Source organism: Enterococcus sp. LJL51, assembly GCF_054871795.1.
Genome location: NZ_JBTXLW010000024.1, coordinates 1 through 48,056 on the forward strand (window position 1 = coordinate 1; position 48,056 = coordinate 48,056).

46 protein-coding genes are annotated in these 48,056 nt (G+C 39.2%); 38 read left to right on the top strand and 8 right to left on the bottom strand.

The features are described from left to right. Positions 1-138: 138 nt before the first annotated feature. Positions 139-522 (bottom strand): hypothetical protein, encoded by a 384-nt coding sequence (locus tag ACYSNQ_RS16425; protein WP_426084673.1) that lies wholly within the window; start codon positions 520-522, stop codon positions 139-141. 290 nt (positions 523-812) lie between these two features. Here ACYSNQ_RS16425 and purC point away from each other — a divergent pair, with 290 nt between their 5' ends. From purC to purD, 9 genes are read left to right on the top strand one after another with little or no spacing between them, the layout of a single operon-like run. After that, entirely contained in the window at positions 813-1,526 is a 714-nt protein-coding gene (purC, locus tag ACYSNQ_RS16430) for a phosphoribosylaminoimidazolesuccinocarboxamide synthase (RefSeq protein ID WP_426084674.1), read from the top strand. Positions 1,527-1,548: 22 nt separating this feature from the next. Beyond that, positions 1,549-1,797: a phosphoribosylformylglycinamidine synthase subunit PurS gene (purS, locus tag ACYSNQ_RS16435; RefSeq protein WP_426084675.1), complete on the top strand. Its 249-nt coding sequence runs from the start codon at positions 1,549-1,551 to the stop codon at positions 1,795-1,797. Then, entirely contained in the window at positions 1,775-2,482 is a 708-nt protein-coding gene (purQ, locus tag ACYSNQ_RS16440; protein WP_426084676.1) for a phosphoribosylformylglycinamidine synthase subunit PurQ, read from the top strand. Before purS ends, purQ begins: the two co-directional genes overlap by 23 nt. Next, positions 2,479-4,701 carry a phosphoribosylformylglycinamidine synthase subunit PurL gene (gene purL / locus ACYSNQ_RS16445; RefSeq protein ID WP_426084677.1) on the top strand — a complete coding sequence of 741 codons (2,223 nt, stop codon included), beginning with the start codon at positions 2,479-2,481 and terminating at the stop codon, positions 4,699-4,701. The genes purQ and purL overlap by 4 nt, the downstream gene beginning before the upstream one ends. Beyond that, on the top strand, positions 4,686-6,131 hold the full coding sequence (gene purF / locus ACYSNQ_RS16450; RefSeq protein ID WP_426084678.1) for an amidophosphoribosyltransferase: 1,446 nt from the start codon (positions 4,686-4,688) through the stop codon (positions 6,129-6,131). The genes purL and purF overlap by 16 nt, the downstream gene beginning before the upstream one ends. Before the next feature lie 19 nt (positions 6,132-6,150). After that, the gene (gene purM / locus ACYSNQ_RS16455; RefSeq protein ID WP_426084679.1) at positions 6,151-7,197 is read left to right on the top strand and encodes a phosphoribosylformylglycinamidine cyclo-ligase; all 1,047 of its coding nucleotides are present in this window, start codon (positions 6,151-6,153) and stop codon (positions 7,195-7,197) included. Further along, a complete protein-coding gene (purN, locus tag ACYSNQ_RS16460) occupies positions 7,194-7,772 on the top strand; it encodes a phosphoribosylglycinamide formyltransferase (protein WP_426084680.1) in 579 nt (192 codons plus the stop codon). The genes purM and purN overlap by 4 nt, the downstream gene beginning before the upstream one ends. After that, positions 7,772-9,313, top strand: coding sequence for a bifunctional phosphoribosylaminoimidazolecarboxamide formyltransferase/IMP cyclohydrolase (gene purH, locus ACYSNQ_RS16465; protein WP_426084681.1), 1,542 nt, complete (start codon positions 7,772-7,774; stop codon positions 9,311-9,313). The genes purN and purH overlap by 1 nt, the downstream gene beginning before the upstream one ends. Before the next feature lie 15 nt (positions 9,314-9,328). Further along, positions 9,329-10,606, top strand: coding sequence for a phosphoribosylamine--glycine ligase (gene purD, locus ACYSNQ_RS16470; RefSeq protein ID WP_426084682.1), 1,278 nt, complete (start codon positions 9,329-9,331; stop codon positions 10,604-10,606). Between the two features lie 354 nt (positions 10,607-10,960). On the opposite strand, the gene ACYSNQ_RS16475 is transcribed toward purD, so the two are convergent. Together ACYSNQ_RS16475 and ACYSNQ_RS16480 are read right to left on the bottom strand one after the other, a co-directional pair. Continuing rightward, the gene (locus ACYSNQ_RS16475; protein WP_426084683.1) at positions 10,961-11,830 is read right to left on the bottom strand and encodes a TIGR03915 family putative DNA repair protein; all 870 of its coding nucleotides are present in this window, start codon (positions 11,828-11,830) and stop codon (positions 10,961-10,963) included. Further along, complete coding sequence (locus tag ACYSNQ_RS16480; RefSeq protein ID WP_426084684.1) at positions 11,820-13,133, bottom strand: putative DNA modification/repair radical SAM protein; 1,314 nt, start codon at positions 13,131-13,133, stop codon at positions 11,820-11,822. The genes ACYSNQ_RS16475 and ACYSNQ_RS16480 overlap by 11 nt, the downstream gene beginning before the upstream one ends. A gap of 152 nt (positions 13,134-13,285) precedes the next feature. Between ACYSNQ_RS16480 and ACYSNQ_RS16485 the strand changes: the two genes are divergently transcribed. Further along, a complete protein-coding gene (locus ACYSNQ_RS16485) occupies positions 13,286-13,882 on the top strand; it encodes an alpha/beta hydrolase (RefSeq protein WP_426084685.1) in 597 nt (198 codons plus the stop codon). Between the two features lie 79 nt (positions 13,883-13,961). Further along, on the top strand, positions 13,962-14,216 hold the full coding sequence (locus tag ACYSNQ_RS16490; RefSeq protein WP_426084686.1) for a CsbD family protein: 255 nt from the start codon (positions 13,962-13,964) through the stop codon (positions 14,214-14,216). A 509-nt stretch (positions 14,217-14,725) separates the two neighbouring features. Here the strand turns inward: ACYSNQ_RS16490 and spxB are convergent. Further along, the gene (gene spxB / locus ACYSNQ_RS16495) at positions 14,726-16,450 is read right to left on the bottom strand and encodes a pyruvate oxidase (protein WP_426084687.1); all 1,725 of its coding nucleotides are present in this window, start codon (positions 16,448-16,450) and stop codon (positions 14,726-14,728) included. A gap of 181 nt (positions 16,451-16,631) precedes the next feature. Here spxB and ACYSNQ_RS16500 point away from each other — a divergent pair, with 181 nt between their 5' ends. From ACYSNQ_RS16500 to ACYSNQ_RS16515, 4 genes are all read left to right on the top strand, one after another. After that, positions 16,632-17,450, top strand: a complete 819-nt coding sequence (locus tag ACYSNQ_RS16500; RefSeq protein ID WP_426084688.1) for a ZIP family metal transporter — start codon at positions 16,632-16,634, stop codon at positions 17,448-17,450. Between the two features lie 318 nt (positions 17,451-17,768). Further along, on the top strand, positions 17,769-18,821 hold the full coding sequence (locus ACYSNQ_RS16505) for an aspartate-semialdehyde dehydrogenase (protein WP_426084689.1): 1,053 nt from the start codon (positions 17,769-17,771) through the stop codon (positions 18,819-18,821). 26 nt (positions 18,822-18,847) lie between these two features. Beyond that, positions 18,848-19,720: a 4-hydroxy-tetrahydrodipicolinate synthase gene (gene dapA, locus ACYSNQ_RS16510; RefSeq protein ID WP_426084690.1), complete on the top strand. Its 873-nt coding sequence runs from the start codon at positions 18,848-18,850 to the stop codon at positions 19,718-19,720. A 28-nt stretch (positions 19,721-19,748) separates the two neighbouring features. Next, entirely contained in the window at positions 19,749-21,425 is a 1,677-nt protein-coding gene (locus ACYSNQ_RS16515) for a ribonuclease J (protein ID WP_426084691.1), read from the top strand. Positions 21,426-21,607: 182 nt separating this feature from the next. Here the strand turns inward: ACYSNQ_RS16515 and ACYSNQ_RS16520 are convergent, their stop codons facing one another. Next, positions 21,608-22,072, bottom strand: a complete 465-nt coding sequence (locus ACYSNQ_RS16520) for a methylated-DNA--[protein]-cysteine S-methyltransferase (RefSeq protein ID WP_426084692.1) — start codon at positions 22,070-22,072, stop codon at positions 21,608-21,610. Between the two features lie 188 nt (positions 22,073-22,260). Then, the gene (locus ACYSNQ_RS16525) at positions 22,261-23,298 is read right to left on the bottom strand and encodes a hypothetical protein (protein ID WP_426084693.1); all 1,038 of its coding nucleotides are present in this window, start codon (positions 23,296-23,298) and stop codon (positions 22,261-22,263) included. 270 nt (positions 23,299-23,568) lie between these two features. Here ACYSNQ_RS16525 and ACYSNQ_RS16530 point away from each other — a divergent pair, with 270 nt between their 5' ends. After that, positions 23,569-24,969, top strand: a complete 1,401-nt coding sequence (locus ACYSNQ_RS16530; RefSeq protein ID WP_426084694.1) for a bifunctional metallophosphatase/5'-nucleotidase — start codon at positions 23,569-23,571, stop codon at positions 24,967-24,969. 175 nt (positions 24,970-25,144) lie between these two features. On the opposite strand, the gene ACYSNQ_RS16535 is transcribed toward ACYSNQ_RS16530, so the two are convergent. Then, positions 25,145-25,783: a type 1 glutamine amidotransferase family protein gene (locus ACYSNQ_RS16535; protein ID WP_426084695.1), complete on the bottom strand. Its 639-nt coding sequence runs from the start codon at positions 25,781-25,783 to the stop codon at positions 25,145-25,147. A 449-nt stretch (positions 25,784-26,232) separates the two neighbouring features. Here ACYSNQ_RS16535 and ACYSNQ_RS16540 point away from each other — a divergent pair, with 449 nt between their 5' ends. From ACYSNQ_RS16540 to ACYSNQ_RS16645, 22 genes are all read left to right on the top strand, one after another. Further along, a complete protein-coding gene (locus tag ACYSNQ_RS16540) occupies positions 26,233-26,874 on the top strand; it encodes a YutD family protein (protein ID WP_426084696.1) in 642 nt (213 codons plus the stop codon). After that, positions 26,874-27,644: a TIGR01457 family HAD-type hydrolase gene (locus ACYSNQ_RS16545; RefSeq protein WP_426084717.1), complete on the top strand. Its 771-nt coding sequence runs from the start codon at positions 26,874-26,876 to the stop codon at positions 27,642-27,644. Before ACYSNQ_RS16540 ends, ACYSNQ_RS16545 begins: the two co-directional genes overlap by 1 nt. 1 nt (position 27,645) lies before the next feature. Continuing rightward, positions 27,646-28,302, top strand: a complete 657-nt coding sequence (locus tag ACYSNQ_RS16550; protein WP_426084697.1) for a TIGR01906 family membrane protein — start codon at positions 27,646-27,648, stop codon at positions 28,300-28,302. 254 nt (positions 28,303-28,556) lie between these two features. Next, complete coding sequence (locus ACYSNQ_RS16555) at positions 28,557-29,324, top strand: carbonic anhydrase (protein ID WP_426084698.1); 768 nt, start codon at positions 28,557-28,559, stop codon at positions 29,322-29,324. Between the two features lie 275 nt (positions 29,325-29,599). Next, positions 29,600-30,163, top strand: coding sequence for a DUF1836 domain-containing protein (locus ACYSNQ_RS16560; RefSeq protein ID WP_426084699.1), 564 nt, complete (start codon positions 29,600-29,602; stop codon positions 30,161-30,163). Next, entirely contained in the window at positions 30,160-31,020 is an 861-nt protein-coding gene (locus tag ACYSNQ_RS16565) for a DegV family protein (protein ID WP_426084700.1), read from the top strand. The genes ACYSNQ_RS16560 and ACYSNQ_RS16565 overlap by 4 nt, the downstream gene beginning before the upstream one ends. Positions 31,021-31,176: 156 nt before the next feature. Then, positions 31,177-31,845 (top strand): MIP family channel protein, encoded by a 669-nt coding sequence (locus ACYSNQ_RS16570; protein WP_426084701.1) that lies wholly within the window; start codon positions 31,177-31,179, stop codon positions 31,843-31,845. A gap of 675 nt (positions 31,846-32,520) precedes the next feature. Continuing rightward, positions 32,521-33,225 carry a response regulator YycF gene (yycF, locus tag ACYSNQ_RS16575; RefSeq protein WP_426084702.1) on the top strand — a complete coding sequence of 235 codons (705 nt, stop codon included), beginning with the start codon at positions 32,521-32,523 and terminating at the stop codon, positions 33,223-33,225. A 6-nt stretch (positions 33,226-33,231) separates the two neighbouring features. After that, positions 33,232-35,061, top strand: a complete 1,830-nt coding sequence (walK, locus tag ACYSNQ_RS16580; RefSeq protein ID WP_426084703.1) for a cell wall metabolism sensor histidine kinase WalK — start codon at positions 33,232-33,234, stop codon at positions 35,059-35,061. Next, positions 35,058-36,365 carry a YycH family regulatory protein gene (locus ACYSNQ_RS16585; RefSeq protein WP_426084704.1) on the top strand — a complete coding sequence of 436 codons (1,308 nt, stop codon included), beginning with the start codon at positions 35,058-35,060 and terminating at the stop codon, positions 36,363-36,365. Before walK ends, ACYSNQ_RS16585 begins: the two co-directional genes overlap by 4 nt. Next, positions 36,365-37,231 (top strand): two-component system regulatory protein YycI, encoded by an 867-nt coding sequence (locus ACYSNQ_RS16590; protein WP_426084705.1) that lies wholly within the window; start codon positions 36,365-36,367, stop codon positions 37,229-37,231. Before ACYSNQ_RS16585 ends, ACYSNQ_RS16590 begins: the two co-directional genes overlap by 1 nt. A 50-nt stretch (positions 37,232-37,281) precedes the next feature. Then, a complete protein-coding gene (locus ACYSNQ_RS16595; RefSeq protein ID WP_426084706.1) occupies positions 37,282-38,088 on the top strand; it encodes an MBL fold metallo-hydrolase in 807 nt (268 codons plus the stop codon). 441 nt (positions 38,089-38,529) lie between these two features. After that, positions 38,530-39,549: a lipid II:glycine glycyltransferase FemX gene (locus ACYSNQ_RS16600; protein ID WP_426084707.1), complete on the top strand. Its 1,020-nt coding sequence runs from the start codon at positions 38,530-38,532 to the stop codon at positions 39,547-39,549. Positions 39,550-39,671: 122 nt separating this feature from the next. Then, positions 39,672-40,370: a DUF554 domain-containing protein gene (locus ACYSNQ_RS16605; protein WP_426084708.1), complete on the top strand. Its 699-nt coding sequence runs from the start codon at positions 39,672-39,674 to the stop codon at positions 40,368-40,370. 548 nt (positions 40,371-40,918) lie between these two features. After that, positions 40,919-41,947: an N-acetyl-gamma-glutamyl-phosphate reductase gene (gene argC, locus ACYSNQ_RS16610; RefSeq protein ID WP_426084709.1), complete on the top strand. Its 1,029-nt coding sequence runs from the start codon at positions 40,919-40,921 to the stop codon at positions 41,945-41,947. A gap of 12 nt (positions 41,948-41,959) precedes the next feature. Beyond that, a complete protein-coding gene (argJ, locus tag ACYSNQ_RS16615; protein WP_426084710.1) occupies positions 41,960-43,153 on the top strand; it encodes a bifunctional glutamate N-acetyltransferase/amino-acid acetyltransferase ArgJ in 1,194 nt (397 codons plus the stop codon). A gap of 15 nt (positions 43,154-43,168) precedes the next feature. Continuing rightward, positions 43,169-43,921, top strand: coding sequence for an acetylglutamate kinase (gene argB / locus ACYSNQ_RS16620; RefSeq protein WP_426084711.1), 753 nt, complete (start codon positions 43,169-43,171; stop codon positions 43,919-43,921). After that, the gene (locus tag ACYSNQ_RS16625; protein ID WP_426084712.1) at positions 43,918-45,072 is read left to right on the top strand and encodes an acetylornithine transaminase; all 1,155 of its coding nucleotides are present in this window, start codon (positions 43,918-43,920) and stop codon (positions 45,070-45,072) included. Before argB ends, ACYSNQ_RS16625 begins: the two co-directional genes overlap by 4 nt. Further along, positions 45,065-46,009: an ornithine carbamoyltransferase gene (gene argF / locus ACYSNQ_RS16630; RefSeq protein WP_426084713.1), complete on the top strand. Its 945-nt coding sequence runs from the start codon at positions 45,065-45,067 to the stop codon at positions 46,007-46,009. The genes ACYSNQ_RS16625 and argF overlap by 8 nt, the downstream gene beginning before the upstream one ends. Positions 46,010-46,185: 176 nt before the next feature. Continuing rightward, positions 46,186-46,455: an IreB family regulatory phosphoprotein gene (locus ACYSNQ_RS16635; protein WP_426084714.1), complete on the top strand. Its 270-nt coding sequence runs from the start codon at positions 46,186-46,188 to the stop codon at positions 46,453-46,455. Next, complete coding sequence (ruvX, locus tag ACYSNQ_RS16640; RefSeq protein WP_426084715.1) at positions 46,452-46,880, top strand: Holliday junction resolvase RuvX; 429 nt, start codon at positions 46,452-46,454, stop codon at positions 46,878-46,880. Before ACYSNQ_RS16635 ends, ruvX begins: the two co-directional genes overlap by 4 nt. A gap of 142 nt (positions 46,881-47,022) precedes the next feature. Further along, positions 47,023-47,322: a DUF1292 domain-containing protein gene (locus ACYSNQ_RS16645; RefSeq protein WP_426084718.1), complete on the top strand. Its 300-nt coding sequence runs from the start codon at positions 47,023-47,025 to the stop codon at positions 47,320-47,322. 243 nt (positions 47,323-47,565) lie between these two features. On the opposite strand, the gene ACYSNQ_RS16650 is transcribed toward ACYSNQ_RS16645, so the two are convergent. Continuing rightward, on the bottom strand, positions 47,566-48,056 hold a 491-nt coding region (locus tag ACYSNQ_RS16650; protein ID WP_426084716.1), incomplete at its 5' end, for a glycoside hydrolase family protein.

A 48,056-nucleotide genomic window follows, 5' to 3' on the forward strand; every position in this document is an offset into this window, starting at 1 on the left:
TAAAAGCACGCTCCTTTTGATTTGGTTTAGTCACTTTAATCTTACACGGTTGCGTGCTTTTTGTGTACCCTAAAATCAAAAAAGTAGGACAATAATCAGATTTTCTTCTGACTATTGTCCCACTCCCTGTTTTTAATTTTAGATTAAAGCTTCCTGATACTCAAACGGACGAACAGGTACTGCCTGCAGCTGTTCAAGTAATCGTTCAACAATAACATAGCCACATTCATGATTACCAACGGATACTTCAATACGGTAAGCATTTTTAAAGAAATGCTGTTCATGTATTTGATGAATCTTTAATTCGACATGTTGATCGTTTTCGTAGCTGAAAGAACGTTTCCTTCTTTCTGAATATTTCTTTACACCGCGCTTAATATTCTTAAAGGTGTAGTAGGCGGTGTCTTGATTCATATCGTGTACCGCTTTTAGAGCCAGCAGATCATTGTATAAGCGTGTTTTTTCATTCTTGGCAAGAAATGCTAAAAAGTCTTCAGCAATTGCTGTATAGTCGTCTTGCATAGTTAGTCCTCCCTACAATCAAAAAAACTTTATCGATCATATTTACTGTAATGATTAACTAAAGAATACCACTGAACTATAGAAATGTAAATGCTTACCCTGACAACCAAAAGAAACTTAAGGAATCTTAAAAAGATAAATCGTGAAAAACACGAACGATAACCTTTGTTTTTGGTTAAAACATTCATATTTTGTTGACGATGGAAATTACCCTTGTTAAAATGTAAACAAGTAGGAAACGAACGATTTTTAAAGATAAAACTATTATCATTTGGAAAGGAAGTATTCTTTTGTTAGAAAAGAAAGATTTACTTTACGAGGGCAAAGCGAAAAAACTGTTTGCTACAAACCAGCCTAATCAGTTATGGGTAGAGTACCTCGATCAGGCAACAGCTTTAAATGGCGTAAGGAAAGACGAAGTACTTGGGAAAGCTGAATTAAATAATCAAATTACAGCAAAGATTTTTGAAGAGTTAGCAGAAAAAGGAATCGCTAGTCATTTTATTAAACAGCTGTCAGCCAGAGAGCAGCTCGTTGAAAAAGTTGAGATTATTCCACTGGAGGTTGTTTTTCGAAACTATGCAGCCGGCAGCTTTTCAAAGCGCTTGGCTATCCCGGAAGGTACAAAGCTAAGTTTTCCAGTTTTGGAATTTTACTATAAGAATGATGCACTGGATGATCCAATGATTAATCAAGATCACATAAAGGAGTTAAAAATTGCTGACGAACATGAAGTTATAGAAATTATGAATGCTGCCCGTCAGGTTAATTTGGCTTTAATCGAGCTATTCGATAGGTTGAATATTCGATTAGTTGATTTCAAATTAGAATTTGGTCGCAGAACTGACGGAACGGTTTTACTAGCCGATGAGATTTCGCCAGATACGTGTCGGTTATGGGATAAGGAAACAAATGAGCATTTAGATAAGGATGTTTATCGTCGTGACTTAGGAGATATCGTTCCAGTTTATCAAGAAGTATTTTCAAGACTAAACACTAACTAATCATATAGAAGGAGTTCATCACATGTATTTTGTAAAAGTTTATGTAACGTATAAGGAATCTGTTTTAGATCCTCAAGGAGAAGCTGTAAAGGGAGCAATTCACCGTCTTGGCTATGAAGCAATTGAGGAAGTTCGAATTGGTAAGTACTTTGAAATCAAAGTAGCAAAATCAGATCAGCCGGTAGAAGAAGCCATCGAAAAGATTTGTGATAGTCTTTTAGCAAACGTTAATATGGAAACCTATCGCTATGAAATCACGGAGGAAGCGTAGCATGAAATTTGCAGTGATTGTATTTCCCGGTTCAAACTGCGATATGGATATGCTTTGGGCAGTGCAGAATATTTTGGGAGCAGAAGCTGAGTATGTGCGCCATGATGCAGAAAGCTTAGAGGGCTTTGACGGCGTTCTTTTACCAGGCGGATTTTCTTATGGGGACTATTTACGTTGTGGAGCAATCGCCCGTTTTTCAAAAATTATTGAAGAGGTTATTCGCTTTGCAGAAGAGGGCAAGCCGGTATTTGGCACCTGTAATGGGTTCCAAATATTGACAGAAGCTGGACTTTTGCCTGGAGCATTGCTTCGTAATCAGTCCCTTCATTTTGTCTGCAAAACAGTTGGTTTAAAAGTTGAAAATGCAAAAACCGCATTCACCAGCGAGTATGAACAGGATGAAATTATTCAGATTCCTGTTGCACATGGAGAAGGAAATTATTATTGTGATGAGGAAACGTTGCAGAAGTTGAAAGACAATAATCAAATCGTTTTTACTTATGCGGATGAAAATCCTAATGGCAGTGTGGAAAATATAGCTGGAATTATCAATGAAAAAGGAAATGTCCTAGGCATGATGCCTCATCCGGAAAGAGCAGTAGAAAGCTTGTTGGGCTCAGATGACGGACTGAAATTCTTTCAATCAATCATTAACAACTACGGAAAGGTAAGGAATAAAGCATGATGAAGATAAGCGAACCAACAGCTCAGGAAATCAAAGATCAGAAAATCTATGCAGGATGGGGACTGACTGATGAAGAATATCGGATGATTGAAGAAGATATTTTAGGAAGAATGCCAAATTATACTGAAACGGGATTGTTTTCAGTTATGTGGAGCGAGCATTGCTCGTATAAAAATTCAAAGCCTGTACTGAGAAAATTTCCGACTTCTGGACCACAGGTGCTTCAAGGACCTGGAGAAGGAGCCGGAATCGTAGATATTGGTGATGGTCAAGCAGTTGTGTTTAAAGCAGAAAGCCATAATCACCCATCAGCTGTGGAACCTTATGAAGGGGCGGCAACTGGTGTAGGTGGAATTATCCGTGATATTTTCAGTATGGGCGCGCGGCCGATTGCGATTTTAGATTCTCTTCGCTTTGGCGAATTGGATAATCAGCGGACAAAGTATCTTCTTGAAGAGGTAGTAGCTGGAATTAGCGGTTACGGCAACTGTATTGGCATTCCTACAGTAGGAGGAGAAGTTGCATTTGACCCTTGCTACGAAGGAAATCCTCTGGTCAATGCCATGTGTGTTGGATTAATTAATCATCAGGATATTCAAAAAGGGCAGGCCAAAGGTGTCGGTAATTCAATTATGTATGTTGGAGCGAAAACAGGACGTGATGGTATTCATGGAGCGACTTTCGCCTCAGAGGAGTTTGTTGAAGGAGAAGAACAGCAGCGTTCTGCTGTTCAGGTTGGCGATCCGTTTATGGAGAAGCTTTTGTTGGAAGCTTGTTTGGAATTGATTTTAGATCATTCAGATATTTTAGTCGGTATTCAAGACATGGGAGCAGCCGGGCTGGTTTCATCAAGCTCAGAAATGGCTTCAAAAGCTGGTTCTGGTTTGAAGCTCTATTTAGATGATGTTCCTCAGCGTGAAACTGAAATGAGTCCTTATGAAATGATGCTGTCGGAGTCACAGGAGCGGATGTTAATCTGTGTTGAACAGGGACATGAATCAGAAGTAGTGGAACTGTTTAAAAAATATGATTTGGATGCCGTAACAATTGGGGAAGTAACAGATGATGGTTTGTACCGCTTGTACCATAAAGGTACAGAAGTAGCGAATTTACCTGTAGATGCATTGGCTGAGGATGCGCCGGTTTATCAAAAGGAAAAACAAGAGCCTGCAAGAATTAAAGAGTTTTCAGCAATGCCTGATTTTCAGCCAACCATTGAGGATGCTGGGAAAACATTGCTGAATCTATTACAGCAGCCGACAATCGCGTCGAAAAAAATGATTTACCAAACCTATGACTCTCAGGTACGGACAAATACAGTTGTTCAACCAGGAAGCGATGCAGCTGTTTTGCGTGTGAGAGGAACAAATAAAGCTCTTGCGATGACAACGGACTGTAATGCCCGGTATCTGTATTTGAATCCGGAAGTAGGCGGTCAGATTGCTGTAGCAGAAGCGGCTAGAAACATTGTTTGTTCTGGTGGTCAGCCATTGGCAATCACCGACTGTCTGAACTACGGTTCACCTGACAAGCCAGAAGGGTTCTGGGAGCTGTGGACATCAGCAGATGGGATTGCTGCAGCTTGTGAAATGCTGGATACACCCGTTATTTCAGGAAATGTCTCTCTCTATAATGAAACAGACGGGAAAGCCATTTATCCAACACCAATGATTGGTATGGTGGGATTAATCGATGATTTGGCGCACGTTACTACACAGGAGTTCAAAAAAGCAGATGATTTAATTTACGTAGTTGGAGAAACGCAAGCCGACTTTAACGGTTCAGAGCTGCAGAAAATGACGCTTGGTCGAATTGAAGGGAAATTGATGGCTTTTGATTTGGCTCAGGAAAAGGCGAATCAACAGATTGTTCTGGAAGCAATTCGAAAAGGGCTGGTTGCAAGTGCCCATGACTGCTCAGAAGGCGGTTTAGGTGTTGCGCTAGCGGAAGCCTGCTTTAAAAACGGGTTAGGTATAGACGTATCGGTTGCAACAGCGCTACCGTTATTATTTGCTGAAACACAATCACGCTTTGTTCTATCTGTTACCCCTGAGAATCAGTCAGCGTTTGAGGCGCTGGCAGCTGATCAAGCAGCTTGTATCGGCAAGGTGACAGCAGACAACACAATCAGCATTAATGCTCAGGATGGGAAGGTAGAAGTTAAAACGACTGCTGCCAGAGAACTATGGGAGGAAGCTATTCCATGTCTTATGAAGTAAAAAGCTTAAATGAAGAGTGTGGAGTATTCGGGGTCTGGGGTCATCCAGATGCATCCCGGGTTACTTATTTCGGTCTGCATAGTTTACAGCATAGAGGTCAGGAAGGGGCAGGAATTGTTTCAAATAATCAAGGGAAGCTTGATGGACATAGAGATCTTGGGCTTCTTTCAGAAGTGTTTAAAGAGGAACGTAACCTTGAAGCATTAAAAGGACAAGCAGCTATTGGGCATGTGCGTTATGCTACAGCTGGAAATGGCAGTGTGGATAATATTCAGCCATTTTTATTCAAATTCTATGACGGTTCCTTTGCTCTTGCTCACAATGGAAACTTGACGAATGCAAGAAGCCTGCGGACAACGCTTGAAAAAGACGGCGCAATTTTTCATTCGAATTCAGATACAGAAATTTTGATGCATTTGATTCGACGTAGTAAACAGCCGACATTTATTGATCAGCTGAAAGAAAGTCTGAGACAGGTGAAAGGCGGATTTGCTTATCTGTTGTTGACGGAGAACGCAATGATTGCTGCTTTGGACCCGAATGCGTTCAGACCCCTGGCAATTGGTCAGATGAAAAATGGTGCATATGTGGTAGCGAGTGAAACCTGTGCGCTTGAAGTGAGTGGTGCTGCCTTTGTCCGGGATGTAGAACCAGGCGAGGTCATTATTATCGATGATACTGGCTACCGAGTAGAAAAATACACTGAGGACACGCAGCATGCGATTTGTTCAATGGAGTTTATCTATTTCGCTCGGCCGGATTCTAATATTGCTGGGGTCAATGTTCATACCGCCCGCAAAAATATGGGGAAACTTCTAGCGCAAGAAGCACCGATAGAAGCCGATATGGTTGTTGGTGTACCAAATTCTTCTCTTTCGGCAGCCAGCGGTTATGCAGAAGCCAGCGGTATTCCTTATGAAATGGGATTAGTAAAAAATCAATATATCGCCAGAACATTTATCCAGCCAACACAGGAATTAAGAGAGCAGGGCGTACGTATGAAGCTTTCGGCGGTCAGAGGGGTCGTTGAAGGAAAACGGGTAATTATGGTAGATGATTCTATTGTACGGGGAACAACCAGCAGAAGAATTGTTCAGCTGTTAAAAGAAGCAGGTGCGAAAGAAGTTCATGTAAGAATTGCATCACCACCTCTTAAGTATCCTTGTTTTTATGGGATTGATATTCAAACCCGAAAAGAACTGATTGCTGCCAATCATTCCGTGGATGAAATTAGGGAAGTCATTACAGCAGATTCACTAAGCTTTTTAAGTGAAGAAGGATTGATTCAGGCGATCGGTTTAAACTATGATGCTCCTTATTCAGGATTATGTATGGCTTATTTTAACGGAGATTACCCAACACCTTTATATGACTATGAAGCAACTTATACAGCTTCATTAGAGCAGTCAAAAGACAAGAAAGTGAACTGAGAATTTTAGGAGGACAGACATGGCGAACGCATATGCAAAAGCCGGGGTAGACGTAGAAGCCGGTTATGAAGTAGTAGAAAGGATTAAGAAGCACGTAAAGCGGACAGAGCGTGCCGGAGTGATGGGTGCGTTAGGTGGTTTTGGCGGATGCTTTGACCTAAGTAAGGTGGATGTGAAGGAGCCGGTACTGATTTCGGGAACAGACGGAGTAGGAACAAAGTTGATGTTGGCAATTCAGGCAGATAAGCATGATACGATTGGCGTTGATTGTGTGGCTATGTGTGTGAATGATATCGTTGCTCAGGGGGCTGAGCCGCTTTATTTTCTTGATTATATTGCAACTGGAAAGAATATACCAGAACGTTTAGAAGCTGTTGTAGCAGGCGTAGCAGAAGGCTGTGTTCAGGCAGGAGCCGCTCTAATTGGGGGAGAAACGGCAGAAATGCCGGGAATGTATGGAAATGATGATTATGATTTAGCCGGATTTACTGTTGGCGTTGCTGAAAAGAGTCAGTTGATTACTGGAGAGAAAGTCTCTGAAGGAGACCTGCTGATAGGCTTGCCATCCAGCGGTATTCATTCTAATGGCTACTCCCTTGTCCGCAAAGTGTTTTTTGAAATGAACGATTTTCAGCTGACGGATCAGCTTCCTGAGCTGGCAGGAAAAACCTTGACAGAAGAATTATTGGAGCCAACAAAAATATATGTGAGGAGCATTTTACCACTGGTGAAAAAGCAGTTGGTTAATGGTATTGCTCATATCACTGGCGGTGGGTTTGTTGAAAACATTCCTCGTATGCTGCCGGAAAAATTAACGGCTGTGGTTGAATTAGGCAGCTGGCCGGTGCTACCGATTTTTTCAGCATTAGAGCATTACGGAAAGATCCCTTCTCCTGAAATGTATGAGATATTCAATATGGGGATTGGGATGGTCTTAGCTGTTTCACCGCAGCATGTGGGTGAAGTACAGAAGCTTCTTGAAGAACTGGGGGAGCCTAGTTATCTGATTGGCCGGGTTGCTGCACAAAATGAAACGCCGATTGTATTCACCGAGGTGGAAAAATGAGAATTGCAGTGTTTGCTTCCGGAAACGGTAGTAATTTTCAGGTTATTGCAGAGGCAGTAAAGGCAGGCAAAATTGATGGCGAGATTGTTTTGCTGTTCAGTGACAATAAGCAGGCAAAGGTATTAGAGCGTGCTGAGCAGCTAGGTATTCCTCATGTTTCTTTTTCACCAAAAGATTTTTCTGAAAAGAGCATCTATGAAGGAGAAATCCTTCATCTTTTGGAAGAAAAGAAAGTAAATTTTATTGTGTTGGCAGGTTATATGAGACTGATTGGGCCAGCTTTACTGGAAGCTTTTCCTGAGAAAATCATTAATATCCATCCTTCGCTGCTGCCGCAGTTTCCGGGACTACATGGTATTAGAGATGCTTATGAAGCAAGAGTAAAGGAAACTGGCGTAACCGTCCACTATGTAGATAAAGGCGTTGATACAGGTCCTATCATTGCACAGGAACGGGTTATAATAACCGAAGATGATACAATGAGCAGTCTAGAGGATAAAATCCATCAAGTAGAACATAGACTGTATCCAGAAGTTCTGAAAAAAATAATCGAAAATAGGGAGCGACGGGCTTAATGACAAAAAAAAGAGCATTAATCAGTGTTTCAGACAAAACAGGTGTTGCTGATTTTGCGCGCAGACTGACAGAATTTGGGATTGAAATCATTTCAACTGGTGGAACAAAAGCCATGCTGGAGCAAGAAGGAATTCCAACAATTGGCATAGAAGAAGTCACGGAGTTTCCGGAGATGATGGATGGCAGAGTAAAGACACTACATCCAAAAATTCACGGCGGCTTGTTAGGCCGTCGGGATTTATCTGATCATTTATCTGCTATGACAGAGCACGGAATTCATCCGATTGATATTGTCTGTGTCAATCTATATCCTTTTAAAGAAACAATAATGAAGCCGGATGTTGCCTCTGCGGATGCGATAGAAAATATTGATATCGGTGGACCAAGTATGCTGAGAAGCGGTGCTAAAAATCATCAGTTTGTAACCGTTGTAGTAGATCCGACAGACTACCCACTTGTTCTTGAAGAGCTTGCTGAAAATGATGAAACAAGCTTTGCCACTCGGCAAAAGCTGGCAGCAAAGGTTTTCCGTCATACTGCGGCATACGATGCGTTAATTGCTGGATATTTAACTGAGCTTGTTGATGAAGAAAATCCGGAATCCCTAACGCTGACTTATGATTTAAAACAGACGCTGCGTTATGGCGAGAACAGCCATCAGCAGGCAGCCTTCTATGAAGATGCCCTGCCGGTTCCTTTTTCAATTGCTAGTGCAAAGCAGCTTCATGGGAAAGAATTATCCTATAACAATATCAAGGATGGAGATGCAGCGATTCGGATTGCGAGAGAATTTAATCAGCCCGCTGTCGTAGCAGTTAAGCATATGAACCCATGCGGTATTGGGATTGGAGAAGATATTTTAACAGCCTATGAACAAGCATATGAAGCAGATCCTGTATCGATTTTTGGTGGAATTATTGTATTGAATCGTGAGGTTAGTCTATCTGTGGCAGAGAAGATGCACCAGCTGTTCTTAGAAATTATCATTGCTCCTAGCTTTACAGAAGAAGCATTTGAGCTACTGTCCGGTAAAAAAAATATACGTTTAATGACATTAGATTTTTCCCATAAAGATGAAGCGGATGATGATGAAAAGGTATCTGTTTTAGGTGGTTTACTTGTTCAAAATCAAGACGTAGTCAAAGAAGAAGTCAAGGATTGGAAGGTTGTGACCAAACGTCAGCCGACTGAAGAGGAAATGCAGGCACTGGCTTTTGCATGGAAAGCAGTGAAGCATGTCAAAAGCAATGCTATTGTTATCGCTAATGATCATCAAACAGTTGGTATTGGCGCTGGTCAGATGAACCGGGTCGGTTCTGTTCAAATTGCGGTCAAACAGGCTGGTGAAAAGATTAAGGGCGCTGTTCTGGCTAGTGACGCTTATTTCCCAATGGGGGATAGCGTAGAGTACGCTGGGGAGTGCGGCATCAAAGCGATTATTCAGCCTGGCGGTAGTATAAGAGACCAGGAATCAATTGATATGGCGGATAAATACGGCATTGCGATGGTATTTACAGATATCAGACACTTTAGACACTGATGATGGAGGAAAATGATGGGATTAACAATTTTAGTAATCGGCAGTGGTGGAAGAGAACACGTCATTGCGCAAAAATTCATTAAGAGTCCGCTGGTTCAGGAGGTCTATTGTGCTAAAGGAAATCCGGGAATGATTCGCGACGGCATTCAGCTTGTGGATATTGCAGAAGACAATCATAAGGAGCTAATTGCTTTTGCAGAGCAAAATAAGGTTGACTGGACATTCGTTGGACCAGAAGTGCCTTTATTGAATGGAATTGTTGATGATTTCAAAAAAGCCGGCTTAAAAATTTTCGGTCCAGAAAAAGCTGCAGCAATGATTGAAGGCTCAAAAGACTTTGCCAAAGAATTAATGAATAAATATCATATACCCACAGCAATGCACCGCACCTTCCATGAATTAGAGCCTGCGAAGGAATACGTTCGGATGAAAGGCGCTCCAATCGTTATTAAGGCAGATGGATTAGCAGCGGGTAAAGGAGTAGTTGTTGCTGAAAGTGTTGAAGAGGCTATTTCAGCTTTGGAAGATATGCTGGAAGGTAACCGCTTTGGTGCAAGCGGAGCAAAAGTAGTTGTAGAAGACTTTTTGGCGGGAGAAGAATTTTCGTTATTGGCGTTTGTCAGAGATCAGGAAATTTATCCTATGACCATAGCGCAGGATCATAAGCGGGCCTATGAAAATGATGAAGGACCCAATACCGGAGGAATGGGTGCTTATAGTCCGGTGCCTCAAATACCTCAAGAGCTGGTGGATGAAGCGATTGCCAAGGTTTTACGACCCGCAGCCGAAGGTCTGATTAAGGAAGGCTGCCCATTTACAGGTATTCTGTATGCTGGTCTAATTGCTACAGAAGAGGGTGCCAAGGTGATTGAGTTCAATGCTCGATTTGGTGATCCGGAAACACAGGTTGTGCTGCAAAGATTAGAAACAGATTTGGCGGGAATTATTGATGATCTTCTTAATGAACGGATACCAGCTATTCAATGGAAGCAGGATGGTTTTAGTTTAGGAGTTGTAGTAGCTGCGAATGGCTATCCGGAAGAATACATCTCAGGTTCAGTCCTGCCGGCATTTTCTAGCGACTGTGAGCAGCGTGTTTACTATGCAGGTGTATCAGAAAAGGATGGCAAACTGCTTTCAAGCGGTGGTCGAATTTATCTTGTGGAAGCAGAAGGAAATACCTTGGAAGAAGCACAGCAAAATGTTTATCAGCTCTTGGACTCCGTTGATACAACTGGAACCTTCTATCGTAAAGATATAGGTGCAAAAGCAATGAAATCAGCAAAGCTTTGATTTAATCTATAAAGAAAGAGATAGTCAATCCATAATTGGAGGCGGCTATCTCTTTTTGTTAACATTAAAGGGAATGAAAATTCTGGCAGTTGAAAACTCAATAATGTCAAAGGCTGCTGAAGGAGGTATCTAGAAAATGTCTAGCTTTAAAAGCTAGCTATCTCCACTAATAAATCGGATCAGAAGCTGAGCTAAAAGTATTTTTCTTCAAGAAACAAGGCATATTACAAGAAAATAGCTACGCCTATTTATCGCACGACTTGTTTTCGAAGAATCGGCTTTGGGCTTTCGTCTATTCAGATTCAGATATGCTGAGTTTGGGAATTTATTATTGTCCCAGCTTCTTTCTAATAGTCAGCCAGATTCTCTTTGAAAGGGTAGCACATTGTTTTTTGAGGGTGAGCTTTCTTTTGTTTTTTTCATACTGGTGAGTTTCTGCGAAGTTTGCGCAGTAGTCGACAGTTTGTCTGAATGTCGAAAATCAACCATTTTATCGCGAAAGCGCAGGGGAAGGTGATTCATTTGGCATTTTTTATTCGCTCGTTCCTGAATAGTTACTGCCTGTAGAAACGACTGCCATTGATGCTGAATCAGCTCTTCTTCCTCACGGGTATTGCTTAAATTAGGGTTGTCTGTATTTTCGATAAAAGAGATACGCCCTTGCTCAATCAATGCCAATAGCCGATGGGTTGTATCATAAATAACAATCGTCTCTAATGGATAACGTTCAGCAAAATGAGGGCAAATATAAGGGAGAGAAAAATGCTTTGGCGTTATTTCACTGAATAATATCTTTCCTGCGTATTCAAATCGGACAAAGCCGGTGTATAGATGTGCTTCTCCGAGCATTGCTTTGATACCTCGCTGTACAGCCAAAATGGACGGATGACCAATATGATTCGTTAATGAATCCTTTGTACGTAAAGCAACTTCTAAGGTCTCAAGCAGCTGCAGCTCCTTATTTTCTACAGTAGCGTTAAATCCATCTTGAAAAAATTGAAAATTTTCGGCAGTTAAAAGCTGTCTTAGCCTACGATGGATTTTCTCAGCCTGCGGTTCATTTGTTTCAATCCATTCACTAAAAAAAAGACTAAGTGCAGAAGTTTCTGGTGTGCAGATGCTCCCAGGAAATTTTTTTAGCCGAAACGCTTTGTCGACAATTGTTAAGAAACCATAAAAACTATTGTCATATTCCCAAACCTCTGCTGTACGGTCAATATGCATGGCGAAGCTCCTTTTCTTTTGTATGCTCAAACCGTTCCACATCAAATAAGGACAGCTGCTCTTGATTGCTTTGACTATTGGCCTTTTTCAAGGCTTTATATTGTCTTGAAGACACAAGAGAGGCAATAATCCATTCAGGCTCTTTAATGAGTCCTTCAATAGTGGCACCGTCACAGCTAACAAAATATTGCGCTCTTTTTACGACAACACCTAGTCTTTTCAAATCCGACAGATGCAGCCGGTAATATTTTCGAGCCTTAACAATATTTTGAGCGCTCTTTGGACCGATGCCGGGAATTCTAAGCAGCTTTTCATAGCTGGCTGACTGAACATCAATAGGAAAACGTTCATAGTTTTGCACTGCCCAGTTTGCTTTAGGGTCTAAATATAAATTGAAATTTGGTTTTTCCGCAGTCAGAATTTCATCTGCCTGAAAACGATAAAACCGCATCAGCCAATCCGCCTGATATAGCCGATGTTCTCTAAGCAGCGGCGGATCAGTCGTTACAGCCGGCAGCAGAGAACTTTGATTGACAGGAATATATGCAGAATAATAGACACGCTTCAATTCGTATTTGTTATAAAGTGTTTCAGCTATATTTATGATAGCATGATCACTCTCTGGCGAAGCACCAATAATCATCTGCGTAGATTGTCCACCAGGTACAAAACTAGGTCCTCTTCTGACAGCCGGCAAGTTGGATAATTCTTTTTTCTTTGTAGTAATCTGCTTCATTGGTTTATATAAGGCCAGCGGATCTTTATCTGGTGCAAGCAGCTTTAGACTTTCACGTGAAGGGAGTTCTACATTTACGCTCATCCGATCTGCCAAATAACCTAATTCTTCAATCAAACGCTCATCAGCACCTGGAATTGCCTTAACATGAATATACCCCTTGAATCCTTTTTCGTAACGAAGAATTTTTAATGTTTTTATTAGTAATTCACAGGTATAATCAACATTTTTTATGATGGCCGAGCTTAAAAATAATCCTTCAATATAATTCCGCATGTAAAAGTCCATCGTTAAATCAGCCACTTCTTGAGGTGTGAAGGTGGCTCGCGGAATTTGGTTGGATTTCCTGTTTATACAATAATGACAATCAAAAATACAGGCGTTGGTAAACAACAGCTTTAATAAGGAGACACAACGGCCGTCACTTGTAAAAGAATGACAGATTCCTGCAGCAGCAGTACTTCCCACTGTTCCTGTTCGTGTATTTTCAGTGACGCCGCTGCTGGCACAGGAAACGTCATATTTAGCAGACTCTGCTAATATTTCTATTTTTCTGGTGAGATCCATAATAATGCCTCCTTATCGAACGTATGTTCTTATTTTAACAAGAAATCATTTGTGTGTCAAAGTAGAATTGAAAATCAATCATTTGTATCATTTTATAATTAATGATAAGCTTATTTTACTTATAAAAAGTAAGTATTTAAGGAGGTACAAAAATGAATTATTTGTTTGAAAAAGGTACTGGGAAGAATTTTCTACTGCTTCATGGAACTGGAGGAGATGAATATTCCCTTGTAGATATCGCGCGATATCTTGACCCGCAAAGCACTATTCTCTCTTTACGAGGTAGAGTTCAAGAAGAAGGAATGAACCGGTTTTTCAAAAGAAATGGACTTAATCAGTTTGATATCAACAGCTTAGAGGAAGAAAGCGATTATCTATTAAAGAAAATTGAAGAGATTAGTAAAGAGAACGGTATTGTATTAAGTGATTGGATTATCATTGGTTATTCGAACGGTGCCAACATCGCGGGTCATTTGCTGCTTGAAAGAAACAGTCAATTAAGACAAGCAATCCTGCTCCATCCAATGTCGTTAGGAGTTGACACTCAAAACGGACAGCTGAGCAACACAGCAGTTTTCCTTTCACACGGCAGTCATGATCCAATTGTTTCTTCGGAAGCCTTTCAGCGCCTGTCCAAGCAATTGGAGCGTAGAGGTGCAGCCGTCACTGTTGAGAATACCGAGGCAGGACATCAGGTAACGATGGAAGAAATCAATCAAGTGAAAAAATGGCTGGAAAAAAATAATTGAGCGAATCATTTGTAGGAAGTTTGTAGCGGTGTTATGCTAATTATTGTAAGAACGAAACTATCTTTTAGGAGGGTTTACTATGGCAGATTTAAATGGACGCGTAAATGATGCTAAAGATAAGGTGGAAGGCAAAACAAAAGAAACAGTAGGTAAAGTGACTGATGATAAAGGAAAAGAAGCAGAAGGTAAGCTTCAATCTGGTTTTGCAGACGCGAAGACCAAAGCACGTGATGCTGGTGATGATATTAAAGAAGGCGCAGAAAAATTTGGTGATAAAATCAAAGAAGGCTTCGAAGATATCAAAGAGAAATTTCACAAACATGATGATAAATAACCTATAACTGTTATTTTTAAAACATCATTTACTTGGTTTTAAAGGGGTGAGGCATAGTATTGTCCCGCCCCTTTTTTGTATGCTGGAGAAGAGCTTAAAAAGCTGTCTCTAAGCTAAATAAAAAATAAGATAGCCCGTATATACTTACAATAAAGATAACTTCCTTGCTTTTTTCAAAGATGAATTCTCAAGCAGGGTACGAAAACCGTCAATTCACAGACGATATTTCATCATAAAGAGACATGACGCTATTACCATTTGTTTTAGTTTTATGATAAGAGGTTCTGATACTTGGCCGGTGATAATACTCTGCCAAACAATACCCAAATGCCAGCCATTCAAGTACTTCTTTTTTTAGAATAAGTAATTTTTAAGACAATTAAGGAAAAGAAGTAACTATGTCTTGTTTGAAAGAAATGCATATTTTCTGGAAGAATAAAAAAATTATTAATAAAATAAAAAATGTACAACCTTAGTCAAGTTGATAAGGTCATACACTTTTCAGATTATTATTTAAGCAATTCTTTTAAAACAGGCATATCATGGACTCCATATTTTTCTTTGAATGTACGGATGTCTTCCGCAGAAAAGGTCTCTGGATCAAGAACAAGCTCTTCAACTGGCAGAGGTCGTTCGTTACGGATTTTCACATCGATTACGACAGGACGGTCACTTGCTTTTGCGGCTTCAAATGCAGGCTCTAACTGATCGTAATGAGTGATTGTGAAACCTTTTGCGCCAAGTGCTTCACTGGCAGAACCAAAATCAGCACCCTCTAAAAAGACCCCGAATTTCTTTTGTTCAGTATCTTCTTGCTCTGCTTCAATAAATCCAAAAGAATCATTTGAAAAGACTATGTTAATAATCGGCAGTTTATATTTCACCTGAGTGATAATATCCTGCATCACCATGGCAAAGCCTCCATCTCCGCTTAAGGTAAAAACTTGTCTGTCAGGGTAGCTGAGCTGAGCGGCGATTCCTCCGGGAATCCCATTCCCCATCGTTGCAAACCAGCCGGAAGTAGTGAATAGCTGACTGCCGTTCATGTCTAATAGACGAATAGCATGAATCGTAGTATTGCCGACATCCGTAACAAAGACAGCGTTGTCCTCTGCAATACGGCGTATTTCTTTGAAAACAGGTTCTGGTCTTAATGGACTTTCAGAAAAATTATCAAAGCTTCTCAACCATTCTACCCAATTTTGTTTATTTTTCTGATTAGCATCCAACCATTTGTCAGCAGGACGTTTTTCTCCGGCTGCCATTATCATTTTTAAAGCAGTTTTGCCATCACCTAATATCGCAACGTCTGTTTTATGACGTCTGCCAAATTTGGCGGCATCAATATCTACCTGAACAAACATAGCATCTGGATTAAAAAACATAGCGGCAAAAGGAAAATCACTGCCTACAAAAACAATCAAATCAGCGATTGCCAACGCTTCATTTGCTGGCTTAGTTGCTACTCTGGCAGCAAAACCAAGAAAGTTTTCATAAGAATCAGGAACAATTCCCTTTGCCAAAACTGCAGCAGCAACCGGCATTGAAAAATACTCTGAGAAAGCTTTTATTTCTTCCCAGCCGCCTCGTGTTCCCTGACCAATGTACAATATAGGCTGTTTGGCTTGTTTGATTAAAGCTGCTGCTTCATTAATGTCCTTCTCAGCAGGAATCGGCAGCCCGGTACGATGATTCTTTGCAGTTGAAAGATACGTATCAGGTATTTCCTGAAAGCCAAAATCAACTGGAATCGTAACTACAGAGACTCCGTTGAACTGGTATGCTGCTTTGATTGCTTCATCAATAACATGGGGAAGACTTTCCGGAGTCATTACAGTGCGATTGTATACACTAACATCTGCAAACATAGGATTTTCATTTAATTCCTGAAAAGAATTATAATTCATTGCAGTTGAAGCAACCTGTCCTAGCAAAGCCAAAACTGGCACGTGATCCATTTGTGCATCATATAGTCCATTAATTAAGTGAGTGGCACCTGGACCAGCTGAACCGAAAACAGCACCAATCTTTCCAGTCAGCTTTGCATCGGCTGCTGCAGCTAATGCCCCCACTTCTTCATGCCGGACCTGAATGTACTTGATACGTTCTTTCTCTTTGTAGAGAGCATCCATTGTTGAATTGAACGAACCACCGGGAATTCCGTAAATATGATCGATTCCCCAGCTTTCTAAAACCTTCACCATTGCTACGCCGGCATTAATTGTATCTCCCATTGCTACTCACTCCAATTCTTGAAATACTTACACTTAAAGTATACGCTCCTTTAGGGTTCCAACCAAACAATAGCACTTATTTCACTATTTTTAGGTATGCTTAAAAATAAAATAAGCTGGACTGTAAAAAACGGCTGTGATAAAATGAAAGCAAAGATAACGATTGTTTGGAGGGAAGCACATGATTAACTGGTTAGTTGGATTGGAACCGTGGCAGCAAGCCTTAGTTGGAACGGGTTTTACTTATTTTATGACTGCTTTAGGTGCCGGTTTAGTTTTTTTCTTCAAGGATATCAAAAAAGATGTTTTAAATTTGATGCTGGGTTTTGCTTCTGGCGTAATGATTGCAGCCAGCTTTTGGTCATTGTTGGCACCTGCTATTGAACGTGCTGAGGAAAATGGAGATATTGCCTGGCTGGTCGTGAGTGTTGGTTTTGGATTGGGCGGATTGTTTTTATACATAGCAGACAAAACGCTCCCTCACATGCATTTCGGTCCAAATCATGAAAAAGAAGGACTGCCCAGCCATTTAAAGCGGACAATTCTGCTTGTTTTCTCTATTACGCTACACAATATCCCGGAAGGATTGGCTGTGGGAGTGGCATTTGGAGCAGCTGCATCTGCAGACAATCCTGAAACAGCGGTACTTGCAGCTATCTCAGTAGCATTGGGTATTGGTATACAGAACTTTCCGGAAGGAGCGGCTGTTTCAATTCCATTAAGGCAGGAAGGCTTAAGTCGTTCCAAAGCATTCGTTTATGGGCAGGCTTCGGGGATTGTTGAGCCAATAGCCGGAATTATTGGCGCGATTCTGGTTACAAAGATGAGTCTGCTTTTACCTTATGCATTAGCTTTCGCAGCTGGAGCGATGATTTATGTGGTGGTGGAGGAATTGATTCCAGAAGCTCAGCAAACGATTACCAGTAAACGGCATTTCGCTGTTTTTGGGGTAATGCTGGGATTCATCATCATGATGGTACTTGATGTGGCTTTAGGCTAGTCAAAGAAACTGATTGATTGGATTGGTAGAAGCGGTTGTTTCATAAGATAGGTAATTTTGTTATTTATATCTGCTTGATTCAGACAGAGAAACTAAAAATAGAAATGACAAGTAAAGACCTTTAGGAACGGCTTTTCTTTTGCTGTCTTAAAGGTCTATTAATTTTTCAAAGGTCATTTTTATAAAGAACATCTGAAAGCAGGCGAAAACTTAAAAGTTTCTGAGAAATAGATTTACTTCCTATGTAGTAATTCCTCATCCTGTGGTAAAATAAAAAAAGCAACTTTCTTCAAGAAGATGAGAGGAGATTCACTAAGTATGGAAAAATCATATGTTGTTGCAGTGGTAGGTGCAACAGGGGCAGTTGGTACAAAGATGATTGAGATGTTGGAACAAACAAAGTTACCAATTAAAGAGGTTAAGCTTTTAGCTTCAAAACGTTCTGCGGGTAAAGAACTGAAGTATAAGAACCAAACCTTAATTGTTGAAGAACTTGTTCCGGAATCTTTTGAAAATGTTGACATAGCATTATTTAGCGCAGGTGGCGGGATATCTAAGATATATGCACCAGAGGCAGTCAAGCGGGGTGCGGTAGTCATTGATAATACCAGCCATTTCAGGATGGACCCAGAAGTGCCGCTAGTTGTTCCAGAGGTAAACAAGGAAGCGCTGAACAGACACAAAGGTATTATTGCTAATCCCAACTGTTCAACGATTCAAATGATGGTTGCTTTGGAGCCAATCAGAAAACAGGCAGGCTTAGAACGAGTGATTGTTTCTACTTACCAGGCGGTTAGTGGTGCCGGAGTTAATGCAATGGAGGAACTGAAAAAACAGGCTGTTGATTACGTGAACGGTGTTCCCGCTGATCAATTAACTGCTGAAATTCTTCCTTGCGGCGGCGATAAAAAGCATTACCCAATCGCATTCAACGCGTTGCCTCAGATTGATGTTTTTGCTGATGAGGATTACACGTATGAAGAGTGGAAAATGATTAATGAAACGAAGAAAATTATGGAAGATGACTCTTTAAAGGTCAGTGCGACCTGTGTCAGAATTCCAGTTTTATCTGGTCATTCGGAATCAGTCTATATTGAGGTAGAAAAACCGACATCTGTTCAAGCTATTCGGGAATGGCTGGAGCAGGCGCCTGGTGTTGTTGTACAGGATGATCCGGCTCAACAGCTGTATCCGCAAGCTTTGACTAGTATTGATAAGAAAGAAACCTTTGTTGGAAGAATCCGCAGAGATGTAGATATTGCCAATGGCTTTCATTTATGGGTGGTTTCCGATAATTTACTGAAAGGCGCTGCCTGGAATTCAGTTCAGATAGCAGAAACTTTACATGAGATGGATTTAGTTCGGGTATAGATTAAAGAAGGTTTGGAGGGAAAAGTATGAAATTAACAAATGCATCAATTATCACAGCAATGGTCACACCATTCGATTCGGCAGGACAGATTGCCTTTGATCGGCTTCCTGCATTGGTGGAACATTTGCTGGAATCACATACAGAGGGAATAATTCTAGCTGGGACGACAGGTGAGTCGCCAACGTTGACTCACGATGAAGAAATTGAATTGTTCAATGAAGTTATCCGTTTGGTGAATAAGCGTGTACCAATCATATGTGGTGTGGGAACAAACGATACAAGAGACTCTGTTGAGTTCGTTAAAGAAATCGCTCAAATAGAAGGAATCGATGCGGGACTGGCAGTTGTTCCATATTATAACAAACCCAATCAAGAGGGCCTGTACCAGCATTTTAAAGCTATTGCTGAAGCAAGCGACTTACCGATTATTTTGTATAATGTTCCGGGAAGAACAGTCGCAAGCATGGATGTTGAAACAACTATTCGCTTAGCAGAGATTGAAAATATTATCGCAGTAAAAGAATGTGCCGGTTTAGAGGCGCTAACGGAACTGATTGAACAGGCACCAAAAGATTTTCTTGTTTATACAGGTGAAGATTCATTGGCTTTTTCAACAAAAGCGCTTGGCGGGCAAGGAGTTATTTCTGTTGCAAGTCATCTATTTGGCACAGAGATTTATGAAATGTTTCAAGCTTTGGATCAGGGAGAAATTAAACAGGCCGCTGCCATTCAGCGGAAATTGTTGCCGAAAATGAATGCTCTATTTTCTGTGCCTTCCCCTGCACCAGTTAAAATGGTATTGAATCATTTAGGTGTTTCTGTTGGTGATTTACGTTTACCTCTTGTATCATGTACTTCTGAAGAGAAAGAAAAAATATTGCAAATACTTGATAGATAAATCAAGCAGAAATAGAGAGGTGAAAAAAGTGAGTACAATAAAAATCATTCCGCTTGGCGGTGTCCGTGAAAACGGAAAAAATATGTATATAGCTGAAGTGGAGGATGAAATTTTTGTACTGGATTGTGGATTGAAATATCCAGAAAATGAGCTTTTGGGAATTGATGTGGTGATTCCGGATTTTACTTATCTGGAAGAGAACGTTGATCGAGTTGCAGGGGTTTTCCTAACACACGGTCACGCAGATGCAATTGGTGCATTGCCTTATCTTTTATCTAAAGTTCAGGTGCCAGTATTCGGTACAGAGCTGACTGTAGAATTAGCAAAATTAAATGTAAGCAGCCATCCGGGGACGAAGAAATTCAATGATTTCCACGTTGTCGATGCGCATACGGAAATTGATTTTGGTCATGCAACAATCAGTTTTTTCAAAACAACGCATACAATTCCGGATTCCATTGGAATTAATGTGAAGACAGATGAAGGAAATATTGTTTATACTGGAGACTTCAAATTTGATCAAAGTGCTACTCCTATGTATCAAACAGAGTTCAACCGTTTAGCAGAAATTGGCAGTGAAGGGGTCTTGGCTTTATTAAGTGATTCCTCCAATGCTGAAAACCCGGTACCTGTTGCCTCTGAACTACAGGTGGCAGAAGAAGTTTTTGATACAATTCGCTATTGGGAAGGCAGAATCATTGTTGCCTCAGTTGCCAGTAATTTAAAAAGAATACAGCAGGTTTTGAATGCCGCTTACCGTTCAAATCGTAAAGTAGTATTGACTGGCGCAGATTTGGAAAAAATTATCCGTACGGCTATGCGCCTGGATAAATTAGAACTGCCTAGTGATGATTTAATCATAACGATGAAGGACATGAAGAAGTATTCAGATGATGAACTGTTGATTCTGGAAACTGGCCGTATGGGTGAGCCAATTAAATCCCTCCAGAAAATGGCAAATGGAACCCATCGTTCTATAAGTATCAAAGCAGGTGATTTGGTTTATATTACAACTACTCCGACAACTGCAATGGAAACTGTTGTTGCTAAGACAGAGGATATTGTTTATCGGGCTGGCGGAACAGTCAAACAAATATCGGATAATCTGCGAGTTTCCGGTCATGGAAATCCAACTGATTTACAGCTAATGATTAACTTGATGAAGCCTAAATATTTTGTTCCTGTTCAGGGCGAGTATCGTCAGCTAGCTGCTCACGCAGATTTAGCGCATGAAATTGGTATTCCTTATAAAAATATTTTCATCACAGGCAGAGGGGAAATTCTGGAATATAAGAAACAAAAAATGTCTGCAGCTGGGACTACTCCTGCTGAAAACATTATGATTGACGGTTTAGGTGTTGGTGATATAGGGAACATCGTGCTTAGAGATCGCCGTATTCTATCTGAAGACGGAATTTTTGTGGCTGTAGTAACGATTAATCGTCGGGAAAAACGAATTGTTTCACCCGCTAAAATCACTTCCAGAGGCTTTGTCTATGTGAAAACGAGTAAGGACTTGATGGTAGAGAGCGGCAAAATCGTTACGGAGATTGTTGAAAAGCATCTGGAAAGTAAAGATTTTGAATGGAGTAAGCTGAAGCAGGATATTCGCGAACGCTTAAGCCGCTACTTGTTTGAACAAACAAAACGCCGGCCTGTAATTTTACCAGTTATCATGGAAGCAACACAGAAGAAGAAGGGCTGACATCTAAAATCAGTATCTACAACTGAACATCTAAATAATAAATGAATTAAAAGTCAAATGACCTTGAAAAGCCTAAGTAAAACTTTAGCTTTTCAAGGTCATTTTTTCTACTGATTAATTTCTTTAATAGATAAAATAAGCAAGTAGGATAGATAATCACCTTTTTACCAGTTGATAATTATTCAGTAGTTAATCTGTATCCCCTCTAATTCCAAAAGGTGGGACTTAATCGATAAACCTTCCTCATTTGTTTTTCCCATGTAACCAGTCAGTTTACCATTTTTACCGATTACACGATGACAGGGAATAATAATGGGTAAAGGGTTGTTCCGATTAGCTTGACCAATCGCTCTGACCGCTTTTTCAGATCTGACAGCTTTAGCGATGTCTAAATAGGAGCGTGTTTCTCCAAATGGAATTTCAGCTAGCGCCTGCCATACCTTTTGTTGAAAATCAGTACCCTTTTCAAAATAGAGCGGTGTTGAAAAGGTTTTTAAATCTCCTGAAAAGTAGGACCATAGTTCCTCCGCCGCTTGTTCTGTCCATTGATTTGTCACATGACTTTCAATTGGAAAGAAGGAGACTTCTGTTAGACCTAAATCGTTTCCATTCAGCCAGATGCTGCCAATTGATGTTTCAATTTTCATAAAGTGTCCTCCACAAACACATATTTTTTCTATTATACGATAAATTAAAGCGTAATATACTATGAACAGGTAAATTATTACAGTTTTTCTTCTATAAAAACGAAGCAGCTGTATCTCTACTTCGTTTCATATAAAACTTAAGAATAATGAATCAGGATATGGCTAAATTCAAACTTGATTTAGTCAGCTTAGTAGCACTTTGCACATTCTGTTAATCCTCGATTTATTGCTTCTTGTAAGGTAGTAGGCGTGTAGTCACCACTGCCGCATACATGAGTGTGATATTTTTTTCCTGTTGGTGTAACCAGTACCGTTTGCTCTGCAGCTACCTGCTGCTGTTCTTGTACCACAGCAGCTTGTTGAGCTTCTTCAGCAGCTGCTAAGGACTCCTGCTCTTCTTGAGCATGAATAGCAGTTTCAACTGCTGCTAATCTGTTAGATAGCTCCTCGTTTCCATCAGGAATAGACGAAACCGCAGCAATTGCTTTATCGTAGTGCTCTCGATTTTGATTATTTTCAGCGTTTTTAACAGCGACTTCTGCATCGGCAGTTAGCTGAGCAATTTCTGATTTTCTTTGTTCTTCCGCTAATTTCAATTCTTCTGCAAGCCGTTGTTCTTCTTTCTCAGCTTGTTTGACTGCGATAAAAGCAGCAGAAGGCTTAAGGACTATTTTTTTTGAAGTTGTCTGAGTATCTAGCTCTGATACGATGCTCAATTCCGTTTCAGAGTCATCGGATAATTCATAGGTTAATTCAAAAAAACCATCAGCATCTGCCTGTTTTTTAGTACTGATTTTAGAAGAAGGATAGACCGTTGCGTGAGGTTCTGTTTTACCTTTAATCAACACGGTTCCGTTGCTATCACTTTCTGTAGCTTCATCTAGAATCAGTGTCAGTTGCCTTATTTCAGATTTATCAGTAGTCTGTTTTGTTTTTTTCTTAGTGACTTGTTCACTTTTGGTCTCGTTCTTTATTTCTGATTGCTTTGTTGCTGTTTCAGTAGATGGAGTTAAAATCAATCCTACGGTGAAAAAAATCGCTGCTATACCGGCTATAATTGCTGATTTTTTTGCTTTTTTCGCATGATTCTTAGACCGAAAATAGGCAAAGCGCACGCCGAAGATGATTATACCAATAAGGCCTATTAAACCCAAAGTTATACCAGGTGCAGCAAATAACAGAACAAGCAAAATAATAACTCCTAGAATGAAAACACTTTTCATCATCGAAATCCCCCATTTTTCTAATTATTGTGTTTACAGAAAATAACTATTGCTTTAAAAATAATTATACCGTAAATAAAGTACTCTTTATATAAAATATCATTTAAAATGTATTTTTTTTATTTTCGGTAGATTGGAATATGGCTAAAAATGGATATAAGTGTCATAATTATCTGGAAAAGCAAATTATTCTATGTAAAATCTGTAGAGAACACGGAATATTTTGAAGTATGATACTATTAAGGAAGTTATTTAAGAGTGGAGTGAGAAGAGATGGAAGAAATTATTTTGCTGCATACGAATGATTTGCATTCTCATTTTGAAAACTGGCCGAAAATCAGAAGATTCTTGCTGAATAAAAGGAAGGAAAATTCTACACCAAAGCAGTCTACGTTTGTTGTTGATTTAGGAGATTTTGTTGATCGCTGGCATCCGTTGACAGAGGCTACAAATGGAACAGCAAATGTTGAATTGATGAATGCTGTTCACTATGATGGTGCCACTATTGGTAATAACGAAGGTGTGGGAAATTCAAAAAAACAGTTGAATCATCTTTATGATGAAGCAAATTTTGATATATTGCTGGGAAATCTTTTTGATTTAGATACTGGAAAACGACCGAGGTGGGCGCTTCCTTATAAAATTTTAGCAACAGCTCAAAAGACCAGAGTAGGTTTGATAGGTTTGACAGCTCCTTTTCCACTTACTTATAAACCTAATGGCTGGGATATTCGTGGAGTGGATGACGTGCTGCCTCAGCTTATTAGCGAGGTTCGCCAGCAATGTGATGTTCTGATTCTGCTGAGTCATTTAGGTATAGACAACGATATGAAAATTGCTACAAACTACCCTGAGATTGATGTCTTACTTGGGTCACATACCCATCATCTTTTTCGGCATGGAGAAAAAATTAATCATACACAATTGTCAGCTGCAGGAAAGTTTGGACAATATGTCGGCGAGGTTCATTTGCTTCTTGAAGATGGAGTGATTGTTCAAACCAGTGCAGAGGCGCTGCCTACAGAAGACTTTTTAGCGTTACCGGAAGATGAAGCGGAAATCTCTTCCTACTTGGAAAAAGGGCACGATCTTTTAAAACAGAAGCAGGTTGCTGACCTCCCTTATACTTTTTCAAATGTACTGGATAGTGAGCACCCATTGATTTTTCAAGCTCTTAATGCTTTAAAGAAAAGAGGAGGGACAGAAGCCGCTGTTTTGAATACGGGTCTATTTTTAGACGATTTATCAAAAGGGCTGGTTACTGAAGAAAATCTTCATCAAGTGCTTCCTCATCCGATGCACTTGATACGAGTGACGCTAAATGGAAAAGAATTAACCCGTTTAGTCAGAGAGATGGAGAAAAACCGGCACTTTTTAAGAAAATTTCCTATTGTTGGTATGGGCTTTAGAGGAAAAATTTTTGGGGATATTTCGTATACTGGAATATCTTATGATAAGGCTGATGCTAGCGTGTACTGGAATGGCCAAGCTGTTGTGGACAATCAAAATTATACATTGACTACGATTGATCATTATTTATTTATTCCTTTTTTTCCTACTATAGAAATTGCAGGAGAAATTGAGTTTTTATTTCCTGAGTTCCTTAGAAATGTTTTTGGGGATTATTTACGACGCTGCTATCCAATTGATAAAAAAGCAACGTACAATAAGTAGCTCTCGTAAAAACTAGGTAAATAAGAAATTATACTTATGGAAAATGATGAGATTCTGCATGCTTAATGGCAAAATGTTGCGTAAATCTGTATATTATCTGAACAAAAAAAGCTTTGGACATCATCATTTGATCTCAAAACTCTTTTATGTTCAGATTCAACAAAAAATTGCTAGACTAATTTTCGTTATTAGCGGGTAAGGATTGCATGAGCTCAAAAAAATATCCAGGCTTGCCAGTACTAAAATAGTTATACCAAGCCTCTAATGTATCTGCTTGGAAAACTTCCAGCTGCTCAATGATTTGCTTCGTCCATAATAAAGATCCTGTGGAGCTTGCAGTAATAAGGTTGTTGTCCACTACAGATGGCTCATCTATATAAGAGCCTGATCCTTTGTAATTAGGAGAAACCATTTCTAAAAATCCTACCCCGTTACTTGTATGGGTAAATGTATCTAATAGCCCAAAGTTGGCCAGCGCAGTAGTCCCGCCACATATTGCTCCAACTGTAGCACCTAAAGAAAGGAACTCCTCTGCTTTCTCGATAACAGCATGATGTTTGGAGTCATTCCATGTGTCTGCACCTGGTAATAACAATACACTTGATTTGTCTGTGACAATATCTTCTATTACACAATCAGGTTCTATTGTCACTCCGCCCATTGTTCTAATAGGCTCTTTAGAACAGCTTACTGTTTTAAGTGTTACTTGCTTTGCTCCTTTTTTAAAAAAACGACCAGAATTTAGTTCTGAGATAAGATGCCCCATTTCCCAGTCAGCTAAAGTGTCAAGAACGTAAATATAGATTGTAGTCATAAGTTTTCCTCCATTTAATTGTTTGGTAATTACTTTTTATTATATCAAGTGATTATTGACACCAGTATGGCAACAATCTAAAATAAAAAGAAATCTTGAAAGATAGCTGTTAAAAGAGCAGAGGTAGATTTGCTGCATTCTTTTGGCACTTCTCAAATAAGAAGCATATAAATGCCTAAAAGTTGGCAGACATATTTGAAATTTCTACTTTTTATGGAAAAATAGACGAGAATCTTTTTGTTATTCAGATTGTTGTTAAAGAAATGATTTCAAGTATAGAAACCATAGTTTCTAAAAGCTGAAGGTAGCTCTTTGTGTAGAAGAAATTTGATTTAGGTAGTAGATAGATGTTACTCTTTTTTTAGATTTAAAAAAAACTAAAGTTAGCCTTTCAAAGCTAAGATATTGTTTTATAAAATATGCTATAATGAACGACAGGTGGTGAAGACATGGAAGAAAAAACTGAAGAAAAGAATGAATTGACAGCGGAGTTAACAGCTGTAATTGAAAATATAAATGAAGAAGAACCAGCAAAAACGAAAAAAAAGGGTGAAATCGTGACGCTTCTTGACGATAGCCAGTTAATGATTGGTGACCGTCAGTACGTACTTGTAAAGGATCATCGTGACGCTTTTGATGCTGAAAAAATTGGTGAACGTTTCAGCGATATTTTATCCAGATATGATTATATTGTAGGTGACTGGGGCTACGATCAGTTAAGATTGAAAGGTTTTTTTTCAACAACTAACCGTAAAGCCTCGCCGGATCAGCGCATTGATGCACTTGAAGACTATCTTTATGAATTCTGCAATTTTGGCTGTGCTTATTTTGTGATTGAACGTGTGGGTGAAAGAAAAGAAAAACAAAATCCGCGCAGAAAACGAAACAAGCGAAGCAACTATCGTAATCAAGCGCATACCGATGAAAAAAAAGCACCTGTTCAGAACCAAAATACTGTAAAGAAAAATAAACCGGTTATTCGGAACAGAAAAGAGAATTCGAATAATGACAAGCCGGCAGCAGATAATGGAAGAGCGAAAAAAGAAACGAATAATCGGTCATTTACGATTCGTCAGCGTGAGGGGCAATAATTTTGAAGAAATATAAAGGATATTTGATAGATTTAGATGGAACAATCTATCTTGGCAAAGACATTATACCGGCGGGAAAACGTTTTGTAGAAAGGCTGCAGAAAACTGAGCAGCCCTTTCTGTTTGTGACAAACAATACAACCAAAACACCAGAAGCTGTGGCAGAAAGACTGGCTATGGAATTTGATATTCATATCGCACCACAGACCATCTATACAGCTAGCCTAGCTACGATTGACTATATGAAGGAGCAAGGTGCTGGAAATAAAGTTTATGTCATCGGAGAGTCAGGTTTAATTGATTTGATTTTGGAAGCTGGCTTTGTTTGGGATGAAGAAACGCCTGATTACGTAGTGGTTGGATTAGATACAAAGATTACTTACGAAAAGCTTGTTAAGGCAACCTTAGCGATTCGCAAGGGAGCTGTCTTTATTGGAACGAATCCAGATAAAAATATTCCAACAGAACGAGGACTTTTGCCGGGGGCAGGCTCAATGATTTCTTTAGTGGAAACTGCTGTTCAGTGTAAACCAATTATGATTGGAAAACCAAATGCAATCATCATGAATGAAGCCATTAAAGTGATGGGCTTAAATAAATCTGACGTGCTAATGGTTGGGGATAACTATGAAACGGATATCCAGGCAGGTATCCAAAATGATATCGATACACTATTGGTACTTTCAGGCTTTACCCAAAAAGAAGATGTGCCCAATTTGCCAGTTCCAGCAACCTATACGCTTGCTTCATTAGATGAGTGGGATGTCTGATATGGGAGTAAAGAAGAAAATTGCCTTGGAGTATCTGGGGTTCATTTGTCTTTTTTTGGCAGTACTTTCTTTATGTATTACAATAACTATCAATTTTCGACCGTTGTATGCTTTAGATATTGATTTTTTAGATATTTTAGACTATACAACAATTGGAAAAAAGGAGTTGTTGGAAAATTTTGATCAACTGATGAAATATTTGAATAATCCGTTTGTTCAAACACTAAAGCTATCTGATTTTCCGGTTTCTCAAAGTGGAGCTTTTCATTTTTATGAAGTGAAGCGCCTATTTTTACTTAACTACAGTGTATTGCTGATTACGATTGTTCCTGCTATAGTCTTTTTACGCTACTTAAAGAAAAAAGGCTGGCTTTGGCGGCTAATGCGCCCTAGCCAGATTGGCATGATTATACCAGTAGTCTTTTTATTCTTGATGCTTATTGGTTTTGACCAATTCTTTGTACAGTTCCATAGTCTTTTTTTTAATAACGATGCTTGGCTGTTTAATCCAGCAACAGATCCAATTATCAATGTGCTTCCGGAAGAATTCTTTATGCACTGTTTTTTGTTATTTTTTCTTTTATTAGAAGGCCTGCTTTTTCTACTTTATCGAAGTGGAAAAATTCAATTAAAAACAGCAGCTAAAGATACAGAATAGATAAAGTAAACACAAACTTTACGCTGTGATTTGCTTTTTCTTTCTGGATGCTTCAGCCAGTATGTATTCGCTCGAAGTTGCTTCTTTAAGACAAATAAGAGAAATTATAGGAACCGATGGTCATTTTATGGCTATTGGTTTTTTTGAATTAATTAATATTCTATTTGACTTTTAAACCTGTTATAAAAATAGCTGTAAAATTCAAAATGAAAGGAGTATACTAATCAATAAAATAAAAGAATAGGGGTTTTAGAATGAAAAATATTTTTACAGCTATTTTATTCGCTGGTGCTCTTTTTTCTATAAGTGCCTGCTCAACTAATCAAAAAGAACTAAGCGACAATAAGGAAACTTCAACTACGTCTTCAATGAATCAGGTGAATAAAGAAGAGCATATTGACTATGATCATCAGGATGAGTGGGAGTTTGTTTCTGAAAAGATGCAGTCGCCGATTGATATTCCAACCAGCGAGGTTGAAAATATGAGCCCGGATTTGGGAACAATTGTCTTAGATTATGGTATTGAAATTACTAATGCTGAAAACAATGGTCATAGTATCCAAATAGAAGATGGCGGGAAAGCAGAAATTAACGGACGAAATTTTGAACTAACACAATTTCATTTTCACGCAGAAAGTGAGCATACAATCGATGGGAAGCATTACCCGATGGAGGTACACTTTGTAAATAAGGCTCAGGATGGTCGACTTGCGGTGATTGGCGTCTTTTTCAAGGAAGGAGCAGAAAACAAAGGATTTCAAGAGGTGTTGGATAACGTTAACAATGGAAAAACAGAGCCAATCACTGATTTAAATGAGATGCTTCCTGAAAATAAAAGCTATTATCATTATCTGGGATCACTGACTACGCCGCCATTGAGTGAGAATGTAGAATGGTATGTTATGAAAAATTCGGTGGAAGTATCGAAGGAACAAATTAAGTCTTTCAAAAAGCTGTACGCTCATAACAATAGAGAAATTCAGCCGTTGAATGACCGAGCGATTATTGCATATACAGAATAAGAAAAGCAACACAGAGCTTGAGCACATTTCACATAGCTTAGTGTCCAAACTCTTTTTTGTTAAAAGCTGAATAAACAGTTTAATCGTCTTTTTTTCCTTCCCATTTATGAAGGCAGTGTCTTTTCTGTCATATCCTTCAAATTTATGTAAGCTGAGAATGCTTTTACTTTAAAGAGGTTCTCAGTTTTTTTAAAATTTCATGTAGTTTCAAAAACTAGATTGAATAATTTTTGTAAGTATGTTAATCTTTTATAAGAAAAAGGTGGTGTGTTTTTTTGGATGATATCAAAGCTTCATTAAAAGACTGGGGAGAAGAATTAAGAAATATACATTTACCTAGATGGCATGAGCTTCCGGATATTGAACTTTATATGGATCAGGTGATTACGCTGGTAGAAAAATATCTATCTCCGCTGATTACATCAGAAAAGCATACATTATTGACATCTTCTATGGTTAATAATTATGTTAAGCTGGGGTTGATTCCAGCACCTAAAAAGAAGCGGTATAATCAGAAGCATTTAGCTTTTTTAATTGCAATCACTCTGCTAAAGCAAGTGTTGACAATTCCGGAAATCAAAGAGGGCATCCTATTTCAAGGAGCTGCTGTTGGCATTCGGGAAGCATATAATCTGTTTTGTAGCGAACAGGAAAACGCATTAAGAGTAGTTGTCTCTCAAGCACTAGGAGAAGAGCCGACACCGGCATTTAATGAACCTATACCGGTAGAATTTCTGGTAGTAAAAGCTGCGACTTTGTCTTTTGCTACTAAAATGTTCAGTGAAAGGGTTATTGAATTAGAACAACTATACTTGAAGAAGATGGAGAAAGAGCAATGAATAAAGAAAAAATAGCAATACTTGTAGATTCTGGAACTGATGTGCCGGAGGAATTGGTTGAAAAATATGGCATTTATGTGATTCCCTTACAAATTATTTATAAAGATCGAGTGTATACTGATAAAGTAGATATTACACCAGAAGAGGTTTATGAACGTCTACCTCAGGAAATCCCAAGTACTTCTTTACCTGATGGGGAAACGATTACTAAGATTTTTGAAAAAATTAAAGAGGACGGTTATGAAAAGGTACTAGCCATTACGATTTCTAGTGGACTTAGTGGTACGTATAATATTGTCCGTTTGATTAGTGAAGAATTTACTTCTTTGGAAACCTTTGTATTAGATACGAAAAATATAGGAATTGGCAGCGGACTTCAGGTGATAGAAGCAGCCAAGATGCTTGAGCGTAGTTCGTCATGGGAAGAACTTAAGCTGCAGACAACTAAAAATGTGGAAAAAGCTACAGTGTATTTCAATGTAGCTACACTTGAGTATCTTCAAAAGGGTGGCCGAATCGGCTTAGTCGCCTCCATTTTAGGAAATGCATTAAAGCTGAATCCAATCATTTCATGTAATGAACAAGGTGTTTATTACACCGTTGCAAAAGCAAGAGGAAGAAAGAAAAGTCTGGAGAAGGCTTTTAACTTGATTAAAGAGTTCATCGGAACACATAAAAAAGTGGTTTTGGCGGTGGCTCATGGTCAAGCGGAAGAGGAAGCAAGAAGCTTTTATCAGAAGCTCAAGGATAATTTTCCACAGGCTGAAGAAATCTATTTTGGTACAATTAGTCCAGCATTAGTTGTGCATACGGGACCGGGATTATTGGGAATCGGGATCCAGCTGTTGGATGATTGATAAAAAAACAGTTCAAATAATTGCTAGAAATTTAAAATATAGGTAAACTATGAGCGAGATAATAAATCTCGCTTTTTATATGAAAATTTCATGAAAAGGTATTGAAAAAAACAGTAGTTATGTTAAACTCAATACTGTTTGAAAGGGGAGAAACACATGAAAAAAGGAATTGCAGAAATTATTGGAACATTTATTTTAGTCTTTTTCGGTACAGCTACAGCAGTTTTAGGAAATGGTATGGATGGAATCGGTACGACAGGAATTGCCTTAGCTTTTGGGTTAACAATCGTTGCCGCTGCTTATAGTATTGGTACGATTTCCGGTGCACATTTAAACCCAGCTGTTTCACTAGGGATGTGGGTAAACAAACGGATCACCACTCAGGAATTTATTTATTATGTTGTTGGGCAGGTAATCGGTGCTTTATTGGCTTCATTTACTTTATTAATGATTTTGAACGGCAGCGATGCAAGCACAGCCAATTTAGGTCAAAACGGCTTCGGTGAATTCACTGCTATTGGTGCTTTGGCTATTGAAATTATTCTGACATTCATTTTTGTTTTAGTTATCATGGTGGTGACTAGTGCTAAAAAAGGTAACGCAAATCTTGCTGGAATCGTTATTGGTTTAACACTTACAATGGTTCACTTAGTTGGGATTCCTCTAACCGGTACTTCAGTTAACCCGGCAAGAAGCTTGGGACCAGCTGTATTCGCTGGCGGCGATGCGTTGTCACAATTATGGGTATTTATTGTAGCACCATTAATCGGTGGTTTGTTGGCAGCTTTAGTGGCCAAATATGTATTAGATACAGAAGGCGAATAGTTACTGATTGACGTATTAGTATCTACATGTATGTAATTTTTAGGAATGGGATTCCATATATCTCATTCCTTTTTTGTATTTCTGGCTATTCAGTGAGTCTGTTTCAAATGACAAAGTCTGGGACATAACTAAATTCCCAGTCTTTTAGTATGCTTAAATCCGAATAAACGGTGAGACAGTAACACATACGAGCACCCTAACTGAGACGAGTAACTGCAGGAGCACGTACAAAGCATTTAACTGCGACGAGTAATCGCAGGAGCACACACAAAGCACTTAACTGCGACGAGTAACCGCAGGAGCAACTTCTTCGGCAACAAGCCGGGATTTAGCTAGCATTTGTAGAGTACCAGGTAGAAATCAATCAACATCGAATGGTTTATCTTCGTGTTTCCTGTCATTTTTGTAAATTCTTTTTTGGTGCTTTGAATCACTGTGATTACTTCCTACGTAAGTAGAACCGATGCTGAAAAGTACCTACCTGGTGCTTGAAGGTAACTGTTTCTGTCCCACCCTTGAAATAATGCGCTATAAAAACAGTTTCTTATAAGATTTTGCTAAATGGATGGTCTGAAATGAGAGAAATCAGCGGGCAAAGGTGAAAGACTTGAGAAAATGAGGTATAATGGAAAAAATACTGCAAAAGTATGAATGAAGAAAAAGAGGTGTCTCTTTATGAAAAAAATATTAGTTGTAGATGATGAAAAGCCAATTTCAGAGATTGTTAAATACAATCTTGTTAAAGAAGGCTATGAGGTGTTTACTGCCTATGATGGAGAAGAAGCATTAGAAAAAGTTAAAGAAGAAGAGCCGGATCTGGTTTTACTGGATTTGATGCTGCCAAAAATAGACGGGCTGGAAGTAGCACGTGAGATTCGTAAAACCTATGATATGCCAATTATTATGGTTACTGCGAAGGATTCTGAAATTGATAAGGTTCTAGGGCTGGAATTAGGTGCAGATGATTACGTAACAAAACCATTTTCAAATCGTGAACTGGTTGCCCGTGTGAAAGCAAATCTACGTCGGGGAGCAGCAAGTGTTAAAGAAGCGGAAGAGACAGTTCCTTCTGAGCTGACAATTGGAGATTTGACGATTCATCCTGATGCATATATGGTTTCCAAGCGCGGCGAAAAAATTGAATTAACTCATCGTGAGTTTGAACTGCTGTTTTATTTAGCAAAACATATTGGTCAAGTGATGACAAGAGAGCATTTGTTACAGACTGTCTGGGGTTATGACTATTTTGGCGATGTGCGAACGGTGGATGTGACAGTTCGGAGACTGCGGGAAAAAATTGAAGATAACCCAAGTCATCCAACCTATCTAGTGACTCGTAGAGGTGTTGGCTACTATTTAAGAAACCCTGAACAGGAGTAATGAATTATGAGAAAAAAGGTTAACTTTTTTCAGTCAGTAAATTTTAAGATAGCTATTTCATTTATCCTCCTCCTTTTGATTGCGATAGAAATCATTGGGGGGTATTTTATTCGTGAGCTGGAAACAACTACGATTAATGATTATAAAAGAAATGTTGACTTACAGGTAACTCAATTGGTTAATTCACTGAGTACGCCTCTTGGAAATGAAGACAATAACCGTGAAGAAGTCGATGCCGATCTTAAACGTGTTGTAAGCAGCTTCTCCAACTCAGAATTTCTGGAGGTTAGAGTCATTGATGATAAAGGAAACATCAGGGCTATTAGTGATTTGAACCTGCAAGGGCTGATTGGAAAGAAAAATGAATATCGGGATTTAAATGATTTCAGCAGTAAGAAATATCCTGTGGTAGAAAACGGAAAACGTGTCTATATTAATGTCCAGCCTATATACTCTCCGGCTGGTGATACGGTCATCGGGGCTGTTTATGTTAAAAGTAATATACAGAATAAGTACGAAGAAGTCACGAACATTGCCAGAATCTTCTTTACAGCCTCTTTGATGGCGGGTGTAATTTCAGTCATTGTTACTTTGCTGATTGCCCGTTCAATTACTCAGCCAATTGGCGAGATGAAGGAACAGGCACTGCGCATTGCACGCGGGGATTACAGCGGGAAAGTAAAGGTATACGGTAAAGACGAGCTTGGACAGCTGGCAGAAACCTTTAACCAGCTGAGTGAACGGGTGGAGGAAGCTCAGGAAACAATGGAATCTGAGCGGAATCGGCTGGATAGTGTCCTCACCCATATGACAGATGGTGTTATTGCTGCGGATCGCCGGGGAAAAGTTATTACTATTAACGACATGGCTACAACCTTGCTTAATATGCCTGCAGCGGATGCTATTGGTATGCCCCTTTTAGAGCTTTTAGATATCCAAGAGGAATATACGCTGCGTACTCTTTTAGAAGAGCCTGACGAGCTGCTGCTCGATCGTTCTTCTTCAGAAGCACCTGAAGATCAGATGATTTTAAAAGTTGATTTCGCAATGATTCGTCGGGAATCAGGCTTTATTACTGGTTTGGTTTGTGTGATTCATGATGTAACGGAGCAGGAAAAGAATGAGCGGGAACGACGGGAATTCGTTTCCAATGTATCCCATGAGCTGCGTACACCGCTAACCAGTATGCGAAGCTATATTGAAGCTTTAAATGAAGGTGCTTGGGAAAATCCTGAGGTTGCACCGAATTTTTTGAAGGTAACACTTGAAGAAACGGATCGGATGATTCGAATGATTAATGATTTACTGAATTTGTCTAGAATGGATTCAGGAAATTCGAAGCTGCAGCTGGAGTATGTTAACTTTAATGAACTAATTAGCTTTGTTCTGGACCGTTTTGATATGATGGTGGAAAGCGGTGAAAAGAAGTTTGTAATTCGTCGTGAGTTTACTAAGCGTGCCTTATGGGTAGAGCTTGATACGGATAAGATCATTCAAGTGTTGGATAATATCATGAATAATGCCATAAAATATTCTCCCGATGGCGGCGAAATTGTCTGCCGCCTCATTGAAACACATAGTACGGTCATCTTTAGTGTAACGGACAGAGGACTAGGTATACCTAAGAAAGATTTAGGGAAAGTCTTTGAACGTTTTTATCGGGTAGATAAGGCTAGAGCCAGAGCACAGGGAGGAACAGGACTAGGCTTGGCCATATCCCGAGAAGCAATCAAAGCACACAATGGCTCTATCTGGGTAGAAAGTGTAGAAGGGCAAGGCTCGACATTTTATATTTCTCTACCGTATGAACCTTATGAGGAGGAATGGTGGGAATGAACCTTTTTGAAAAATTAATTCGTGCCGGACTGATCATAATGGTTCTGTTGAGCTTGTACTTTTCAACAATCATTTGGATTAGTTCTTCTGTAAAGGAGCCTAGACCGGAAACGGAAACGCAAGTAGCTGCTGCAGTTAAAGAGCGTGCTGCTAGTGATGCATTTTTACCAATTCGTTTGGTTCGTACAAAAGAAGATGCATTTTTTATTAGTACCAGTGAAAGCTTAATTGCTTCTGTTCAAAGGGTGATCAGTGACAGCAGCTTTGGCAAGCTAGATACTTTAGTTAAGAGCAACCAAGAGGAGTACAACAACCATTATCTGGAAAAAAATGACTTTGAGCTTCTGTATGAGGGTGAATTCTCCCTTAGAGAGTATTTATCAACCTTTGATATTGATATCGATCTTTCTGCTTTTTCTGAGGATGATCCTTTAGTCTTTAGCCGAATCCAGATTAATTATACTGAAGGTACTATTTTATTTTTTGATTTGTCCAATTGGAATGTATATACAACCCATATTTCCATTAATAAAACAGCTGTCGAACAGCTACTGGATAAAGAGAGTGTTGCTTATTTCAGCGTGGCTGAACGGACGGTAATTGCAGAGAAGCAATATTATATGGTCACAGATTTAAGGTTGAAAAAGTATAGTTACATTTTGGCCTCACAACCTGTGTCTCTTTTTAGAAATGCCTTCTTTAATAATTCTGAAGATGTTCATACGAATGATGACAGCAAGGATTTACTCTATACAAGCGGAACGGAAAATTTAAGAGTTGAGGAAAAGACTAATGTTTTATATTTCAATGGCGGCTTAGAGCGCACAGCTGAAGAGCACACCATTTACTCCGACAGCTTTGAATATGTGAAAAAGCTTGGCGGTAATATCGGCAATGTTCGCTATTTTGACCGGTCAGGTAATCGAATGACCTATCGTACCTTTGTTGAAGGATTTCCAGTTTTTAGTGAGAATAATAAGGGGCAGGTTAAGGTGGCGGTTGATAAGCAAAATACAGATCAGCCTAATGTCACAATCAATACAAGTCTCGATATGATTCAGGTGCCAATTCCATCAGAAGAAGAAGTTACTCTAATGAACACTTCTGATTTACTTTCTGAACTAGTTTATGCTGGCGCAGATGAAAACGATATTCAGTCATTGATTATTGGGTATACTTGGCAGACAATCGAAGGGATCACCCAAGTCGTTGATTTAACTCCGGAATGGTATATTCTTTATAAAGACCAATGGTATCCAGAAGGCGAGTTATTAGAAAAACTTGCAACCATGGAGGTGGAGTAATGGACTTTAAACGAATCGAGTGGATTTTCTTTCTAGTATTTTTAGGAGTCAATATATTTTTGTTCAGCATTTACCGGGAAGGACTGAAGGATGAAAATAACATGTCCTACTCAGATCAGACGGAAAGCTTGGACAGCAGACTGAAAAAAGAGAATATTAAACATAAAGGGGAGCTATCTGTCAAACGCTCCCACGGGTATTATTTAAGTGGAGAGCAGACAAATTATACAGATACTATTCATCAGCAGAGAATTGATAGAGGGGATAATACTTTTTTCTGGTACAACGTTGAAATTACCGATAACGGATTAATCAACTATCCGTCCAATCACTATGTTGACCCGACAGAGGTAGGCGATACCTTTACAGGTTTTTTAAATGACAATGACAGTGTACTATTTGGCTCGGAATATCAATATCTCCCGCAGTTTTCTAATTTAAATGGAGATTTTCCTGAACTGATTGCTGCTCAGTCCTATGGAGGAATCCCATTTAATGATGGAACAGCACAGCTTACGGCGTCATTGGAAAAAAATGAGACGGATGATTTGCTAAAGATTAATAAGTATACACAGTCGCATATTGAGAATATTGAAGAACTGAGAGAGAAATCAGAGCTGTATTCCGAAAGAGATGCAGTCGAAACATTGTATATTAATAATAAAATACCGAGTAATTCAAGCATTACATTTACAAAGCTGGCTTATTCAAGAATCTATAAAATTCGTGACAAAAATGTCTATGTTCCAGTCTGGTTTGTTGGTATTTCTTCTAATGAAACGACATTACAGGTAGAACAGATTAATGCAATGAGCAATACGATTATTTCTAGTAATACGGTGATCAGGGTGGAAAAAGACGAGTGATAATTGTATAATAGATTGCTGTAGAGAATAAACGAAGGGAAGCGTAGGAAATGAGTCAGGAAAATGCATTTAATGTCAGTATTCTTGCCAGCGGCAGCACAGGCAATTCCCTTTTTATAGAATCAAAGGAAAAGAAAGTTTTGGTTGATGCTGGTTTAAGCGGGAAGAAAATAACTTCTCTGCTGGCGGAAATTAATCGTAAGCCGGAGGATTTAGATGCAGTGCTGGTTACTCATGAGCATCGAGATCATATTCATGGAGTGGGTGTTCTAGCTAGAAAGTATAAACTGGATGTTTACGCAAATGAAAAAACTTGGCAGGCAATGGATCCGATGATTGGAAAAGTTGATGTTGGGCAAAAGCATATTTTTGAAATGGGCAAGGTATTAACTTTAGGGGATATGGATATTGAAAGCTTTGGCGTTTCCCATGATGCGGCGGCACCCCAGTTTTACCGATTTTATAAGGAAAACCGGTCGTTTGTTATTTTGACAGATACAGGGTATTGTAGTGATCACCTCCGTGGAACAGTACGGGATGCAGATGCTTACCTTATTGAAAGCAATCATGACTTGGGCATGCTTCGTGCAGGAGCATATCCGTGGAGTCTGAAACAGCGGATACTAGGAGATCAGGGACATCTTTCGAATGACGACGGTGCTTTGGTAATGGCTGATGTTATCGGACCGAAAACGAAAAGAATTTACCTCGGTCACTTAAGCAAAGAGAACAACATGAAAGAACTAGCTCAGATGGCTATGAGCTCCATTTTAACCGAATACGGATTAGGTGTGGGGCATACGTTCAATGTTTACGATACTGATCCTGAGGCATCAACGGAGCTGTTTTCTATTTAGTTTGCTATTAAGAGTAGAGAGACGAACATCTTAAAATAGCCTTGAAATGAATCACTTATTTGAATTTAAGATTAGTAAAGAGTGTGAGACGAATGGACGCTGAAGCCTGTCTTACACTTTTTTCTATTTTGGTACTACGTCAAATTTTCTGGTAAGAAAAAACTGAATAAAAATGAAGAGCTTGGAATGAAAAAACAGAGAATCTCTGGTTTTTTTCAAGTTCTTTTTTTGATAAAAAGAAACGAAGCGAGTGATTTCGGCAGCTGGACGGAAGTGACTTGGTAAAAAGCGCCAAGTCCATTTGCTTGTGGGCTGACCAAGCTCGTTCAGTTTTTATCCTATCAAGACAATTTGACGTCTTGCTGTTTCTTTTATGAAGCGTATTATTTTAAGTTTAATTTTAGTTAGCCTTGTTATTCTCTTTTAAAAGAAGAATAAAGGATGGTAAAAACGATGCCTGTGATTAACCATAAAGATAAGCAAGCCTGTGAGAGATACAATCAATTTATAGAAACTGCCCGGTTTAGTTCAATTACTCAGGAAACGGACTGGGGCCATGTAAAAAATAACTGGGAACCTCTCTATGTTTATTTGGAGGAGGCAGGTGAAATAGTAGCAGCTATGTCGATTTTAACGATTCAAAATATGGGCGAAGAATCGTTTGCCTACGCGGCAAAAGGACCTGTGATGAACGAAGTGTCTATAGCGTACATAGAACGATTAGTTGAAGAAGCAGAAGCTGAACTGGCAAAAAGAAAGGTGTTTCTGCTGCGGATGGACCCTGAATTTCCTTATTCTGAGGAACTAAATCTAGCACTTAAACAAACCAATTTATTGGTGAGAAATCGGGAAGTGGCTGGAAAGGAAACAATTCAGCCCCGCTACAATATGCTTTTGGAACTAAGGGGACGAACTGAGGAAGAAATTTTAAGCAGTTTTTATGGAAAAACAAGGTACCGTATCCGTTATGCTCAGAAAAAAGGACTAACAAGCAGGGTTTCTTCTGACTGGGAAGATTTGGCTCTTTTTTATACATTATATGAAACGACAAGCAGAAGACATGGAATTTCCTATCGTCCGAGAAACTATTTTATCCGTCTGGCTGAATCGTTTTTAGACTCTGGAAAAATGAAAATCATTTTGATTTTAATCGATGGTGTTCCTGATGCAGGAGGTCTCTGTTTTTTATCAGGAAATAAGGTTTGGTACATGTACGCCGGCAGTACACATGAAAATCAAGTTCTGATGGCTCCTTATTTAATGAACTGGGAAGGTATTAAGTGGGCATTGGCAGAAGGAAAGGAAGCCTATGATTTTGGCGGTGTTTTCGACTTAACCAACGAGGATGGGCTTTATCAGTTCAAGCATGGATTTATTCGCCCTGGACAGCCAACAGAGTACATTGGAGAATTGGATAAGGTTTATAATCAAGAAGTGTATCAAAGATTTATTGCTAAGTAGTTTTTCTGTAATTTAGATGAAATATTCTGAAAATTTAGTGCTATAATAAGGTCATATTAAACGGAAGAAAAAGAGAAGTTGTAGCGGGAAGATAGCGGCTCTCTTTTGGAGAAGGGGAAAAAATGATTTTATTAGGCTCTATTGTAAATGCTTTAGCTATTATTATCGGCAGTTTTTCTGGTGCCGTCCTTCGGAATCTTCGAGAAGAAACGAAAGACACAGTTACCAAGGGGATTGGTTTAGGTGTTATTGCGTTGGGGCTGCAGATGTCTTTTAAGGCAAACTCATTTATCCTCATTTTAATCAGCTTGTGTCTAGGAGCGATGATGGGAGAGTTTTTCAGAATAGAAGACAGAATGAATACGTTTGGTCTCTACTTGGAAAAACGGTTTGCGAAACCAGGAAGTAATTTCGCAGAGGGCTTTGTTACCGCCACGCTGATTTTTTTGATAGGTTCTATGGCAATTATAGGTGCAATTGAAAGCGGCGTTTCCGGCAACCATCAAACGTTATTTACAAAATCCGTTATGGATGGCTTTATGGCAATCATGTTGACCGCAACACTAGGTGTAGGTGTCCTGTTTTCTGCTTTTCCAGTGTTAATCTATCAGGGAATAATCACCTTAGCTGCAAGTCTGCTAATGAAGTATGTACCAAAAGAGTTATTGGATCAGTTGATGATTGGCATCAGTTCAATTGGCGGCTTGATGATTATGGCGATTGGTTTGAATATTCTTGGATTAACAAAAATCAGAGTTTCAAACTATTTACCGGGAATCGTTATCTTAGTACTTTTGATTGTAGGACAATTTTATTTGTAATCATTCAATATTTTTTGATAGATATGCATGTTAAACCATTTAGAGATTAAAACAAAGAAAAATAAAATAGAGAATACTATTATGATTAATTAGTACATTCAGCTTCAATAAAGCGGTTTTAGAATAGCCGTTGGATAGTTTGAAAAAAGGTATAACAAGCGGGCTCGGATAATTTCCGAAAGAACTACGTTTGTTATACCTTTTTTGCTTTTCGAGGAGGTTGTGACCCAAATGCTCTGCTTTGTGAAATAAGAGAAAATAGCTCCTTGCGATTCTCATTATATGTTCAATTTATCTCCAAAGAAGCTACTTTTAGAACATCAGTTATCAGTATTGAATGGAAGATATCATATTATTATTATATTTTCTTTTTGTATATGAAATGCATAATTTAGAATAATATTCAATTTTTCAGGGTATAAAATGCATAATTTTTCTGTTTTTTTTGAATAAAACTTATAAAAAACCATTGACTTACTGTGTTTCTGAAATTATAATGTGAAAAACATCTTTTTTTATGAGAAATGAAAGTGATGAGGTGAAAACGTATGAAAGTTTCAATCATTGGTGCAACAGGATATAGCGGCTTGGAATTGATTCGCTATCTTCATGCCCATCCTTATGCCGAGCTAGTATCTGTTCACAGCCGAACAGAGCGAAAGCCTATTGATGAGATACATCCCTATTTACAAGGTTTACTGTCGCTGCCTTTAGAGGCTATTGATCATGAACGTATAATGGCAATAAGTGATGTCGTTTTCCTTGCATTACCATCAGGCTTCTCCAAAGAACTGGCACTGCCATTTATCAAAAATGATTTTCCTGTTATCGATCTCTCTGGTGATTTCCGCTTGAGAGAAAGAGGTGCATATGAAAAATGGTACCACAGTGATGAAACACATTATCCTTGGATTCAAAAATTTGATTATGGTCTTTCTGAGTTTCGGACAGATTCGTCAAAAAAGTTTATTGCTAATCCGGGCTGCTATGCAACGGCGGCAGAGCTTTCGTTTGCTCCTCTGTTAAAAGAGCATCAGATCATTTTAGATTCTATTGTTATTGATGGAAAATCGGGTCTTTCAGGTGCCGGCAAAGCACTAGCGCCAACAAGTCATTTTGTTCAAGCAAATGAAAACATGAGTGTTTACAAGGTAAATACACATCAGCATATACCAGAAATTATTCAACAATTTCAACAATGGACGCCTAAGCTGAAAGCCATTCAATTTACAACATCGCTGATTCCGGTGACAAGAGGGATTTTTATGACAGCTTATGGAAAGCTAAAGGAAAAACAGACAACCAATCAACTGCTTGACTGTTATCAAACATGTTATAAGAATCATCCGTTTATTCGAATTCAGAAGAACAATGTTTTTCCAACACTAAAACAGGTAGTCGGCACCAATTTTTGCGATATTGGTCTGGCAGTAAATGAGGAAACAGATACAGTGACTATTGTCACAGCTATCGATAATTTAGGTAAAGGAGCAGCAGGTCAGGCTATTCAAAATATGAATTTACTGGCTGGTTTTCCAGAGACAGCCGGGCTGCTGCAGCTGCCAATCTATCCGTAGGGAGATATGAAAATGAAAAAGATTACTGGTACAATTGCTTCGCCCAAAGGGTTTTATGCAGACGGCGTACATAGTGGGCTTAAAAGAAAACGTAAGGATATTGGCTGGATTTACTCAGATACGCCTGCAACTGCTGCGGCAGTATTCACAACAAATGCGGTTAAAGCAGCACCTATTCAAGTTAGTAAACAGGCATTGGAAAATGGCGGACTTCAGGCTGTAATTGTCAATTCTGGAAATGCCAATGCATGTACAGGAAAAAAAGGGCTACAGCATGCTGAAGAGATGCAGCAGCTGGCTGCTGAAAAGCTTGGACTTTCTAAAAATCAAGTTGCAGTTGCTTCTACTGGTGTGATTGGTAAAGAGTTGGCAATGGATAAGGTAGCAACCGGAATTTCAGAGTTAAGTGTACTGGAAGGAACACCGGAGGCTTTTCATGAAGCAATTCTAACAACGGATACTAAAACAAAAGAGATTGTACTGGAAGCGCAGATAGAGGGCTACACTGTAAGGGTGGCTGGTGTTGCCAAAGGCTCAGGAATGATTCATCCGAATATGGCTACGATGCTGGCTTTTATTACAACAGATGGGGCAATCTCTAAGCTGCTGCTGCAAGATATGTTAAAAGAAATGACAGATTGTACGTTTAATCAAATTACTGTAGATGGAGATACATCTACAAATGATATGCTTCTAGTTCTGGCAAATGGTGCCTCAGGCATACCAGAGATCCAAAAGAATACTGAAGCCTGCCTGATTTTTAAAAACATGCTGCGACGGGTCATGGAGGAGCTGGCAAAGATGGTTGCTCAGGACGGGGAGGGGGCTACGAAACTGATTGAAGCTCAAGTTCAAAATGCTTCCAGTCGTTTAGCAGCCAGAATGATTGCAAAAAAAATTGTCGGTTCTTCTCTGGTAAAAACAGCAATGTTTGGAGCTGATCCTAACTGGGGGAGAATTATCTGTGCGATTGGTTATGCAGATTCTTCTATTGATCCTGAAAAGGTGGATATCAGTATCGGCAATCAGACTGTGCTGCTTGCAAGTCAGCCCCAACCGTTTGACGAAAAAGCAATGCAGGAAATTCTTTTACAGAAGAAGATTATAATTACGGTGAATCTTCACGATGGACAAAATGAGGGAACTGCCTGGGGTTGTGATTTGACCTATAAATATGTAGAAATAAATGCACTGTATCATACGTGAAGAAGGAGTATAACCATGGATAATTTAATTGTTATAAAAATAGGCGGAACAGCGAGTGATACACTGACCGAGAGTTTTTTTGAACAAATTCATTTTTGGCAGTCAGAGGGAAAGAAATTGATTATTATTCACGGCGGCGGTCATTACATATCTAGTATGATGACTCAGTTGAATGTGCCTGTCTGCCAAAAAAATGGGCTGCGGGTGACGACGGATGAGGTGCTGAAAATCAGTCAAATGGTACTAATTGGTCAAGTACAGCCCATGATTACTAGTCGTTTTCAACAGGAAGGACTGAGAGCTGTCGGGCTGAATACTTCTAGTGCAAAAATCATTTTAGGGGAATATCTGGATAAAGAGCTGTTAGGACATGTAGGAAGAGTCACAAAAATTCAGACAACCTTGCTGGAAGATTTGCTGGATAAAGACTATATACCAGTTGTTGCTCCATTAGGGATGACAACCTCAGATAATTGGTTAAATATTAATGCAGATGAGTCAGCTTGCCATATCGCTTCGGCGCTTAATGCAGAAGCACTATATTTATTGACCGATGTTGCAGGGATTCTAAAGAGTGGAGACTTCCTTGAAGAAATCGCATTAACGGAGATTGATCAGTTAATCGAAGAAGAAACGATTACAGGGGGAATGATTCCTAAAGTAAAAAGTGCTGAAAAAGCGATTAGAGATGGAGTAAATACGGTCTATATTACCAATAGCATATTAAAAGCCGGAACGAGTATTTTAGGGAAGGAGCGTGTGCTATGACCCATTTGTTTCCTAATTATAAAAGACAGTCTATTGAATTTGTAGGGGGAGAAAAACAACATCTTTTTGATAGAGAAGGAAATGCTTATCTTGACTTAACCAGCGGCATTGGTGTGATGAACTTAGGCTATCATCATCCAGTATTGAATACAGCCTTGCAGACACAGGCGGAGCAAATTTGGCATACGCCCAATCTCTATGAGAATAGCCTGCAGGAAGAGGTAGGAAAGCTGCTGGCAGACGGGGAAGACTATCTTTCCTATTTCTGTAATAGCGGAGCTGAGGCAAATGAAGCCGCTATAAAGCTAGCCAGAAAAGCTACTGGGAAAAAGAAAATAATTACTTTTTTACAATCTTTCCATGGACGAACCTTTGGCGCTTTAAGTGCTACTGGCCAAAAGTCAATTCATGAAGGCTATTATCCTCTGTTGCCCGAATTTGTTTATCTGCCGTATAATTCCATTGCTGATTTGAAAGAGGCACTAGATGAAGAAACAGCAGCCGTCATGCTTGAGCTGATTCAAGGAGAGGGCGGTATTATCCCAGCTGAAAAAGAATGGATAGCAGAGGTTTCCCAGCTTTGTAGGGAAAAAGGTATTTTGTTAATAATTGATGAGGTTCAAACTGGAATTGGTAGAACCGGCAGTCTTTATGCCTTTCAGCAATGGGGCATTCAACCGGATATCTTTACCTTGGCAAAGGGGCTTGGCAATGGCTTTCCTGTTGGTGCAATGGTTGGAAAATCTACACTTGCTTCAGCATTTGGTTCAGGCAGTCACGGATCAACCTTTGGTGGAAATAAATTAGGCATGAGTGTAGCCAAAGAAGTACTGCAATGGACTCGCTCGCCTGAATTTTTATCAGAAGTTACTGAAAAGGGAAAAAAAGCAATTGAATACTTGAGCAGCCGATTGATTGATACAGAAAATGTTCGGGCAGTTAGAGGAAAAGGGTTAATGATTGGTATTGAATTAGCTAGCCCGGAATGTTTGGAGAAGGCAATAGCAAACCTGCTTGACGAAAAAATTGTTGTTTTGAAAGCAGGAAATAATGTCTTGCGGCTGCTGCCGCCGCTGACTATTACGCAGGAAGAGCTTGCTTTTGGCATTGAAAAAATCTGTCAGGTATTGGAGGAATTGGAGAATGAGTGAAGCCTTATATGGAAAAAGTATTTTAAATTTAACAGAATTAACAAAGGAAGACATTCATCAAATTATTCAGCTTGGAATAAAAATGAAGCAAGCACCATTGGACTATAAGGATACGCTGTCTGGAAAAATACTAGCAATGATTTTTGAAAAAAACAGCACACGTACACGTGTATCCTTTGAAGCCGGCATCATTCAATTAGGAGGTCAAGCGATTGTTCTAGACAGCAAATCTACTCAAATGGGCAGGGGAGAACCGGTTAAGGATACTGCTAAAGTCATGTCTGGATATGTTGATGGCATTATGATTCGGACATATTCTGATCAAATGGTTCAGGAGCTGGCTGATGAAGCGGACATTCCAGTAATTAACGGGTTAACAGATAACCACCATCCCTGTCAGGTATTGGCTGACTTCATGACTATTTATGAAGTGAAAGGGAAGCTGACGGGGCTGAAACTGGCTTATATTGGCGACGGCAATAATATGGCTCACTCCTTTTTAATAGGAGGAAGTATCGCGGGAATGGATATTTCAATTGCTTCTCCTGACGGATATCAGCCCGAGCCGACCTTTATCTCACTTGCAGAAGAATACGCTAAAGTCTCAGGAAGTACAATTGTGGTGACTGAAAACCCTGCTGAGGCAGTCTTGGAAGCTGATATTATTGTTACAGACGTTTGGGCAAGTATGGGGGACGAAGAACAGCAGGAGGAACGGGTAAAGGCATTTCACAAGTATCAAGTGAACGAACAGCTAGTCCAACAGGCAAAAGCTGACTATATGTTCCTTCATTGTCTGCCAGCGCACAGAGAAGAAGAGGTGTCAGCGGATATTATAGATGGCAGTCATTCTTATATTTACCAGGAAGCAGAAAATAGACTACATGCACAAAAGGCATTGCTGGCTAATGTGATGAAAGAGACAAGTGTTATATAACATATAGCTGTTTTTATAAAAAATCAGATTGAGTTGCGTTCTCTAAAGGGAACCGCTCAATCTTTTTTCTAATATTTACTTAAATTGATTCGGATTAAATGAATTTTTATTTGTAGTTTTACATAGTTTCTAGTAGAATGAATGTGTATGAATAGAAAGAAAAGAGGTGTAGATACATGGGTTTTACAGATGAAACAGTACGTTTTGACTTTGATGAAAGTCGGAAAAAAGAAGTGAGTGAGACTCTAGCTACCGTATATCGGGCTTTAGAAGAGAAAGGTTATAATCCTATCAATCAGATTGTAGGGTATTTGCTTTCTGGAGACCCGGCCTACATTCCTCGTTATCAGGATGCGCGGAACTTAATTCGACGTCATGAACGGGATGAAATTATGGAAGAGCTTGTAAAGCACTACTTGTCAAGCTATGGTATTAACCTTCAATGAGAGTAATGGGACTTGATGTGGGCTCAAAGACAGTCGGAGTGGCAGTCAGTGATTTGCTGGGCTGGACAGCTCAAGGCGTGGAAATCATCCGAATCAATGAAGCTGAAGGACAATTCGGTTTTGAGCGTTTAGGCGAGCTAATTAAAGAATATGAAGTGTCTAAAGTAGTCGTAGGACTGCCTAAGAACATGAATAATTCAATTGGTCCTAGAGCAGAAGCTTCTATGGCTTATGGTAAGCAAATAGAGGAGCTGTTTCAGCTTCCTGTTGTCTATCAGGATGAACGCTTGACAACGGTTCAGGCAGAACGCATGCTTGTTGAACAAGCAAACGCTTCTAGAGCAAAACGAAAGAAAGTAATAGATAAAGTTGCTGCTGTGATGATTTTGCAGAATTACTTAGATGGTGCGGGCAAGAACAACTAATGCAGTGTACGAAATTACTAATAGAGAAGGCAGTTGTAAAATACTGGTATGCCAGCTAAAAAGCAGCTGTCAAATTTTTTTAGAGAAGCTGTCAATGATAAAAAAGTATAGCAGCTTTCTCAATAAAGAAAGGGAGATAATGATGACAGAACATAACCACGAAGGACATGAGCATATCACATTAGTAGATGAGCAAGGAAATGAAACGCTATATGAAATCCTGCTGACTGTTGATGGTCAGGAAGAATTTGGTAAAAACTACGTTCTTTTATATCCAGCAGGAGTACCTGAAGATGAAGATGTTGAGCTTCAAGCATATGCTTACATCGAAAACGATGGAGGAACAGAAGGCGAGCTGCAGCAAATTGAAACAGACGCTGAATGGGATATGATTGAAGAAGTCTTCAATACCTTCATGAGTGAAGAAGAAGAAGGTAGCTAATATAAGAGCTAAGCCCTTGATAGATAAGGACTTAGCTTTTTCTTTATCTTCAAGGTACAGAGGGAAAATTAAGCAAATCAAAACAGGCGCTGAAAGGGATATGATTGAAGAAGTTTTTATTCAATTCATAGATGAAACAGAATAGTTTTTTTATCGAAGAAGTTATTTTTAGCCCGCGTTTTTTACAAATTTAGGTATACTAAAAATCTGGGATTTTTCTGTCCCAGACTTTTAGTATATTTTTTATGTTGTATAGCCGCCGCAAATACCGACATAAGCATCAAATGTAGCCTTATTGTTTTTCCAATCCATAATTTTGATGTCTTGTGCTTTACCTGTTTTATGTGCAGTTACTTGGTTATAAACAGAACGTAGTACACTCCACTCTGTTTGAGTTAGTAACTTCATTTTGGTTCCACAAACATAAAACACACCTGTACCATATAAAATTACAAATTCTGTCATATCATCTTCTCCTTGATTTTTATTTTCTGTTTCAGTACCTGTTTCATTCCCACTTACCGGCGTGTTAAAGAGATTAATTTCCTCTTGACGCCGCCGCCGTAAACCTTCTTCAAATTCTGATCCTGCGTTGATATAATTAGGAAAGGATTCCGTAATGTAACTATCGGAAGCATTTCTATCCCAATTATCTACTGTAAAAATTCCAGTACCACAATTATAGGCAAGACTTACCATCGCATCGAATTGATTTTGATTAAACGAACGAGTAA

Excerpts from the sequence above, each read along its gene's own strand:
- ACYSNQ_RS16425 (WP_426084673.1), bottom strand. The coding sequence starts at position 522 with ATGCAAGACGACTATACAGCAATTGCTGAAGACTTTTTAGCATTTCTT.
- purS (WP_426084675.1), top strand. The coding sequence starts at position 1,549 with ATGTATTTTGTAAAAGTTTATGTAACGTATAAGGAATCTGTTTTAGAT.
- purQ (WP_426084676.1), top strand. The coding sequence starts at position 1,775 with ATGAAATCACGGAGGAAGCGTAGCATGAAATTTGCAGTGATTGTATTT.
- purL (WP_426084677.1), top strand. The coding sequence starts at position 2,479 with ATGATGAAGATAAGCGAACCAACAGCTCAGGAAATCAAAGATCAGAAA.
- purF (WP_426084678.1), top strand. The coding sequence starts at position 4,686 with ATGTCTTATGAAGTAAAAAGCTTAAATGAAGAGTGTGGAGTATTCGGG.
- purM (WP_426084679.1), top strand. The coding sequence starts at position 6,151 with ATGGCGAACGCATATGCAAAAGCCGGGGTAGACGTAGAAGCCGGTTAT.
- purN (WP_426084680.1), top strand. The coding sequence starts at position 7,194 with ATGAGAATTGCAGTGTTTGCTTCCGGAAACGGTAGTAATTTTCAGGTT.
- purH (WP_426084681.1), top strand. The coding sequence starts at position 7,772 with ATGACAAAAAAAAGAGCATTAATCAGTGTTTCAGACAAAACAGGTGTT.
- purD (WP_426084682.1), top strand. The coding sequence starts at position 9,329 with ATGGGATTAACAATTTTAGTAATCGGCAGTGGTGGAAGAGAACACGTC.
- ACYSNQ_RS16475 (WP_426084683.1), bottom strand. The coding sequence starts at position 11,830 with ATGCATATTGACCGTACAGCAGAGGTTTGGGAATATGACAATAGTTTT.
- ACYSNQ_RS16480 (WP_426084684.1), bottom strand. The coding sequence starts at position 13,133 with ATGGATCTCACCAGAAAAATAGAAATATTAGCAGAGTCTGCTAAATAT.
- ACYSNQ_RS16485 (WP_426084685.1), top strand. The coding sequence starts at position 13,286 with ATGAATTATTTGTTTGAAAAAGGTACTGGGAAGAATTTTCTACTGCTT.
- ACYSNQ_RS16490 (WP_426084686.1), top strand. The coding sequence starts at position 13,962 with ATGGCAGATTTAAATGGACGCGTAAATGATGCTAAAGATAAGGTGGAA.
- spxB (WP_426084687.1), bottom strand. The coding sequence starts at position 16,450 with ATGGGAGATACAATTAATGCCGGCGTAGCAATGGTGAAGGTTTTAGAA.
- ACYSNQ_RS16500 (WP_426084688.1), top strand. The coding sequence starts at position 16,632 with ATGATTAACTGGTTAGTTGGATTGGAACCGTGGCAGCAAGCCTTAGTT.
- ACYSNQ_RS16505 (WP_426084689.1), top strand. The coding sequence starts at position 17,769 with ATGGAAAAATCATATGTTGTTGCAGTGGTAGGTGCAACAGGGGCAGTT.
- dapA (WP_426084690.1), top strand. The coding sequence starts at position 18,848 with ATGAAATTAACAAATGCATCAATTATCACAGCAATGGTCACACCATTC.
- ACYSNQ_RS16520 (WP_426084692.1), bottom strand. The coding sequence starts at position 22,072 with ATGAAAATTGAAACATCAATTGGCAGCATCTGGCTGAATGGAAACGAT.
- ACYSNQ_RS16525 (WP_426084693.1), bottom strand. The coding sequence starts at position 23,298 with ATGATGAAAAGTGTTTTCATTCTAGGAGTTATTATTTTGCTTGTTCTG.
- ACYSNQ_RS16530 (WP_426084694.1), top strand. The coding sequence starts at position 23,569 with ATGGAAGAAATTATTTTGCTGCATACGAATGATTTGCATTCTCATTTT.
- ACYSNQ_RS16535 (WP_426084695.1), bottom strand. The coding sequence starts at position 25,783 with ATGACTACAATCTATATTTACGTTCTTGACACTTTAGCTGACTGGGAA.
- ACYSNQ_RS16540 (WP_426084696.1), top strand. The coding sequence starts at position 26,233 with ATGGAAGAAAAAACTGAAGAAAAGAATGAATTGACAGCGGAGTTAACA.
- ACYSNQ_RS16550 (WP_426084697.1), top strand. The coding sequence starts at position 27,646 with ATGGGAGTAAAGAAGAAAATTGCCTTGGAGTATCTGGGGTTCATTTGT.
- ACYSNQ_RS16555 (WP_426084698.1), top strand. The coding sequence starts at position 28,557 with ATGAAAAATATTTTTACAGCTATTTTATTCGCTGGTGCTCTTTTTTCT.
- ACYSNQ_RS16565 (WP_426084700.1), top strand. The coding sequence starts at position 30,160 with ATGAATAAAGAAAAAATAGCAATACTTGTAGATTCTGGAACTGATGTG.
- ACYSNQ_RS16570 (WP_426084701.1), top strand. The coding sequence starts at position 31,177 with ATGAAAAAAGGAATTGCAGAAATTATTGGAACATTTATTTTAGTCTTT.
- yycF (WP_426084702.1), top strand. The coding sequence starts at position 32,521 with ATGAAAAAAATATTAGTTGTAGATGATGAAAAGCCAATTTCAGAGATT.
- walK (WP_426084703.1), top strand. The coding sequence starts at position 33,232 with ATGAGAAAAAAGGTTAACTTTTTTCAGTCAGTAAATTTTAAGATAGCT.
- ACYSNQ_RS16585 (WP_426084704.1), top strand. The coding sequence starts at position 35,058 with ATGAACCTTTTTGAAAAATTAATTCGTGCCGGACTGATCATAATGGTT.
- ACYSNQ_RS16590 (WP_426084705.1), top strand. The coding sequence starts at position 36,365 with ATGGACTTTAAACGAATCGAGTGGATTTTCTTTCTAGTATTTTTAGGA.
- ACYSNQ_RS16595 (WP_426084706.1), top strand. The coding sequence starts at position 37,282 with ATGAGTCAGGAAAATGCATTTAATGTCAGTATTCTTGCCAGCGGCAGC.
- ACYSNQ_RS16600 (WP_426084707.1), top strand. The coding sequence starts at position 38,530 with ATGGTAAAAACGATGCCTGTGATTAACCATAAAGATAAGCAAGCCTGT.
- ACYSNQ_RS16605 (WP_426084708.1), top strand. The coding sequence starts at position 39,672 with ATGATTTTATTAGGCTCTATTGTAAATGCTTTAGCTATTATTATCGGC.
- argC (WP_426084709.1), top strand. The coding sequence starts at position 40,919 with ATGAAAGTTTCAATCATTGGTGCAACAGGATATAGCGGCTTGGAATTG.
- argJ (WP_426084710.1), top strand. The coding sequence starts at position 41,960 with ATGAAAAAGATTACTGGTACAATTGCTTCGCCCAAAGGGTTTTATGCA.
- argB (WP_426084711.1), top strand. The coding sequence starts at position 43,169 with ATGGATAATTTAATTGTTATAAAAATAGGCGGAACAGCGAGTGATACA.
- ACYSNQ_RS16625 (WP_426084712.1), top strand. The coding sequence starts at position 43,918 with ATGACCCATTTGTTTCCTAATTATAAAAGACAGTCTATTGAATTTGTA.
- argF (WP_426084713.1), top strand. The coding sequence starts at position 45,065 with ATGAGTGAAGCCTTATATGGAAAAAGTATTTTAAATTTAACAGAATTA.
- ACYSNQ_RS16635 (WP_426084714.1), top strand. The coding sequence starts at position 46,186 with ATGGGTTTTACAGATGAAACAGTACGTTTTGACTTTGATGAAAGTCGG.
- ruvX (WP_426084715.1), top strand. The coding sequence starts at position 46,452 with ATGAGAGTAATGGGACTTGATGTGGGCTCAAAGACAGTCGGAGTGGCA.
- ACYSNQ_RS16645 (WP_426084718.1), top strand. The coding sequence starts at position 47,023 with ATGACAGAACATAACCACGAAGGACATGAGCATATCACATTAGTAGAT.